At 57.9% G+C, this 57013-nt stretch carries 52 protein-coding genes (2 of these 52 only partly in view); 24 read left to right on the top strand and 28 right to left on the bottom strand.

Translation table 11 applies throughout. The features are described 5' to 3' along the window. The 4 genes from BM395_RS13010 to BM395_RS12995 all read left to right on the top strand — a co-directional run. Positions 1-294 carry the 3' portion of a TRAP transporter permease gene (locus tag BM395_RS13010; protein WP_069900008.1) on the top strand. Its footprint begins 1734 nt before the window's first position, so the window shows 294 of its 2028 coding nt (coding positions 1735-2028); its start codon lies off the left edge, out of view; it ends in the stop codon at positions 292-294. Further along, the gene (locus BM395_RS13005) at positions 291-707 is read left to right on the top strand and encodes a DUF1850 domain-containing protein (RefSeq protein ID WP_069900007.1); all 417 of its coding nucleotides are present in this window, start codon (positions 291-293) and stop codon (positions 705-707) included. Before BM395_RS13010 ends, BM395_RS13005 begins: the two co-directional genes overlap by 4 nt. A gap of 180 nt (positions 708-887) precedes the next feature. Next, positions 888-1364: a GNAT family N-acetyltransferase gene (locus BM395_RS13000; protein ID WP_090512713.1), complete on the top strand. Its 477-nt coding sequence runs from the start codon at positions 888-890 to the stop codon at positions 1362-1364. A 65-nt stretch (positions 1365-1429) separates the two neighbouring features. Next, a complete protein-coding gene (locus tag BM395_RS12995) occupies positions 1430-1960 on the top strand; it encodes a DUF3617 domain-containing protein (RefSeq protein ID WP_090512466.1) in 531 nt (176 codons plus the stop codon). 7 nt (positions 1961-1967) lie between these two features. Here the strand turns inward: BM395_RS12995 and BM395_RS12990 are convergent, their stop codons facing one another. The 4 genes from BM395_RS12990 to BM395_RS12975 form a co-directional block, all read right to left on the bottom strand. Next, complete coding sequence (locus BM395_RS12990; protein ID WP_090512464.1) at positions 1968-3524, bottom strand: sulfite reductase subunit alpha; 1557 nt, start codon at positions 3522-3524, stop codon at positions 1968-1970. A gap of 72 nt (positions 3525-3596) precedes the next feature. Further along, complete coding sequence (locus BM395_RS12985; RefSeq protein ID WP_090512461.1) at positions 3597-4472, bottom strand: DUF4198 domain-containing protein; 876 nt, start codon at positions 4470-4472, stop codon at positions 3597-3599. Positions 4473-4513: 41 nt separating this feature from the next. Then, the gene (locus BM395_RS12980; protein ID WP_090512459.1) at positions 4514-5026 is read right to left on the bottom strand and encodes a DUF2271 domain-containing protein; all 513 of its coding nucleotides are present in this window, start codon (positions 5024-5026) and stop codon (positions 4514-4516) included. 13 nt (positions 5027-5039) lie between these two features. After that, positions 5040-5639 carry a PepSY-associated TM helix domain-containing protein gene (locus BM395_RS12975; RefSeq protein WP_090512457.1) on the bottom strand — a complete coding sequence of 200 codons (600 nt, stop codon included), beginning with the start codon at positions 5637-5639 and terminating at the stop codon, positions 5040-5042. A gap of 339 nt (positions 5640-5978) precedes the next feature. On the opposite strand from BM395_RS12975, the gene BM395_RS12970 reads away from it, so the two are divergent. Both BM395_RS12970 and BM395_RS12965 read left to right on the top strand, forming a co-directional pair. After that, positions 5979-8066 carry a TonB-dependent siderophore receptor gene (locus BM395_RS12970; protein WP_090512455.1) on the top strand — a complete coding sequence of 696 codons (2088 nt, stop codon included), beginning with the start codon at positions 5979-5981 and terminating at the stop codon, positions 8064-8066. A 51-nt stretch (positions 8067-8117) separates the two neighbouring features. Continuing rightward, a complete protein-coding gene (locus BM395_RS12965; RefSeq protein ID WP_090512452.1) occupies positions 8118-9329 on the top strand; it encodes a PepSY-associated TM helix domain-containing protein in 1212 nt (403 codons plus the stop codon). Positions 9330-9360: 31 nt separating this feature from the next. Here the strand turns inward: BM395_RS12965 and cls are convergent, their stop codons facing one another. Next, positions 9361-10806: a cardiolipin synthase gene (gene cls, locus BM395_RS12960; RefSeq protein ID WP_090512449.1), complete on the bottom strand. Its 1446-nt coding sequence runs from the start codon at positions 10804-10806 to the stop codon at positions 9361-9363. A gap of 224 nt (positions 10807-11030) precedes the next feature. Here cls and BM395_RS12955 point away from each other — a divergent pair, with 224 nt between their 5' ends. Then, positions 11031-12698 (top strand): BCCT family transporter, encoded by a 1668-nt coding sequence (locus BM395_RS12955; RefSeq protein WP_069899999.1) that lies wholly within the window; start codon positions 11031-11033, stop codon positions 12696-12698. 83 nt (positions 12699-12781) lie between these two features. On the opposite strand, the gene BM395_RS12950 is transcribed toward BM395_RS12955, so the two are convergent. From BM395_RS12950 to BM395_RS12940, 3 genes are all read right to left on the bottom strand, one after another. Beyond that, a complete protein-coding gene (locus tag BM395_RS12950; protein WP_090512446.1) occupies positions 12782-13519 on the bottom strand; it encodes a 3'-5' exonuclease in 738 nt (245 codons plus the stop codon). Next, complete coding sequence (locus tag BM395_RS12945; protein ID WP_069899998.1) at positions 13516-15432, bottom strand: putative nucleotidyltransferase substrate binding domain-containing protein; 1917 nt, start codon at positions 15430-15432, stop codon at positions 13516-13518. Before BM395_RS12945 ends, BM395_RS12950 begins: the two co-directional genes overlap by 4 nt. A gap of 414 nt (positions 15433-15846) precedes the next feature. Continuing rightward, the gene (locus tag BM395_RS12940; RefSeq protein WP_069899997.1) at positions 15847-16200 is read right to left on the bottom strand and encodes an NADH:ubiquinone oxidoreductase; all 354 of its coding nucleotides are present in this window, start codon (positions 16198-16200) and stop codon (positions 15847-15849) included. Between the two features lie 118 nt (positions 16201-16318). On the opposite strand from BM395_RS12940, the gene BM395_RS12935 reads away from it, so the two are divergent. Together BM395_RS12935 and BM395_RS12930 are read left to right on the top strand one after the other, a co-directional pair. Further along, entirely contained in the window at positions 16319-17296 is a 978-nt protein-coding gene (locus BM395_RS12935; RefSeq protein WP_090512710.1) for a CobW family GTP-binding protein, read from the top strand. 64 nt (positions 17297-17360) lie between these two features. Continuing rightward, positions 17361-18239, top strand: coding sequence for an alpha/beta fold hydrolase (locus tag BM395_RS12930; RefSeq protein ID WP_090512444.1), 879 nt, complete (start codon positions 17361-17363; stop codon positions 18237-18239). A 15-nt stretch (positions 18240-18254) separates the two neighbouring features. Here the strand turns inward: BM395_RS12930 and BM395_RS12925 are convergent, their stop codons facing one another. The 5 genes from BM395_RS12925 to BM395_RS12905 form a co-directional block, all read right to left on the bottom strand. Next, the gene (locus BM395_RS12925; protein ID WP_090512441.1) at positions 18255-18719 is read right to left on the bottom strand and encodes a DUF3301 domain-containing protein; all 465 of its coding nucleotides are present in this window, start codon (positions 18717-18719) and stop codon (positions 18255-18257) included. A 95-nt stretch (positions 18720-18814) separates the two neighbouring features. Beyond that, positions 18815-19297 carry an acyl-CoA thioesterase gene (locus BM395_RS12920; protein ID WP_090512439.1) on the bottom strand — a complete coding sequence of 161 codons (483 nt, stop codon included), beginning with the start codon at positions 19295-19297 and terminating at the stop codon, positions 18815-18817. Positions 19298-19482: 185 nt separating this feature from the next. Beyond that, complete coding sequence (locus BM395_RS12915; RefSeq protein ID WP_069899993.1) at positions 19483-20241, bottom strand: SDR family NAD(P)-dependent oxidoreductase; 759 nt, start codon at positions 20239-20241, stop codon at positions 19483-19485. Positions 20242-20565: 324 nt separating this feature from the next. After that, on the bottom strand, positions 20566-21933 hold the full coding sequence (locus BM395_RS12910) for a glutamine synthetase family protein (RefSeq protein ID WP_090512436.1): 1368 nt from the start codon (positions 21931-21933) through the stop codon (positions 20566-20568). Between the two features lie 65 nt (positions 21934-21998). Continuing rightward, the gene (locus BM395_RS12905; protein WP_090512434.1) at positions 21999-23390 is read right to left on the bottom strand and encodes an aspartate aminotransferase family protein; all 1392 of its coding nucleotides are present in this window, start codon (positions 23388-23390) and stop codon (positions 21999-22001) included. Between the two features lie 134 nt (positions 23391-23524). Between BM395_RS12905 and BM395_RS12900 the strand changes: the two genes are divergently transcribed. Both BM395_RS12900 and BM395_RS12895 read left to right on the top strand, forming a co-directional pair. Next, positions 23525-24304 (top strand): SDR family NAD(P)-dependent oxidoreductase, encoded by a 780-nt coding sequence (locus BM395_RS12900; protein WP_090512431.1) that lies wholly within the window; start codon positions 23525-23527, stop codon positions 24302-24304. 63 nt (positions 24305-24367) lie between these two features. Further along, on the top strand, positions 24368-25015 hold the full coding sequence (locus tag BM395_RS12895; protein WP_090512428.1) for a GntR family transcriptional regulator: 648 nt from the start codon (positions 24368-24370) through the stop codon (positions 25013-25015). A gap of 82 nt (positions 25016-25097) precedes the next feature. Here the strand turns inward: BM395_RS12895 and BM395_RS12890 are convergent, their stop codons facing one another. The 5 genes from BM395_RS12890 to uvrD all read right to left on the bottom strand — a co-directional run bounded on the left by BM395_RS12890 (position 25098) and on the right by uvrD (position 30475). Then, positions 25098-25505, bottom strand: a complete 408-nt coding sequence (locus tag BM395_RS12890; RefSeq protein ID WP_069899988.1) for an SMI1/KNR4 family protein — start codon at positions 25503-25505, stop codon at positions 25098-25100. Between the two features lie 125 nt (positions 25506-25630). Continuing rightward, entirely contained in the window at positions 25631-25999 is a 369-nt protein-coding gene (locus BM395_RS12885) for a VOC family protein (RefSeq protein WP_090512425.1), read from the bottom strand. 133 nt (positions 26000-26132) lie between these two features. Then, the gene (locus BM395_RS12880; protein ID WP_090512422.1) at positions 26133-26972 is read right to left on the bottom strand and encodes a Tim44 domain-containing protein; all 840 of its coding nucleotides are present in this window, start codon (positions 26970-26972) and stop codon (positions 26133-26135) included. Positions 26973-27133: 161 nt separating this feature from the next. Further along, a complete protein-coding gene (locus tag BM395_RS12875) occupies positions 27134-28246 on the bottom strand; it encodes a TRAP transporter substrate-binding protein (RefSeq protein ID WP_090512419.1) in 1113 nt (370 codons plus the stop codon). A 33-nt stretch (positions 28247-28279) separates the two neighbouring features. Next, positions 28280-30475, bottom strand: a complete 2196-nt coding sequence (uvrD, locus tag BM395_RS12870; protein WP_090512415.1) for a DNA helicase II — start codon at positions 30473-30475, stop codon at positions 28280-28282. A 299-nt stretch (positions 30476-30774) separates the two neighbouring features. Here uvrD and BM395_RS12865 point away from each other — a divergent pair, with 299 nt between their 5' ends. Next, entirely contained in the window at positions 30775-31440 is a 666-nt protein-coding gene (locus BM395_RS12865; RefSeq protein ID WP_069899983.1) for a hypothetical protein, read from the top strand. Between the two features lie 18 nt (positions 31441-31458). Here BM395_RS12865 and zwf read toward each other — a convergent pair whose 3' ends face one another. After that, a complete protein-coding gene (zwf, locus tag BM395_RS12860) occupies positions 31459-32946 on the bottom strand; it encodes a glucose-6-phosphate dehydrogenase (protein ID WP_170827745.1) in 1488 nt (495 codons plus the stop codon). Positions 32947-33056: 110 nt separating this feature from the next. On the opposite strand from zwf, the gene hexR reads away from it, so the two are divergent. Beyond that, the gene (gene hexR / locus BM395_RS12855) at positions 33057-33923 is read left to right on the top strand and encodes a transcriptional regulator HexR (RefSeq protein ID WP_069900112.1); all 867 of its coding nucleotides are present in this window, start codon (positions 33057-33059) and stop codon (positions 33921-33923) included. Between the two features lie 532 nt (positions 33924-34455). Beyond that, positions 34456-34680: a PA3496 family putative envelope integrity protein gene (locus BM395_RS12850; RefSeq protein WP_090512412.1), complete on the top strand. Its 225-nt coding sequence runs from the start codon at positions 34456-34458 to the stop codon at positions 34678-34680. On the opposite strand, the gene BM395_RS12845 is transcribed toward BM395_RS12850, so the two are convergent. Beyond that, positions 34622-35584, bottom strand: coding sequence for a LysR family transcriptional regulator (locus BM395_RS12845; protein WP_090512410.1), 963 nt, complete (start codon positions 35582-35584; stop codon positions 34622-34624). The genes BM395_RS12850 and BM395_RS12845 overlap by 59 nt on opposite strands. 225 nt (positions 35585-35809) lie before the next feature. Here BM395_RS12845 and BM395_RS12840 point away from each other — a divergent pair, with 225 nt between their 5' ends. The 8 genes from BM395_RS12840 to BM395_RS12805 all read left to right on the top strand — a co-directional run bounded on the left by BM395_RS12840 (position 35810) and on the right by BM395_RS12805 (position 44117). Beyond that, positions 35810-37225: an acetyl-CoA carboxylase biotin carboxylase subunit gene (locus BM395_RS12840; protein WP_090512707.1), complete on the top strand. Its 1416-nt coding sequence runs from the start codon at positions 35810-35812 to the stop codon at positions 37223-37225. An 11-nt stretch (positions 37226-37236) separates the two neighbouring features. Then, positions 37237-39057 (top strand): sodium-extruding oxaloacetate decarboxylase subunit alpha, encoded by a 1821-nt coding sequence (oadA, locus tag BM395_RS12835; protein ID WP_069899980.1) that lies wholly within the window; start codon positions 37237-37239, stop codon positions 39055-39057. Positions 39058-39395: 338 nt separating this feature from the next. Beyond that, the gene (gene glsB, locus BM395_RS12830; protein WP_069899979.1) at positions 39396-40304 is read left to right on the top strand and encodes a glutaminase B; all 909 of its coding nucleotides are present in this window, start codon (positions 39396-39398) and stop codon (positions 40302-40304) included. 526 nt (positions 40305-40830) lie between these two features. After that, a complete protein-coding gene (locus BM395_RS12820) occupies positions 40831-41097 on the top strand; it encodes a YrhK family protein (RefSeq protein WP_090512404.1) in 267 nt (88 codons plus the stop codon). 249 nt (positions 41098-41346) lie between these two features. After that, entirely contained in the window at positions 41347-41745 is a 399-nt protein-coding gene (locus BM395_RS12815) for a hypothetical protein (protein WP_170860593.1), read from the top strand. 20 nt (positions 41746-41765) lie between these two features. Beyond that, positions 41766-41942: a hypothetical protein gene (locus BM395_RS23355; RefSeq protein WP_170827744.1), complete on the top strand. Its 177-nt coding sequence runs from the start codon at positions 41766-41768 to the stop codon at positions 41940-41942. Positions 41943-42214: 272 nt separating this feature from the next. Further along, positions 42215-43486 carry a serine hydrolase domain-containing protein gene (locus BM395_RS12810; protein WP_090512705.1) on the top strand — a complete coding sequence of 424 codons (1272 nt, stop codon included), beginning with the start codon at positions 42215-42217 and terminating at the stop codon, positions 43484-43486. A gap of 220 nt (positions 43487-43706) precedes the next feature. Continuing rightward, the gene (locus tag BM395_RS12805; RefSeq protein ID WP_090512402.1) at positions 43707-44117 is read left to right on the top strand and encodes a GFA family protein; all 411 of its coding nucleotides are present in this window, start codon (positions 43707-43709) and stop codon (positions 44115-44117) included. A gap of 34 nt (positions 44118-44151) precedes the next feature. Here BM395_RS12805 and BM395_RS12800 read toward each other — a convergent pair whose 3' ends face one another. From BM395_RS12800 to BM395_RS12790, 3 genes are all read right to left on the bottom strand, one after another. Beyond that, a complete protein-coding gene (locus tag BM395_RS12800) occupies positions 44152-44610 on the bottom strand; it encodes a GNAT family N-acetyltransferase (protein WP_090512399.1) in 459 nt (152 codons plus the stop codon). 132 nt (positions 44611-44742) lie between these two features. Continuing rightward, the gene (locus BM395_RS12795) at positions 44743-45735 is read right to left on the bottom strand and encodes an asparaginase (protein ID WP_090512396.1); all 993 of its coding nucleotides are present in this window, start codon (positions 45733-45735) and stop codon (positions 44743-44745) included. Positions 45736-45801: 66 nt separating this feature from the next. Then, positions 45802-47250, bottom strand: coding sequence for an alanine/glycine:cation symporter family protein (locus BM395_RS12790; protein WP_090512394.1), 1449 nt, complete (start codon positions 47248-47250; stop codon positions 45802-45804). Positions 47251-47407: 157 nt separating this feature from the next. On the opposite strand from BM395_RS12790, the gene BM395_RS12785 reads away from it, so the two are divergent. Further along, positions 47408-48220, top strand: coding sequence for a helix-turn-helix domain-containing protein (locus BM395_RS12785; protein ID WP_090512391.1), 813 nt, complete (start codon positions 47408-47410; stop codon positions 48218-48220). An 11-nt stretch (positions 48221-48231) separates the two neighbouring features. Here the strand turns inward: BM395_RS12785 and BM395_RS12780 are convergent, their stop codons facing one another. Together BM395_RS12780 and BM395_RS12775 are read right to left on the bottom strand one after the other, a co-directional pair. Beyond that, positions 48232-49500 carry a dicarboxylate/amino acid:cation symporter gene (locus BM395_RS12780; protein ID WP_090512389.1) on the bottom strand — a complete coding sequence of 423 codons (1269 nt, stop codon included), beginning with the start codon at positions 49498-49500 and terminating at the stop codon, positions 48232-48234. Between the two features lie 340 nt (positions 49501-49840). Further along, positions 49841-51265, bottom strand: a complete 1425-nt coding sequence (locus BM395_RS12775; protein WP_090512386.1) for an aspartate ammonia-lyase — start codon at positions 51263-51265, stop codon at positions 49841-49843. A gap of 217 nt (positions 51266-51482) precedes the next feature. Between BM395_RS12775 and BM395_RS12770 the strand changes: the two genes are divergently transcribed. After that, positions 51483-52388, top strand: a complete 906-nt coding sequence (locus BM395_RS12770; protein ID WP_069899969.1) for a LysR substrate-binding domain-containing protein — start codon at positions 51483-51485, stop codon at positions 52386-52388. A 1331-nt stretch (positions 52389-53719) separates the two neighbouring features. Here the strand turns inward: BM395_RS12770 and BM395_RS12755 are convergent. From BM395_RS12755 to BM395_RS12745, 3 genes are all read right to left on the bottom strand, one after another. Next, a complete protein-coding gene (locus tag BM395_RS12755; protein ID WP_090512376.1) occupies positions 53720-54820 on the bottom strand; it encodes a polyamine ABC transporter substrate-binding protein in 1101 nt (366 codons plus the stop codon). 61 nt (positions 54821-54881) lie between these two features. Then, positions 54882-55919, bottom strand: a complete 1038-nt coding sequence (locus BM395_RS12750) for a histone deacetylase family protein (RefSeq protein ID WP_069899967.1) — start codon at positions 55917-55919, stop codon at positions 54882-54884. Between the two features lie 143 nt (positions 55920-56062). Then, positions 56063-57013, bottom strand: partial view of an AraC family transcriptional regulator gene (locus tag BM395_RS12745; RefSeq protein ID WP_090512374.1) — the 3' portion only. Its footprint extends 39 nt past the window's final position; the window shows 951 of its 990 coding nt (coding positions 40-990); its start codon lies beyond the right edge, outside the window — the gene reads right to left on this strand; the stop codon is at positions 56063-56065.

Raw genomic sequence — 57013 nt, 5'->3', positions numbered from 1 at the left:
ATCGTGCCGTTCATGGCGGTTTACGACCCGGCGCTGATGATGCAGAGCGATAGCTGGCTGGCGATTATTTATGCGCTGTTCAAGGCCGGCGTGGCGATTGGTTTGTGGGGCGTGGTGTTTACCGGCTACCTGCAATCCAAGCTGCCGTGGTGGGAGCGCGTGCTGGGCTTCGCTGCAGGGGCCAGCCTGATTCTGGCAACCCCGGCGAGTGACGAGATCGGCTTTGTGCTGGCGGCATTGTTCTTCTTTGCGCACTTCTGGCGTTCGCGCCGCAGTCAGGCGGCTACTGCATGATTGGTTTGTGCATGGGGCTTGCGGGCGCGGTCTGGGCGCAGTTGCCAGTCAGCGAATTTACCCTGGCCTGGAAGCACACAATTGAGCATATCCGCTGGGAAGAGGATTACCGCGTGACCGCCGAGGGTTTGCAACTCGGCGAGGCGCGGGTACGAGGTTCTGGTGCTGGCATGGAAATCCCTGCCGATGCCGAACTGCGTGAGGGCAGCTGGCATTACCATCGCCAGCTTCCACCCTTGCAACCCTTGCGCTTGGGACGAACTCCCGAGGCCGGGGATTACCAACTGTGTTTTAACCAACGTTGCCAGGCGGCAAGTAAATGGCTTGGCCCGCCAAAAGCGAGCCAGCCGGCGTTGGAACTCTGGAGTTGTGAGTTCGACTCCCCTGCAGCGAAAGGTGCAGGCAAGGGCTGACATGTCGGCCTGCTCCCGGCGCCACAAGCACCGGTATACTGTTGAATCGAACCCCCATTCGGCTGCCGCCTATGGGGGTTTTGTTCGTCTGCGACGGGACGTTTTCAGGGCGCTGAACAGGCCCGCTCATTAAGGGATTTGATCGTGAGTGATTTGAGTTACACCACTTATTACCTGCAAATGCTCAGCCCGCAGCAACTGCGCAGCAAACCGCTGCCGACAGCACTGAGCATCGTCGAGTGTGAGTTCAAGCAGTATCAACTCAACCGGTTTCTTTATCAGCTGGTGGGTGAGCCGTGGCAGTGGACCGACAAGCTGGTGTGGACGCCCGAGCAGTGGCAGGCGTTGGTCAATGCCGATAATCACCGCACTTGGGTGGCGTATTACCGGGGCGCGATTGCCGGTTATTACGAGCTGCAAATGACCGGGGACGGCGACGTTGAGATTCTCTACTTTGGTTTGGCCGAGGCGTTTTTCGGTCAGGGCTTCGGCGGCCCAATGCTCAGCCATGCCTTGCAGTCCGCGTGGAACTGGCCCGGCGTGAAACGCGTCTGGGTGCATACCTGCACGCTCGATCATCCCAGTGCGCTGAGCAACTATCAGGCGCGCGGGCTTGAGATCTATAAACAAGAGCTGACGACCGAAGCGGCGCAGTGATGTGCTCTGGCTGAAGGCGCGATAGACTGGCTGGGTTATTAACCAATGATCCACCGGAGCATGTTATGTCTACACGGAGTCGCAAAACACTGATTCTCGGGCTGGTCTGTCTACTTCCTACACTGGCGAGCGCTGCGCCTATCCTGCCTGGTCTGTGGGAAGTCAGCACAGACAAGATGGAGGTAGATGGTAAAGCGATGCCGGGCATGGAAGAGATGTTCAAGAAGGTTAAGCAAATGCCGGATGAGCAGCGCAAGGTGATGGAAGACATGATGAAGCGCCAGGGCGTCCGACTTGGCGAGAAGGGCATTCAGGTGTGCATGAGCGAGGAGCAGGTGAACGCCAATCATCTGCCGCTGCTGGACACCAATTCGGGCTGCTCGCAAAACATCACCGAGCGCACCGACAAAGTCTGGAAGTTCGAATACCTGTGCCCGAATACCCGCGGTGAAGGCGAAACCCACTTTGCCAGCAAGAAGGCCTTCACCACCAAAGTGAAGACCCACTTCCAAACCGAGAACGGCGAGAAAGACGGCTCCATCGAATCGAGCGCCCGTTGGGTCGGTGCCGATTGCGACACCCTGGCGCCTCGATAAAACCCGGTCAGTAAAGGTCGCGTCGATAGCGCCCGCTCAGGCTCAGCTGGCTCAGCCGTTCAGGCCCCAGCAACTCGCGCAGGCAGCTGTCGACGCCGCGACCAAGCTTTTCCAGGCTGCCGCAGACATAGATTGCCGCGCCCTGATTTAGCCAGTATTCCAGCGTCTCTGCGTTCTCGCGCAGGGCGTCCTGCACATAACGCAGCCGCTCACCGTCGCGTGAAAATACCCGGTCCAGCCGCTCAAGGTGGCCGCTGCGCTGCCAGCCCGTAAGTGTCTCATCGAACAACGCGTCATGCGCGCGCTCGCGCTCACCCATGATCAGCCAGTTGCGTGACCGCGCACCTGCAGCGCGTTCGTGCAGGTGCGCGAGCAACCCTGCCAAGCCACTGCCGCTGCCGAGCAGAATCATCGGTACTTCCGGCGCCGGGCCGTGAAATCCGGGATTGCGGCGGATGCGCAGATCAATCCATTCACCCAGGTTAGCGTGACGACACAGCCAGCCGGAGCCGAGCCCGAGGCGCCCGTCGGCCTGATGTTGTTCGCGCACCAGCAAATCGATGCGACCCTGCGCATGGCTGGAGGCGATTGAGTATTCACGGTGAGCCAGCGGTTTCAGGTTGTCGATCAACTGTTCGACGCTGCCTTCGGGCAGATGCTGCCCGGGCGCTGGCAAGTGATGGCGACTGAGCACCTCAGCCAGGCTCTGACCGTCACCCAAGGGCGTGTCTGCGGCCATGCCCAAGCCTTGCAGGTATTCAGCCACATGCTCGGCTGAATGCCGTGGGCCAATCTCGACAATATCTCCGGCCTGCCACTCGGCGGAGTCGGCACCTTGCAGGCTCAGATGATGAATCGGCGCGGCGCTGCTTCCGGGATTCAGGCACGTGCGCCGGACCAATTGCCAAGGCCGATAATGCGCCGGCTGCCAGTCGACAAAATCACTGTTGGCGCTCAGGTGCGCCAGTTGCTGCTGCCAGTGGCGCAAAGTGCCGGGGTCGAGATTATCCACTCTGAGCAGGTCGAATAACGGTTCGGCGCCGCGTGCTTGTAAGCGCTGCTGCAAACGTTCACCCAGCGCACAGAACTGTGCGTACTGGCTATCACCCAACGCCAGAATCGCGAACTGCAGGTTGGCCAGTGACGAGGTTTTTGCAAACAGCTCGTGCTCGAAACGCACGGCGTTATCCGGCGCTTCGCCCTCACCGTAGGTACTCACGACCAGCAACAGGCGCTGCGCAGCAGACAATTGCTCAAGGTTGATCTGGTTAAGGGGCAGGCACTGCGCCGCCACCTTGCTTTCAATCAACTGCGCACAACTGCGCTCGGCAATCTGTTGCGCCTGACCGCTCTGGCTCGCATAGGCAACCAACAGCGTGTCGGCATTGCTTGCTTCGGGGCGAGCGCGGCGGTGCTGCCATGCGCATTGCGCACATAGCGCCAGATACACCAGACAAATGAGCAGCGCAGATATTTCGCGCGCCGGCTGCAGCCACAGTAAAGCTGCCGCGAGCAGCAGGCTGACAGGTACAGGCCAGCGACGAAGGATGGAATGAGCGATCAAGGCGGGCCGCTTAAACTGGAGGATGAAAAAGAAGGCGCCGCTGTCGTCTTGGCCGACAGCGGCGAGGCAGACTTAAGGCGCCAGCACTTCCAGCGTGGCGCTGTAGGACGCGCGGCGCTCGGTGGCGGGTGCTTTAACCCCGTCTTTGCTGCTCAGCTCAGCTTCGAGCCAGTACATGCCCGCTTCGGGCCAGGTGATGCTGATTTTGCCGTCGGCATCGCTGGTGGTTTTGATTTCACCCAGATGATCACGGTAGCGGTTGCCGCCGGGAATCACACTCACCGCAACGTCTTTGGCCGGCTTGCCATCGAGCAGCAAAGTGAACTCGGCCGCTTCACCAGCGAACAGATCGTTGGGGTGAGTGATCGGCGCCAGTTCCAAGCCGACACCGGTGGTTTTCAGCACGGTTTCAGTTGGGTTGCCCGAGGTCACGAACACTTCCATGCGGTTGCTGTTCTGCGCCACTTTGAGGTCTTTGGCGTCGCTCGGAACCTGCTTGGCGAAGTCTGCTTCCTTACCCATCCAGCGGCGCTTTTCACCGTTCTCGGTGTAGCTGGCAAACAGGCCACTGTTGGCGATGGCCAGCTTGTAAGTCCCTTTCTGGGTGAGGTGAACATCGAAGGTGCTGCGGTAGCGGCCGATGTTGCCGTTTTCAGCTTTGATGCTGCTGCCGTCCGGCGCCAGCAGTTGCAGTTCAGCAGCCGGGCGTGGGCGCATGCCTGGTGGGCCACCGGCTTTACCGGTGTCGAGTTTGCCGATACCGGCAATGCGCAGCGGGAAGTGCTCGAAGTAGAACAGGTCGTTGGAAACAGCGGCATCAACGGTGACCCACGGATCTTCGCCGGATAAAACCGTCGCTGAAGGCAGCATCCAGGCGCGGTGGGCTTGTGCGCTGAGTGGCAGGCAAACAGCAAGGGTCAGGGCAGTCCATTTGACGATGGGGTGCATGGCAAGCTTCCTTAGAATGGCGTATTTCAGGGATCGGCGGGTTAAGGGGTCAGGGTCAGGTTGATCTGGCCCAACTCGGTTTTGCCTTTGCTGTTGCTCTCGGCGCGTTCCTGCGGCGGCCAGGTAAATGGCAGGCGCAGCAATTCGCGGCCACCCACCTCGCGGGCAGCCTCCACAACAACGCGATACTCGCCCGCAGGCAAGTTATTGAAAGGCGCATCGGCGCTGTTGAAGGTCAGTGATTGCTTGCCGACAGCGCGGGTTGCCCCGCTTACACCATCAATCGGCATCTCCAGGCTGCGACCGCTACGGCGCCACCATTGGCGCAGGTCTTTGAGCCATTTTTCGCCTTCTTTGTCCTTGAGTTTCTCGTCGTACCAGACTGCCAGATTAGCGACGTGCTTCTGGTTCGGCTGCTCCAGCCAAATGGCGACATAGGGGCGATGGTATTCGGCGACCTGCAAGCGCGGGATTTCTACATCCAGTTTTACTTCGGCGGCCATTACCGGGGCGCTGAGTAGCGCGCAGAAAGGCAGGAGCAAGCGTTTCGACATAGCAATGTCCTTATTAGTGGATAAACAGCAGCGCCAGTAACACGGGGATTACCAAGCCCAGACCCAGCATCGGCCAGGTTGTGGGTCGGTTACTGGCATAGCGCTTGAGTAACAGCAGGCCGCTGAGGCTGAACACCACGCACAGCCCAGCGAAAATATCGATAAACCAAGACCAGACAGCACCGGTATTGCGGCCTTTGTGCAGGTCGTTGAGGTAGGCAATCCAGCCGCGATCAGTGCGCTCGTACTCCAGCTCGCCGGTCTGGATATCCAGGCTCAGCCAGGCGTCACCACCGGGGCGGGGCAGGCCGATATACAGCTCGCTGTCCGACCATTCTGCCGTGCGGCCATCCAACTGCACCGGCAACTCGGCCTGCAGCCACTGCCTGAGCGCCAGCGGTATTCCTGTGCTGGGCATATCAGCCAGTAATGTGGCTTGCAGCTCGGCTGGGAGCTCGGCGTGGTGGCTGGTGATTGTCGGTTTGGCTTCTATCTGCGCGGCGTGATTGAGGGTGATGCCGGTGATGGCAAACAGCAGCATGCCGGCCAGGCACAGGGCAGAACTCAGCCAGTGCCATTGGCGCAGCGTACCGAGCCAGGGAAGAGCGCTCATAAAGTTCACATTACGAAGAGAATGAGAACGATTCTATAAAGTTTTTAATGCAAATGGGAAACCTTTACAAAATCTATACGTTGCCGGCCCTGCACTCATGCGTATCTGAAGCCTGCGGTTTTAAAGGGTGAAAGGCACGAATCTGTGATGGGACAGGGCGAAACTTTCGGAGCGTATTTAAATGATAATACTTCGCAATTGTATTGACGAAGAACAGCTGGGCTGTAAACATATAATGATAACCATTATCAATAGTGCTGGGTGGTCCAGGCTGTCTTGGGTGCCCTGAGGTGCTGCGGACGGCTGTAGAACATCCAGATTTCCTGGAAGGGGAGTTCTGTGTTGTCGTACAAGACCCGTTTGGCGCTGGCCATCGCTGCAACAATCAGCTGCACTCATGCATGGGCCGAAGATCAGGCAAGCGTCACGCTCGAAGCGCAGACCGTTGTGGGCAGCACCGCCGCCGAAGATCCTGATAGCTACAAACCAGTCAGCAGCAGCGCGGCGACCAAGCTCGATCTGACGCCACGGCAAACGCCGCAGTCGATGTCGACCATCCCCGGTGCGCAGCTACAGGACTTCCAGTTAGACAGTGTTAACGATGCCCTCAAATACACCACCGGGATTCAGGTGGAAGAAGTTGAAACCGACCGCACCTATTACACCGCGCGCGGTTTTGATATCACCAACTTTCAATACGACGGTATTGGTATTCCGTTTGTTTACGGCAACGTCGAAGGTGATCTCGACACCGCCATGTTCGAGCGGATTGAAGTGGTGCGCGGCGCCAACGGTTTGATGTCCGGCACCGGCAACCCGTCGGCCACCATCAACTTCATCCGCAAGCGCCCGACCTTTACCCCGCAAGCATCGATCGATCTCACCGCCGGTTCCTGGGACAAGCGGCGCATCGATGTCGACGCCTCGGGTGCGCTGACTGATTCGGGCAATATTCGTGGGCGAGTGGTCTACGCCAACGAAAACAAGAACTCCTATCTCGACCGCTATTCGCGTGAGAAGAACGTTTTTTACGGAATCATCGAGGCAGATGTTGATGAGCGCACGATGTTCAGCATCGGCCACACCCTGCAAAAGAGCGACGCCAACAGCCCGATGTGGGGCGCTTTGCCACTCAATTTCAGTGATGGCTCGCCGACCAATTACGACGTATCGACCAGCACCGCAACCGACTGGGCTTACTGGGACAATCAGGAAAACCGCAGCTTCGCCGAGTTGGTTCACCGTTTCGACAACGGCTGGCAAGCCAAAGGCGTGCTCACCTATGTCGAGAAGACCAGCGATGGCTCGATGTTTTATGTCTACGGCGAACCTGATCGCGATACCGGGCTGGGTTTGTTCAGCTATCCGTCCGAGTACAACGAGAAGAACAAGCAGCTGATCGCAGACGTGTACGCCAACGGCCCGTTCATGCTTGGCGGTCGACAGCACGAGCTGGTGGTCGGCGCCAGTTGGTCGAAATCCGAGCTTGAGGATCTGTCGTGGTACGACTCCACTACCGGCACCGCATTGCCGCCACTGGAAAGCTGGAATGGCGACTATGCCAAGCCACTGAATGACGCCGGAAGTGCCGGCAGTGACTTCACCGACAAGATGAAGAGCGCCTATTCAGCGGCGCGTTTCAGCCTGGCAGACAGCTTGAGTCTGATTGTCGGCGCGCGTGCGATTGATCTCGATAGCGAAGGCGAGAACTACGGTGACAGCAAGGCCACCAGTGAGAACAAAATCGTCCCGTATACCGGCGTGGTGTACGACCTTAACGATGAGTATTCGGTGTACGCCAGTTACACCGAGATATTCACTCCGCAAACCAAAGAAACCTTTGCCGGTGACCGACTCGACCCAATCGAAGGGGTTAACTACGAAGCCGGTATCAAGGGTGAGTTGTTCGACGATACGGTGAATGTTTCGTTCGCCGTATTCCGCACCGAGCAGGACAATATTGCCGAAGTGGCCGGAATGAGCGGCGCGACCACCTATTACTCAGCCGCCGAAGGGATTACCAGCGAAGGATATGAGCTGGAGGTTTCTGGCGAACTGCTACCTGGTTTACAGACCACCGCCGGCTACACCTTTGTTGATATCACCGACGCCGATGACCGCCATGCGGTGACCTACGCGCCCAAGCATATGGTGCGTGCATCGACGACGTATCGGGTGCCCGGCATCGACAAACTCAAGGTCGGTGGCAGCCTCAGCTGGCAGGACGAAATTTACAACGGCATTGCCGAGCAGGACAGCTACGCACTGGTCAATCTGATGGCCAGTTACGAGATCGACGAGCACTGGAACGTCTCGGCCAATCTCAACAACCTCACCGATGAAAAGTACCTGACCAGCCTGTACTGGACGCAGGCCTATTACGGTGCCCCACGTAACGCCAGCATGACGGTCAGCTGGAAATACTGAATACCGGCGCCCCGCAAGCGGCATTGCGGGGCGCGGCTTATGGGATAGTTTATGCGCGCAGCACTGGTTCGTTTACACCGCTGGTTTGGCTTATTCATCGCGGTGTTCCTGATTGTCTCCGGCCTGACCGGCGCGATCATTTCCTGGGATCACGAGATCGACGAGTGGCTTAACCCCACGTTGTTCAAGTCCACCACGGTGGGCACCCCACAATCGCCGCTGGAGTTGGCCGATCAACTGGAGGCGCGCGACCCGCGTTTGCAGGTCGGCTTCATGCCGCTGTACACCGAGCCCGGCCATGCCTTTGGCATGAGCGTTAACCCGCGCGTCGACCCGGCCACCAACAAAGCCTATGAGCTGGGCTTCAACCAGCTCGCGCTCGATCCGGTTACAGCGCAAGAGCAGGGCAAGCGCATGTGGGGTGCGGTGTCGTTGACCCGCGAAAACCTCATGCCGTTTCTCTACAAACTGCATTACAGCATGCATATTCCCGATGGCTTTGGCATTGAACTGGGCGTGCTGCTGTTCGGGATCGTGGCGATAGTCTGGACGCTGGATGCCTTTGTTGCGCTGTGGTTGTCGTTCCCCAGTTGGCGCGCGTGGCGCAAGTCGTTGGCGTTTCGTGTGCGTCAGGGCGGCTACAAGCTCAACTTCGATCTGCACCGCTCGGGCGGTGTGTGGATCTGGCTGCTGTTGCTGGTGCTGGCAGTTACGTCGGTGTCGATGAACCTCAATGTACAGGTAACCCGGCCGCTGGTTGAGCTGTTCTCGCCGCTTACACCGAGCCCGTTTGCCAGTCGCACACCGGTGAGTCTCGATCAGCAGGTATCGCCTGCGATCAATCGGGCGCAGGTGGTTGCGCGGGCCAGCAGCGATGCCCCTGAGTTGGGGATCACCAACCCGGCGGGCGGGGTGTTCTATTCGCCGGAGTTTGATGTGTATGGCGTCGGCTTCTACACCGCCGAGAATGATCATGGCGATGGCGGGCTGGGCAATCCGTGGCTGTATTACGATGGCCAGACTGGCGAGCCGGTGGGTCACTCGATTCCGGGCACCGGCAGTGCCGGGGATATTTTCATGCAGGCACAGTTCCCGCTGCATTCAGGGCGGATTCTCGGCATGCCGGGGCGTATTCTGGTGTCGGTGATGGGCTTGGCGGTTGCCGGCCTATCCATCACCGGGCTGGTGATCTGGGCCAGAAAGCGCCGTTCGCGGGTGTTCGGTCGCGAACGCCGCAGTGTGCTGAAGCAGGCCATCAGCTAGCGCGTTGGCCAGCTGACTAACGCCTCAGACGTTAGAGGATCGGCGAAACCAGACGCGCGACGCGCATGCCGAATTGCTGCAAGACGTTGACGCTTTTACGGTCAGCGGTTTGCAGCTCACGGGCCAGTTTGAAGTCATCGTTGAGCATCTGCTCAACCTCCAGGGCGAAGGTGTTATCCACCGTCAGCAGGTTGATTTCGAAATTCAGCCGGAACGAGCGGTTATCGAAGTTGGCGCTGCCGATGATGGCGGCGCCGGAGTCGATCAGCATGGCCTTCTGGTGAATAAAACCGGGCTGGTAGCAGAACACGCGAATGCCACCTTTCATGGCCTGAAAGGCGTACAGGCGAGTCGCGGCCGATACCACTTTGCTGTCGCCATGCGCGGGGATCATCACGCGCACATCGACACCGCGCAGCACCGCCAGGCGCAAGGCCGCGTCCAGCGCCTCATCCGGAATGAAGTAGGGCGTGGAGATCCAGATGCGCTCATTGGCGGCATGGATCGCTTCGACGAACAACAGCGAACCGGTTTCCTGCGGGTCTGCCGGCCCGCTGGGGATGACCTGACACAGCACTCCGCCCGCGTCGAAATGTTCAGGCAGTACCAGCTTGGGCAGTTCATGGGTGGCCCAGAACCAATCCTGTGCGAACGACACCTGCAAGCTCGCCACCACCGGCCCGTGAATCTGCACATGCGTATCGCGCCACGGCGAGAGCTTGGGGTCTTTGCCCATGTACTCGTCGCCCACGTTGTGGCCGCCAACGAAACCGGTGATGCCATCGACCACGACGATTTTGCGGTGATTGCGGAAGTTCAGCTGGAAGCGATCAAGGATGCCGCCGCCCGTTGGGAACTCACTGACGTTTACGCCGCCAGCGCGCAGGCTGTCGACATAGGCTGCGGGGAGGGCATGGCTGCCGATACCGTCGTACAGGAAGTAAACCTGCACGCCTGCTGCTGCGCGCTCAAGCATGGCTTGATGCATGCGTTTGCCGAGTTCGTCATCGTGAACGATATAAAACTGAATCAGCGCCACCTTCTGCGCCTTGCTCAGGGCGGTGAAGATGGCGGCAAAGGTATCTTGTCCGTTAACTAGCAACTTGACCTGATTATTCGCCAGGCACGGCAGACGGCTTAGCTTGGGCAGTGCGCGCAGACGACGGTACAGCGGCGACTCACGAGCGGCTTCTGCCTCAGCCAGCCACGGCTTGGAGTCCAGCGAGGTCATGGCCTGACGCATCTCTTCGTCACACTTGCGACGCGCTTTCACGTAAGCGTCGAAACGGCTGCGGCCAAATACGATGTAGGGCAACAGGGTCAGGTAGGGCATGAAGAATAATGACAAACCCCAGGCCAGCGCGCCTTGCGCGGTACGCACGGTGAGCACGGCATGAACGGCGGCAATCAGCCCGCACAGGTGAATGGAGATAAGCAGGTAGCTGAGAAAATGGGGCATGCCGAAATCCGCGAGCATTACTTAGTCCTTTATTGAGTCTTCAGAGCAGAGATAGTGCAGTGATTGGCTGGCGTTAGTCTAAAGTTTAATTGGCTGGACTTGTGCAGAGTAGTAGTCCCCCAGACTGCACGATTGGCGCATGACTGTTAGTATGGTTGGTTGAGTCGATTGCGAGTCGGCTGAAAGTTGTGCGGATTTAAGCTGCACATGATTGTCAGCAAGACCAAGAAAAGGAGCTATTCATGGGCCAAGACCCTTCGCAAGACCCTGCTGCAAAGCCAGTTGATGACCGGCCAGACAGTATTCCCGCGCCTAGCGGCGAGTCCAATCTGATCGACACGGATTATGTTATCGGGCAGGACAACTACACCGGTAAGTTCCTGTTTTCCATGGACATCCACAGTAAGGTTTTCAGCATTTCGGCGTTGGTCGTGGTGTTGTTTGTCGTACTGACGATGGCCTTGCAAACAGAAGTAGAGCCGCTGTTTACATCCCTGCGGGACTGGCTGACCCACCACATGGCGTGGTTCTTCCTCAGCGCCGGTAATATCTTCGTGCTGTTGTGTATCGCTCTGGTCGTCTCGCCGCTGGGCCGGGTGCGGTTGGGCGGTAAAGAGGCCGTGCCGGACTACACCTATATCGGCTGGTTCTCCATGCTGTTCGCCGCCGGTATGGGTATCGGCCTGATGTTCTACGGCGTTGCCGAGCCGATGGGGCATTTCTCATCTGCAATGGGCGGCATTACCGTGGGCGCAGATGGCGTGCGTACCGACTGGGCGCCATTGGGCGGTGCCGAGGGTGATCCCAAAGCCGCTGCCAGCCTGGCAATGGCTGCAACCATTTTTCACTGGGGCCTGCACCCGTGGGCGATCTACGCGGTTGTTGGTCTGGCGCTTGCGCTGTTTTCCTTCAACAAAGGCTTACCCCTGAGCATCCGCTCGATTTTCTACCCGCTGCTGGGTGAGCGTGTATGGGGCTGGCCGGGCCACATCGTCGATATCCTGGCGGTATTTGCCACTCTGTTTGGTCTGGCGACTTCTCTGGGTGTGGGTGCCGAGCAGGCGCTGGGCGGGTTGCATCACCTGTTTGGCTTCTCGGTGTCGAATGCCAACAAGGTATTTTTGATTGTCGGCATCACCGGCATCGCCTTGCTGTCAGTGCTTGCGGGTCTCGACAAGGGTGTGAAAATCCTTTCCGAGATCAACATGGGCCTGGCCTTCCTGCTGCTGGCGTTCATCATTGTCGTCGGGCCTACTCTGGCGATCTTCACCGGCTTCTTCAGCAACCTGGCGGCTTATGCCACCTACCTGCCCGAGTTGTCTAACCCGTTCAACCGTGCAGATGCCAACTTCACGCAAGGCTGGACTGCCTTCTACTGGGCCTGGTGGATTAGCTGGTCGCCATTTGTCGGCATGTTTATCGCGCGCGTAAGCCGTGGCCGTACCGTTCGCGAATTCCTCGTCTCGGTATTGCTGGTGCCTTCAATCGTGTCGGTATTGTGGATGACTGCTTTCGGTGGCACCGCCATCGGCCAGCTGGTCACTGACGGCTTTACTGGTGTGCAGGATGCTGCGCTGGAACTGAAACTCTTCGCCATGCTGGCTGAGTTGCCTCTGGCGCAGATTACCTCGTTCATCGGTATCGTGCTGGTGGTGGTGTTCTTTGTCACCTCGTCCGACTCCGGCTCTCTGGTAATCGATACCATCACCGCAGGCGGCAAGGTCAATGCGCCGGTGCCACAGCGGGTGTTCTGGGTATTGATCGAGGGTATCGTGGCCATCGCCCTGCTGTTGGGTGGCGGGCTCGGCGCCTTGCAGGCAATGTCTGTTTCGACCGGCTTGCCGTTTACCGTGGTGCTGTTGGTGGGTTGTATTGCCATCGTCAAAGGCTTGATGTCCGAGCCGCGGTAAATCGCTCGCTGCTACAACTAAAGGCGCGTCCGGTTTCGGACGCGCCTTTTTTATTGGGCGCTGTTCAAGTCTTTCGGCCTGTACTACAGCCAGAGATCGCCGAGTGGCGTGTCAGGCGAGAAATGCGTGGCGATCTGCGCTTGCAGCAGCTCGGCTGTTGCCATTGCATCGGTCAGCGCGTGATGCGCCTGATAATGCGGCAGGTTGTAACGCAGGCGGCTGTCGGCCAGGCGAATCGACAAAGGTTGGCGGCGCAGCAATTTGCTCCACAAGCTCTGCTTCAACTGGCTGCCATGTAGATGAGCCTCCAGTTGCATGGTGTCGATTACCGGAAAACTAAGGCCTTCATTGAGGTGTACATGCACCGCATGATTAAGAAACTCACGCTCGATGTTGCGGTAATGCACCACCACAATTTTGCCGGCCATAGCGTCGAGTAACTCCTCGAAGATATGGGTGAGGCGGGGGGCATTGTCGATGTCGGAGTGGGTAATGTGATGGAACGCCACCGACTCGCTGCTGAGTTCAGACATCGGCTTTACTACCCAGTATTTGCTCTGGCCGCAATGAATCCGATTCAGGTCGAAAGGCATCAGGCCCAAGCTGACAATCGAATGTGTGCCGACTTGCAAACCGGTGGTTTCGACATCCAGCGCAATCATCGGCACGTCGCGTATCGGCGTGTCTGCTGCGGGTACACCGGCGGCATAAAACCCGCGCAAATGTGAGTCCTTGGCCGTTTCCGCCAGCGCTGCAAGATGCGCCTGCCAGTTTGGCGCAACTGTTTGCGGCTCGCGCTCACGCGGCATGAACAGGCTCATCTCGACTTACCTGCCGGATGCGCCGGGTAGCGGAAACGCAGAAATTTTTGCGCGTTGCTCAGTACCTGAAAGGCCTCTTTGAGATTGTGCCGGTCGGTGGCTGAGATTTTCTCGGGCTCGATGTAGTTGTTCGGCACACGGCCTTCTTCCAACTCCAGCGCCTGATGGCGGATGCGCACAATCGACAGGAACTCGAATGCATAGCGCAGGTGATTGATCGCCTCTTGCGGCATCAGTTTAGTGGCGGCGATGGCATCAAGGCGTTCCAGCGAGTTTTGCGCGGTGGCGCCACAAGCCAGTGCGTGTACGCGGATCAAGTCAGTCAGCGGCGCCGTACCGCGGCCCTTGAGATTGATGATGTGTTTTTGCTGGCCGTCGGTTTCCATCACAAAGGTGCGGAAGAAGCCCAACGGCGGGGTACGGTTGAGTGCGTTACGCGCCAGCGCCGCGAGAAACAGTGGGCTGTTGCTGGCCTTGTCGGCGAGCAGTTCCTTGAGTGTTTCAACCAGATCGGCATTGCCGTAGACGCTGTCGAGGTCGAAGAAAATGCAGGCATTGAGCAAGGTCTGAGCGCTGGGCTTGTCGATCCAGTCATTGAAGTAGCGCTTCCACACCCGTAGCGGCTGGCGCCATTTGGTATTGGTCGCCATGATCCCGCCCTTGCAGTAGCTATACCCGCAGGCGGCGAGGCCATCACTGACAAAGGTAGCCAACTTGAGAAAATACTCGTCATGCAGCTTCGCGTCGAAGCTGTCGTCGAGCACCATCGCGTTGTCCTGATCGGTGACAATCAACTGTTCGTCGCGCGCCATCGAGCCCAATGCCATGAAGCTGTAAGGCACGGGCGGCGGCCCGAATTGTTCCTCGCCCAACTCCAGCAAGCGCTGGGTAAAGCCCCGGCCGATGCCAGCCATCGCGCTGCCGATCATGTGCGCGCTGGCTTCCTCGTTAGCCATGCGCAGAAACGTGGAGCGCAGATCCGGCACCAGTGCCTGCAACTCGGCGACCGACTTGCGGTTGTAGATGCTGTTAGCCAGATACAGGCTGCTCTGCGACTCGTAGCGGATGATATCCGCCAGATTGATCATGCCAATCGGCCGCCGCCGGCTGAGCACCGGAAGGTGGTGAATATTGTTGCGCAGCATCTGCAGCATGGCCTCAAACACCGTGTCATCCGATTGCACAGTGATCGGGTGAGCGGTCATGACATCACATACGGACGTCTCTGGCGGCAGGCCTTCGGCGATTACGCGAGTGCGGAAATCGCGGTCGGTAACAATGCCGATCATGCTCGCAACAGGCTTGTCCAAAGGCTCGACTCGCGCGGGATTGGGCCAGCTTGAGTCGGGATCAACAATCAGCACTGACGAGACGCCTTCTTGCGTCATCGCCTGCGCCGCTTCCTGCACCGTTGCACGCGGGCCGACGGTTACCGGCATACGACTAACCAACTTGCGCACCTTGATCTTCATCAGGTCGCTGGCCTTGCCATGTGAGTCGACAGCGGACTTCAGGCGCGACTGGCCTTCGGCTTCGACGAAGTCGGCAAAGCTGTCATGGTTATCACACAGTTGATGGAACAGCGCCGCGGGCAAAAAATAGATCAGGCTGTCTTCAATTGCCCGCGCCGGCAGGCGGACTTTGTTGTTACGCAGCAGGCCGAACTGACCAAAAATATCGCCCTCGGTCAGGCGGTTGTAGAGGTCGCCGTCGCGCCGATAAATCTCGACTGCGCCCGAGCGCACATAGTGCAGATCATGAATCGGGGCACCATAGCTGAGGATGTCAGTGCCAGCCTTGAAGTACTTGATCTCGACCTGAGGCGCTATCTCGTCCAGCGTATCTTCCGGCAGGCCATCAAACGGCGGAAAGCGACTTAGGTGGTCCCTGATTTCGATCAACTCGATTTGCATGCGATCCTCGCGTGTTGCAACTTTCGACAATTAGGGTCAACGATACAGGTTATAGCCTGTTCAGAGGGCCACTGTTTGTTTGTCGGGCCTCCTGCCGGGTTGTTCTATCAAAAGTTGCTGTTATTTCAATAGGTTCCACGTGGAACGCTCTCGAGAGTTCAGTTGCTGAGAAGCCGGGGCTCAGGCGCTGCGCAGATGACAGATCTGCCCGGTTGTCAGTGCAATGGAGTAGGCCAAGGCAAATCGCAGACAAAAAAAGACCGCGAAGATCGCGGTCCTAAGCACCATTAATGTTCTGCCAACACATGATCAGCAGGGGCGTGAGTCTCCCGCAGTTATTAAGCACTTTGCAGATGACACTAATGTGTACTTTTTGTGGCATTGGTGAAAACGTTGAGCTTTTTGAACGTGACCCTAGCGGCTCATCCACACCCCTTTGCTCTGTTGCTCGCAAAAGGGTTTGAGGAAGTTACTGTCGCTGGCGACGCCGTAATAGTGGATGTCTTGCTGGTACGGCGTACCGTTGATTTTGGCATTGCGGCAGACGCCGAAAGCGCCTGTCGGGCATTGCTCGACAAAGGCGACATCAACCTTTTGCCCTTTGAGTTCGGGCTTGCAGAAGCCGCTGCGGAACAGGTTGGGTGGGATGCTGCGGTTCTGCTGGCAAACTTTTACGTCCAGGCGTTGCGCCTGAGTGTGCACAACACAGGCCTCGCCCCAAGCCAGGCTCGACATTACACTCAACGCCAGTACTGCAAAGCAACGCATGCGGCCACCTCCGGATCAATTCCGGCGACTCTAGCACGACGCCATTTCTGCGTCAGCGCCGCCCTGCGATGCTGTGACCGCGCTGCTTATTTTTGCCTCACACGACCAGGTTCAGGCCATGCTCAAAAACATTCCGACTCACTTGATAGCAGGGCCTCTTGGCGCCGGTAAAACCAGCCTGATCGATCATCTGTTGGCGCAGCGTCCCGCGCACGAACGCTGGGCGATATTGATCAATGAGTTTGGCATGATCGGCCTGGACGCCGCGTTGTTGAGTCGCGATGAAGACGGTCTGGCGATTGCCGAAGTGGCGGGAGGTTGCCTGTGTTGCGTCAACGGTGTGCCGTTTCAGGTGGGGCTGAGCCGACTGCTGCGCAAGGTCAAACCGCATCGGCTGTTTATCGAGCCATCCGGGCTTGGGCATCCGAATAGTCTGCTCCAGCAACTGCAAGCGCCGCCTTGGCAGGACGTGCTGGCAGTGCAGCCGTTGGTCATGGTTTTGGATGCGGCTGCGTTGGCGCAGGGAGTTGCATTGCCCGAGAGCCAGCAGCAGGCTGTGGATAAAGCCGGATTGCTGGTGCTGAACAAGGCAGAGAATTTGACTTCACGCGATAAGCTCAGTGTGGCCGCGCAGTTTGTGGATAACTTGATTGTGTGGACCACGCAGGGCCAGTTAGCGCTGGCTAAACTGCCGGGCATTGAGTTCTCGGCAGTCTCTGGCGAACAGTCGATCGCCTTGCCAGCGACTGGCCCTGCCATGGGCCAGGTTTGGCAAAATCCGCAGCAACCCATCACCCAGGTGCAGCAGCAAGCCGAGGGTTGGAGTATCGGTTGGCGCTGGCATCCCAGCCAACATTTTGAACTGTCTCGCATCGAGGCGTTTTTGCTCGGGTTGCCGTGGCGCCGAGCTAAGCTGTTGCTGCAAACGGCGCAAGGCTGTTACTCGGCCAATGCGCTGGCGCAACAAGCGCTGCACTTTAAACCCAGCGAGTGGCGCAAGGACTCACGCCTTGAACTGATTTTCAGCAGCGCACAAGACGCGCAGGCATTAACGGCTCGTGTGAGCAGCTGCGTGTTGGATACCTCTGGCGCTTGAGTTGCGCTTTCGCCAGCAGCTAGGCGCTGGTTAAACTGCGCGCTGATTTTTACAGGCGCAGGCTATGCAACTCATTCAGTGGTCACACGAAAGCTCAGCAGGTTTCACGTTGCGCGGCTGGCATACGCCGCCCAGCGGCAAACCCGTGCTGCATTTCATTCATGGCAACGGCTACTGCGGACGTGTTTATGAGCCGATGCTGGAGTTGCTGGCAGCGGACTTTGATCTGTGGCTGTGTGATGTTCAGGGCCACGGCGACAGTGATCACGGTGGGCGCTTTCATGGCTGGAATCGCAGCGCCGAGCTGGCCCTTGAAGCCTTCGCCGTTGGCTGCACGATGTTTGCCAATGTGGAGCGCTATGCCGTCGGCCACAGCTTTGGCGGCGTGCTCACCAGCCTGATGCTGGCCCAGCAGCCGCAGTTGTTCAAACGCGCGGTGTTGCTCGATCCGGTGCTGTTTACCAAGGCCATGATCGGGGTCATGGCGCTGTCTGATGTTACTGGTTTGAGCAAGCGTCACGGCCAGGCCACCCGCGCACTGAAACGGCGCAGTACATGGCCGGATCGGGACGCGGCGTATGCCAGCCTGCATAATCGTGGGATGTTCCGGGGTTGGACTGAACCGGCATTTCTGGCTTATATCAACCATGCGCTGAAAGACACCGACAACGCAGTCGAGCTCAAGTGTCGACCCAGTCGCGAGGCCGATATTTTTGGCTCCTATCCCAAGCGCCTCTGGCCGTCGTTGGCCCGCGTGACTACGCCGACGCAGGTGATAGTCGGGCAGAACACGTATCCGTTTGTGGCCAAGTCAGTTGCTCGTTGGTGCGCGAGTAATGCGCATGTCAGTGCGCATACTGTGCCGGGCGGGCATTGCTTTATGCAGGAACAACCCGAGGACACAGCCGCCCGGGTTACAGCGGCCCTGCTCGGGAATAGCTGAGAAACTTTGCCTCGGTTAGTCGCGGGGCGGGCGATGCTCGCGGCGCCACTGATCGAGTTCGATCACCTGCGAAGTCCGCGGACGGGGCGTATTCGGTTGCTCCGCACTTGTATCCGGTGCAGTCGGTCGCGCATTGATCACTTGCGGGCCATCACCCATGGGTTGGCGAAATGGATGCGGCTCAAGTTCGATGCGGCCCATCTGCTGGCCAAACATGACCACACGTCCGACATGGCGCTGCTCACCGGTGACGGTGAATTCGAAACTGTAGATGCGTGCCAGCCGCTTGCGCCCACGGGCGTCGGCCAGCAGGGTGATTTTGCGCAGCGCGACGTTTTCATCCAGCAGGTCGATATCGGCTTTGGCGCAATGCGCCTTGACCAGCGCCAGGGTTCTTTCGCGTAAACCGTGGGCGTGCCAAAGCCAGGCGCCGGCTGTTGCCAGCAGCATCAGTACAAAAATGTTGCCGAGGGTCAGCATTACTTGGCTCCGGGTGCGCGCTGGCAGCTTCGCGCAATAGCGTTGCGGGTTAACTCATTCTGCCAGCCATGCACAGGGCTGTCTTGTGCCGGTGATTAGCCGAGGTCTTTCAGCTGGTTGTAGCGGCGTTCCAATTCCTGGCGGATCTCCCGGCGCCGTTGGCCTTTGTGGAAGCGCTGGTGCTCTTCGGGCGTTTGCGGTTGGCGCGGCGGTACCTTGATTGATTTGCCGTTGTCATCCACCGCGACCATGGTGAAGAAGCAGCTGTTGGTGTGGCGTACCGAGCGTTCGCGAATGTTTTCGGTGATGACCTTGATGCCGACTTCCATCGAGGTGTTGCCGGTGTAGTTGACCGAAGCCAGAAATGTCACCAGCTCGCCCACCTGAATCGGCTCGCGAAAGGTTACCTGATCAACCGACAAGGTCACCACGTAGCAGCCGGCATAGCGGCTGGCGCAGGCATAAGCGACTTCATCGAGGTATTTGAGCAGGGTGCCGCCGTGTACCTTGCCTGAGAAGTTGGCCATGTCCGGAGTCATCAGGACGGTCATCGAGAGTTGCGCGTTTCCGGCTTCCATTGGCAAAGGCTCTTTATGCGGGGTTGAGAACTCGGGGATGTTACTGATCAGAGTATCGCTGGCGTTTGAGGGTCACTAATCAGGGCATATTTAATCGCTATGGGGCAAAGCAGTGCAAATTAGCCCGCGCCACAAAGACGCAGGCCCTACTTAAGCAGGGCCTGTAAGGGATGCAAAAATCAAGCTTATTTGCCAGCAGAAAGGCCAAAGTCGATGGCCATGTCGGCGCCAGTAATTGCCTCTGCCTGTGGCTGGCAGAGGTACCAGACCAGCTCGGCGATTTCTTCGGGCCGCAGGAAGCGCGCTTCACGCCCTTGCGGATACTGGCTGAGCAGCTCGCGTTTGTAGGCTTTGGGGTTGCCATTGCCGTAGCGCTCGGCTTGATAGTCGAGCATTGGCGTGGCGATATCGCCTGGCGAGACAGTGTTGACCCGCACGCCGAACTCGGCCAGTTCGAGTGCCATGGTTTTGCTCAGCATCACCAGTGCTGCCTTGCTCGCACAATATGCCGCTGAGCCACGATAGGCCTGACGTCCGGCATCGCTGGAGATATTGATGATGCCGCCACGGCTTTCCTTGAGGAATGGAATCGCCGCCTGGCTCAGGTAGAAGGCTGCCTTGAGGTTGACGCCCATTACCTGATCAAAGTCGTCCTCCTGAAAATTCTCGACCGGCCCTTCGCGCCACACGCCGGCGGCGTTGATCACAGCGTCGATACGGCCAGCACTGGCCATTACCGCCGAAATCAACTCGTGGCAGTTCTTGGCGCTGCGCAGATCGGCCGTGGCGCTGTAATCCAGCGGCACCAGGGTGTTGAGTGAGTGCAGCCCACTTTTGTCGACGTCTGTCGCTGTCACGCGCCAATGGCTCGTTGAGAAGCGCTTGGCAATGGCCCGACCAAGTCCACCAGCAGCGCCAGTGATCAAGACAACAGGGGTGCTCATAGTGACATTCCTCCGGGTTGGGATGGTTCCGTGCTGTTGCTGTGCCGCAACATGATGCTTGCCGTAGGCCTGCGTGAGCAACCTTTGTGCACTCGGCTGGCCGGGTTGTCCTGAGCATATACGCTGCGGCCAACTCTGCTGGGAGATTTGATTGGCCTGAGTGATTTAAATTCCAGCAGAGCGATCTCGTTCTGGTGCCGGGAATCTATTGGTGATGGCAGATGCGCCCAGCTGTATCGAAGACGTATCCGTTCGTCCTGCCTGAATATCCGCCGATGCTTGCTTGCAAACGCAGCACCGGCGGGCATTTCGCCACGAGGAAACTCAGGCGTGAGTCAGGTACCAGCGCCAGTCCTGCTCGCTGACTTCGCCCATGAACTGGCCGAACTCTTCCCACTTGATGGCCAGATAGACCTTGAGGAAATCCTCGCCGAACGCCGACTTGGCCCAGCTCGAAGCCTCCAGCGAGCGCAGTGCGGTAAGCCAGTCTGTCGGCAGGGTTTCGTGGCTTTGCTGGTAACCGTTGCCGGTCACAGGCATTCCCGGATCAATTTGCTCGCGGATGCCTTTGTGGATACCGCTCAAGATCGCTGCGGCGGCGAGATACGGGTTGGCGTCAGCACCGCAGATCCGGTGTTCGATATGGCGACTGTTGGCCGGCCCACTCGGCACGCGGAACGATACGGTGCGGTTGTTGACGCCCCAGCTCTTCGCCAGTGGCGCGTAGCTGTTGGCCTGAAAGCGGCGGTACGAGTTGGCGTTCGGGCAGAACACCGCGAGCATGTCGTTGAGCGTTGCCATCATGCCGCCTACCGAATATTTGAGCAGGCCGGTGCCGTGCGGGTCTTCGCTGGCGTAGAGATTGTTGCCCTGCTCGTCGGCGAGGCTGACATGCATGTGCAGGCCGCTGCCGGACAAATCGCCAAATGGCTTGGCCATAAAGCACGCCTGCAATCCATGACGACTGGCCACGCCCTTGACCAGTCGCTTGTAGCGCATGCCTTCATCAATAGCCTGCAGCGCATCGAAGCGGTGCTCCAGGGTCAGTTCGAGCTGGCCCGGCGCGTATTCCGAAATGGCCGTGCGTACCGGCAAGCCTTGCGCCTCGCAGGCGGCGTAGAGGTCATCCAGGAACGGTTGCAACTGCTCCAGCTCATACACACCGTACACCTGCGGCGCTTGCGGACGTACGCCATTGCTCTGCAGGGCGGCTTGCGGGCGACCGTTAGCGTCGCGCTGCTTATCCAGCAGGTAGAACTCCAACTCAACCGCCATGACCGGGTGATAACCCTCGGCTTTGAGTCGGTCTATCGCGCGAATCAGTACGTGGCGCGGGTCCGCTGGCGCGGCGGGTAAGCCGCGCTCGGGGTGCATGCTCACTTGCAGCTGCGCAGTCGGTACGTTGCGCCATGGTTGCAGGCACAGGCTGCCCGGCAGTGGATAAGCCCAGCAGTCTGCATCGGCGACTTCCCAGACCAGCCCGCTGGATTCGACGTCTTCGCCGTTAATGGTCAGCGCCAGAATCGAGCTGGGCAGGGCGCGGCCGTTTTGATAAATCGCCAGCAGTTCATCGCGGTGCAACAACTTGCCGCGCGGAATGCCGTTGGCGTCGAACAGCATCAATTCGATGCTGCGAACCTGTGGATTGTTTTCGAGGAAGTCGCGGGCTTCATCAATCTGAGCGAATTGCATGGGTTTTCTCACCAAAGGCGCCGGGCTGGGCCGCGTTGCGCCTTATAAATTTGTTGGGGTTGGGCTTATTCGCGCGCACCGGGGATGGCCAGCAACTCGCTCAGCGCCTGATCCAGCGTGCTGATGAGGCGGTCAACGTCTTCCGCGCTGGTGTCCGGGCAGCACAGCGTCATGTTGTGGAACGGGGTGATCAGAATGCCCCGGTTGATCAAGTACAGGTGCAAGGCCATTTGCAGTTCATCGTGAAATGCCGCTTCGGCTTCGGCGCCGGTTTTCGGTGAGACCGCGCAGAACTGGAACTCGCTGCGTGCACCCAGCTCGGTCACCGACCATTGCAGTTGGTGCTTGTTGATCAACCCGCGAAAGCCATCGGCGAGGCGCTTGGCCAGTGGCAACATGTGCGAGTAGGCGGCTGGCGTCATCACCTGTTCGAGATTGGCGCGCATGCAATGCATTGCCAAAGCGTTGGCTGAAAGGGTGGTGCCCATGCCGCTGTGGCCATGGCCGTGACTGTTTTCGCTCCCGTCTTTCTGCACCTCTTGCATGGCTTCTGCCATTGCCGCGCTGCAGCCGAAAATTCCGCAGGGCATGCCGCCGGCAATCGGTTTGCCGACCACGAAGAAGTCCGGATCAAGTTGCCACAACTGGGTGCAGCCGCCGATGTCGGTGGAGATGGTGTGCGTCTCGTCGATGATCAGCAGGCTGTTGTATTTGCGTGTCAGCTCGCGGCATTTCTGCATGAAGCCGGGCTCGGGTAAAACCATGCCGATATTGGTCATGGCCGGTTCGCACAGCAGTGCGCAGACATCTCCCTGAGCCAAGGCGGCTTCCAATGCGTCGACATCGTTGAACGGGATCGAACGGCTGTACTGCGTGAGGTCATACGCCTGGCCGACCAGCCCCGAGCGGTGCACGGTGGCGCCGTTCTGGTTGCGCACCATGACGTCGTCGACGGTGCCGTGATAACAGCCATCAAACACCAGCAACACGTTGCGTTTGGTAACGGCCCGCGCCCAGCGCAGCACATAGCGGTTGGAGTCGGTGGCGGTCGCGGTGACTTGCCAGTACGGCAGGCCGAAACGCTCGGCAAGCAACTCGCCACACACCACCGCATCTTCGCCGGGCAGCATGGTGGTCAGGCCGCGCTCGGCTTGCTCGGCCATGGCGCGGGCGACCGGCGTTGGTGAGTGGCCGAACATGCTGCCAGTGTCGCCCAGGCAGAAGTCGGTGTACTCGTGGCCATCAACATCATAGAAGCGAGCCCCTTTGGCGCGCTCGACAAACAACGGAACTGGCGTCGACCAGTCGGCCATCCAGTGCATCGGCACACCACCGTACAGCGAGTGGCGGGCGCGCTCTGCCAATGCCGCAGATTTCGGGTTACGGGCCAGAAACCGCTCGCGCTCGCGCTGGCTGAAAGTTTCTACGGCGGATGGGCTGATGCCGCTGGCTGTCATGGTTGAACACCTCGTTCGAATTTTTGCACATCTTGTATTTGTGATCACATTTGTGTCAATAGCAGGTTTATTTGCTGCGACAAGCTGTTTGATTTGTTAGTGTCTGTTTTACTATGTGATCACAAAGGTGTGAGATGACTGATTCCGCATGGCAAGGGCAAGTTGCGCTTATCAGCGGTGCAGGCAGCCCGGACGGTATTGGAATCGCCATCGCCCGGCGCTTGGGCCGTGCAGGGGTCAAGCTGATCATCACCGCCAGCAGCGCCCGAATTGCCGAGCGCGTGGCTGAGTTGCGCCGTGAAGGATTCTGCGTAGAAGGCCGGCCCGCCGATCTCACGGATGAGGTTCAAGTCGAGCAACTGGTGACGTGGGCTGAGCGCGTTTGGGGGCGCATCGACATTCTGGTGAACAATGCCGGGATGGCCATGTTGGGCAGCCCCGAACCGTTCTCGGAGCTGGCAAGCACCGATCTGGTCAGCTGGAACTTATCGCTGGCGCGCAATCTGACGACCGCCTTCCTGCTGACTCGTGGCGTATTGCCCGGCATGCAGGCGCGCGGTTTCGGGCGCATCGTTAATGTCAGCTCAACCACCGGCACCCGCGGCAGTAATCCGGGCGAAGCGGCCTACAGCGCTGCCAAAGCCGGGATGCTCGGCATGAACATGGGATTGGCGCTGGAGGTGGCCAAGCAGGGCATCACCGTCAACAGTGTCGCTCCAGGTTGGATTGCTACCGGTTCCAGTACCGCAGAAGAGGCCGAGGCAGCCAAATACACGCCAATTGGCCGCGCCGGTAAACCTCAAGAGGTGGCCAGCGCCGTGGCATTTTTAGCCTCCCCGGAAGCCAGTTACATCACCGGCGAAGTGCTGGTGGTCGATGGCGGAAATTGCATTATCGAGAATAAGGCCCCGTAACCATGAATAACTGTTTACTCACGTTCAGTCAGTTGCCCGCACCGCCCGCTACGGAGGTGATTGATGAGTGACAACTTGCAAGAGACGCTATACCAGAACATTCGACAGGCGTTGTTGAGCGGCCAATATATGCCCGGCGAGCGCCTGAAGATTCGTGACCTGGCCGCGCAGTGGGGTTCCAGCCCGATGCCCGTGCGCACCGCGTTGCAACGTCTGGTTTCCGAAGGCGCACTGGAAGGCGAGCAGCAGCGCTCGGTGCGCGTACCGTTGATGACCGACGAACGCTTCAAGCATATTTTGCAGGTTCGGCTTAATCTCGAAGGCCAGGCCGCCGAGTTGGCTGCCGAGCGCTTAAGTGCTGAGCAAATCGCTCAATTGCGCCGCTGTGTCGAGCAAATGGAGGTGGCGCTGGAAGGCCGTGACCTCAGCAAGTACTTGCACGAGAACAGCCAGTTTCACCTGATTCTCTACCACGCATGTGGCAATCCGATTCTGCTGCGGATGATCGAGTCGCTGTGGCTGCAAGTCGGGCCGTTCTTCAATCGGCTGTTCACCGAGGCCGACCTGTCGCCGCGTTTGAATGACTTTCACTTGCAGGCGCTGCAAGCGCTTGAGGCGGGCGATAGCCGAGGCGTGCGCCACGCAGTTGAGCAGGATTTAACTTACTTTGGGCGTTTTTTGCTCAATCTGCTGGCGTTGGAACCCGTCTGATAAATGACCGGCGCTTAAAGCAAAAAGGCCCTTGAAGCAGATCGCTCAAGGGCCTTTGTGGCTTGCATGACCAAGTTTCTGATCAGCTTTCCAGCCAGACGTCACGCGCCCAGTGCCAGACCGATTCCCAGCTCTCTTCGTTGAGCTCTTCGGTGTCGGCTTCCCAGAGTACGACGGTGCCGTCTTCTTCTACGCAGTAGTAGTTGCCGCGGTCTTCGCAGAGCGGCACCAACTCACGCGGTACGCCCAACGACCAGGCAACTGATGCGACTTCCGGTAAGTAGGTGTGTGATTGCGGGTCGCAAGCCGTGACCGGCTCCAGACGACCGTAAACCACGTCGCTGACCTTGAGCAGAAATTCATGCAGGCCAAACGGCAGATGGATGAGGATTTGTTCCTGAATTTCGACCAGCGTTTCTTCTTCCGGCAATTCCAGCGGCACTGGCACGGGTTCGTTCAATTCGCGCAGTTGATCGATTATTTCTTCCACGGGCAGGCTCCTGAGAGGCGGATGGCTGGCAGTATGAATGCGCGCTGAATAAGCCGCGCATTAGCGTCTGATGGGCGCTTTATACAGCAGCCAAGCGCAGGCAAACAGCCCAGTGGCGAGGAAATTTAGCCAATGTGCACGAATGCCAGCTTGTTGCCTTCGAGGTCGCGCACGTAGCCGCCGTAGAAACCGGGCATACGCTCGCCAGGTTCGCCTTCCGAAGCGGCGCCCAGGCTCATGGCTTTGGCATAGAGGCTGTCGACGGCTGCGCGCGAGCCGGGCGCCAATGCCACCATGTTGCCGTTGCCGACAGTTGCCGGCTGGCCGTCGAACGGGGTGCAAACGGCAAACATCGGCTGGCCTTGTGCTTTGCCAAACAGAACGATGCGGCCCAGATCCATCAGTGCGCTGCAGCCCATTTCGCCGAGCAGTTCTGAATAGAAGGCTTTGGCCTTTGGCAGATCATTGGAACCTACGGTGGTGTATCCGATCATGCGAGTGCTCTCTTTGTGTTGGATTGATCAAGCCACTCTAGCCGAAAAGAAAAACCCCGGTGCTACAACCGGTTGCAGATCACTACCTTGAATAGGCAGCCCTGCAATCGGCGGTAACGACCGGGGTTTGGCTTTAGGCGTTCTGGCGAATGCCGGCAACAATCCAAGGCTGGTTGTCGCCAGTTTCACGCTCAAGGCGCCAGCTTTCGCTGAAGGCTTCGCCCTGATCAAAGCGCGAAGTTTTCGACAGGCCGCTGAAGGTCAGCGTTGCGATAGTCTTGTCGCTCTGGTCATCAACACCATCCAGTTGCACGTTGAGGTCGTCGATGTAAGTCGACTGGAAGGCATCACCCAGCTCTGCACGCTCGCGCTTGAGGAACTCAAGCAGTTGCGGCGTTACGAACTCGCTGATCTGGTCCATTTCGTTGGCGTCCCAGTGCTGCTGCAAGCTCAGGAAGTGCTCACGGCCAGCGGCAATGAAGTTCTGCTCGTTGAACCAGGCAGGCGCGTTGATTACCGGCTTGGCGGCAGCGGCGTTGTTACCGAAAATCGAAGCGGCTGGCGCTGCTTGCGGCATTTCACGCGACATCGGGGCGCCATTGGCAGTTTGTGGCTGAGCAGCCTGACGGCGCGCCGCGATAAAGCGGAAAGCCAGGAAAGCGATAAGGCCGATGATCAGGAAGTCGAAAATCTGCATGCCCTGAAAACCGTCACCCATGAACATCGACGCCAGCAAGCCGCCCGCCGCGAGGCCAGCCAATGGGCCCAACCAGCGAGAAGCACCGCTAGCGGCGGCCGCACCGCCAGCCTTTGCTGCACCGGCGGTTGGCTGCGATGCAGGGGCTGCCTGACGCGTTTGGTGGCTCGGCGCGGAGCCGAAAGATTTTCCGCCGCCAAAACGTTTGGCTTCGGCGTGAAGACTAAAAGTCATCGCCAGGCACAAGGCCATGGCAAGGCTGAGAAAACGCTGCATTAGGAAATTTCTCTTGGTTATGAGTGGTTAGCTGACAATGGAGCTTTGCGCGGGATACTGCGCCAGGCAGGGAAGGAAGACCAGACAGAGAATGTTTCGGCTTTTTACCGAACAGGCCAAGCCCCCGCAGTTTCTGGCTGCGAGGGTTTGGATGAGGAGGGTTACCGCCAGTCGTACAGCTCTTTTTCAGCCACTTCGTGCATCGGCGTCACTTGCTCTTGGAAGTTCTTCATCGAAGTCCAGATACGCCCGTTCAACTCGTTCTGGCTGGCCAGCTCATCGAGTACTTCGCCGGACTTGGCTTTCATGGCAGCCAGTACTTCATCCGGGAAACGTTTGAGTACCACGTTCTGCTTCTTCAGTTCAGCCAGGGCAACGGCGTTGTGATAAACGTAGTCATCCATCATGTCCTGATTGGCCGCCAGTGTGGCTTCTTCAAGAATCGCCTTGAGGTCGGCTGGCAGGCTGTCGAGCGCCTTCTGGTTGACCAGCAGTTCAAGCACCGCTTGCGGCTCCTGCCAGCCCGGGAAGTAGTAATACTTGGCAGACTTGTTCAGGCCAAATGCCAGGTCGTTGTAAGGGCTTACCCAGTCGGTGGCATCAATTGCACCGGTTTCAAGCGCGGTAAATACTTCGCCGCCCGGCAGGTTGACGGTGGTTGCGCCCAAACGGCTGAGCACTTCGCCACCCAAACCCGGCATGCGGATTTTCAGACCCTTGAGGTCGTCCAGCGAGTTGATTTCCTTGTTGTACCAGCCGCCCATCTGCATGCCGGTGTTGCCCACTACCAGCGGCTTTACGCCATACGGGGCATAGGCTTCGTCCCAGAGTTTCTGGCCTTCGCCCTTGCTCAGCCAGGCATTCATTTCGCTGGCTGACAAACCGAATGGCACCGCAGTGAAGAACTGCGCCGCCGGCACTTTGCCTTTCCAGTAGTACGCCGCGCCATGGCCGATTTCAGCGGTGCCGCGAGACACAGCATCAAACACTTCCAGGGCCGGAACCAGCTCGCCAGCGGCGTATACCTTGATGGTCAGACGGCCGTTACTCATGGTCGCAATGCGCTCAGCCAGTCGCTCCGCCGCAGTGCCCAGGCCCGGGTAGTTCTTTGGCCAGGCGGTAACCATCTTCCAGTGGAATGTGGTTGCGGGTGCTGCAGCGGCTTCGGTCGCGGCGGGTGCCTGCTTTGCAGGGCTGGTTTCTTCCTTGCAGCCAGTCATGCCGAAGGCGGCGAGTAGCGCGGCAGCGGCGCCGAGCAGAGTGCGGCGGTTCATCAATGTGTCTCCCCAGAGTGACAGTTGTAGTGCTTATAAGGCTTCTAGCTTGGCGTAGCTGAGCATCAGCCACTTGCTTCCTTCGCTTTCAAAATTAACCTGTACCCGCGCCTGCGCCCCGGCACCCTCAAAATTGAGAATGGTGCCTTCGCCGAACAATGAGTGTTGTACCCGCTGGCCCAGACTGAATGGGGTTTGCGGAACCTCGGAGCCAGCGAACATGCTGGTGCCGCCCATGTTGCGGTTGTTGCTGGTGAAAGGCCGGGAAACGCTGTTGGAAAGGCGTACTTCCTGAACCAGTGCCGGCGGTATTTCACGAATAAAGCGCGAGACTTTGTTATAGGTTTCACTGCCGTACAGACGACGGGTTTCGGCATAGCTGACAATCAGCTTCTGCATCGCCCGGGTGATGCCCACGTAGGCCAGACGGCGTTCTTCCTCAAGGCGACCCGGCTCATCGAGGCTCATCTTGTGCGGGAACAGGCCTTCTTCGACGCCCACCAGAAATACCAGCGGGAATTCGAGGCCTTTGGCGCTGTGCAGGGTCATCAGTTGCACGCTGTCTTCGTTTTCGGCTGCTTGTGTATCACCTGCTTCAAGCGAGGCGTGGCCGAGGAATGCTTGCAACGGCGTCAGGTCTTCTTCGGGTTCTTCGTGGTTCTCGAAAGCGCGCGCTGCGCTCACCAGTTCCTCAAGGTTTTCCACCCGTGCCTGAGCTTTTTCGCCTTTTTCAGCCTTGTGATAGGTGATCAGGCCGCTTTGCTCGATAACGGTCTGGGTCATCAGGTGCAACGGCATTTCAGCGACTTTGGCGGCCAGGTTTTCAATCAGCTCGATAAAGCCGGCGAGCGCCCCCGAGGCACGGCCCGGCAGAGCTTTGTGCTCAAGCATCAGGGTGATCGCGTGCCACATCGAGACGTCGTGGGTGCGCGCATATTCGCGGATCTGCTCGACAGTTTTCTCGCCAATCCCGCGGGCTGGAACGTTGATTACCCGCTCCAGTGCGGCGTCGTTGCCGCGGCCATCGAGCATGCGCATGTAGGCCATCGCATTCTTGATTTCGGCGCGCTCGAAGAAGCGCTGGCCGCCATAAATGCGATAGGGGATTTTCTCGCGCAGCAGGGCTTCTTCAAGCACCCGCGACTGGGCGTTGGAACGATACAGAATGGCGATTTCGCTGCGCTTGAGACCGTCCTTGTGCAACGCATCTTCGATCGACTCAACCACATAACGGGCTTCGTCGTGCTCGTTGAAGGCGGCGTACAGGCTAATCGGTTCGCCGTCGCCATCTTCGGTCCACAACTCTTTGCCGAGGCGTCCCTGATTATTGGCGATCAGGGCGTTGGCGGCCTTGAGAATGCCAGCTGTGGAGCGATAGTTTTGCTCCAGACGGATCATCTCGGCGTCGGCGAAGTCGCTGGAGAACTGCTGAATATTTTCGATCTTGGCGCCGCGCCAGCCGTAGATGGACTGATCGTCATCGCCGACCACCATCAAGCTGTCGCCGCCTTTGGCGAGAATCCGCAGCCAGGCGTATTGCACGGCGTTGGTGTCCTGGAATTCGTCGACCAGTACGTGCCTGAAACGGCGCTGGTAATGCTCAAGCAAACCGGGCTTGTTGCGCCACAGATCCAGCGCGCGTAACAGCAGTTCGGAGAAATCGATGACTCCGGCCCGCGCGCAGGTTTCTTCGTAGGTCTTGTAGATATTGAGCATGGTGGCGAGGTAGTGATCACCCGCCGGCTGAATATTGTCCGGGCGCAGGCCTTCGTCTTTCTGGGCGTTGATGAACCACTGCGCCTGACGTGCGGGCCAGCGTTGCTCATCAAGGCCAAGGTCGCGGATAACCCGTTTGACCATGCGCTGCTGGTCGTCGGAGTCGAGGATCTGGAAGTTTTCCGCCAGTCCTGCTTCCTGCCAGTGCGCGCGCAACAAGCGATGCGCCAAACCGTGGAACGTACCCACCCACATGCCGGCTGGGCTGTGACCGAGCATCTGTTCGATACGCGCGCGCATTTCCGCAGCCGCTTTGTTGGTAAATGTTACCGACAAAATGCTGTGCGGCGAGGCATGCTCGACCTGAATAAGCCAGGCGATACGGTGCACCAGCACGCGAGTTTTGCCGGAACCTGCGCCGGCCAGAACCAACTGACGGCCAAGGCTGGCCGCTACGGCCTGACGCTGGGCATCGTTGAGAGAGTTGAGGAGAAACGAGATGTCATCATGCATCGCGGCATTCTAGGGGGCTGCGCCATATTGGGCAAACCGCCGTGAGCTTTAATACGTGCCGCGAATAACCGGCCAGCGGACAAGCGGTACATAAAGGTGATGTGAGTAGCAGATAAGTTTCAAGAAGTGAGCAAGGTGGCATCAAGGGGCCACTATTGCGGCATACTCCGTCTCAGATTGGGATTTTCATCTGGCTAGTGCGCCGGTCAATCTTGATCCAATCCAGCCAGCACAAGGCGTGCTGCACCCGTAATAAGGATATTACGTGTTTGTTCTACTGGCTTAAAAGGATGTTAGCCATGTCTCATGTTCCGAGTCTTGCGGTGCGCCTGTTAACGGCGAAACAGGGTAAAACCCCATTAATGTTCAAGCGTGTTCTGCTGCGAAGCATGAGCACCAGGCAGGCGGCAAGCGCTGTAGCCCAGCTATCGGTTGATGCGTTTCGTGAAATAGCCTTGTATGAGTCAGTTGAGCGGGTTGCCAGACTAGCGGCGCATCTCGACCCTGAAACCGTGCGTAATGCCTACCTGAATATGCCCGATAGCTTTCATCTCAAGCTCACGCGTGAGTTGTGCAGCAAGCAAGAATTCTCAGCTGCGGCGGGTTTTGCTGATTTGCTTACGGGCATGCAGTTGAAAGTGCTGTTCTTCGCCATCAACAGCGTCAGCCACGTGGTGCAAGTCATCAAGTACATGAAAAATGAGCTTCTGGTGGTGGAAAGTATCCGCAACTGCTCGACCAGCTACTTGCGCCAGCTCACCGAGGAAGCGGTTAAGCTGGGCGATGTCGATGCATCGGCGAACTTGCTCGGCATGTTGCCCATGCAACGTCAGGTTGACGTGTGCGCCAAACTGTCACCCGCGATACTGATACCGCTAATGCCGCAGTTACTGCCGATTAATGACCATGAGTTGAGCCGGCATTTGCCGCCCAAACTCATGGATGCATTGTTTGGTGCTATCTAGCCAAGGCTCAGCCAGACGCTATTCCATCCACTCGCGACCGTGGCGTTCGAGCAAATGTTGCAACTGCTCAGGGCCATTGCTGCCAGCAGGATAGGGGCGGGGGCGTTGATAATGTTGCTGCCAGCCTTTGATGATCGGGTCGATCCACTGCCATGCAGCCTCGACCTCATCGCGGCGCATGAACAGAGTCGAGTCGCCCTCGATCACATCGAGCAGCAAGCGCTCATAAGCGTCCCAACGGCGCTGCTTGCTGAATGCGGCTGCAAGGTTTAGGTCCAGCTCAACAGGTTCCAGACGCATGCCTTTGCCCGGATTTTTCGCCATCAACCGTAAACTGATGCGCTCTTCGGGCTGCAGACGTATTAACAGGCTGTTGGCGTCGCCTTCGCCAAACAATTGATGCGGCACTGATTTGAACTGAATGAGAATTTCTGAGGTTTTCTTCGCCAACCGCTTGCCGGTGCGCAAGTAAAACGGCACGCCGGCCCAGCGCCAGTTACCTATCTCGGCTTGTACGGCGACGAACGTCTCGGTATCGCTGTCGTTATCGACGTTTTTCTCGAAGTAATACGCCGGCACGTCTTGCCCGCCGATCTTGCCGGCGCTGTACTGCCCGCGCACGGTCTTGTCGCGTACGTCTTGGCCGCTGATCGGGATCAGCGCTTCCAGCACTTTAACCTTCTCGTTACGCACCGACTCGGCATCGAAGCGTACCGGCGCTTCCATTGCGACCAGGCAGAGCAGTTGCAGCAGGTGATTCTGGATCATGTCGCGCATTGCGCCGGAGTGATCGTAATAACCGCCCCGATTCTCGACCCCGAGAGTTTCACACACGCTGATTTGCACGTGATCAATATGCGCAGCGCGCCAGACCGGCTCGAACAGGACGTTGGCAAAGCGCAGCGCCATCAGGTTCTGCACGGTTTCCTTGCCCAGATAGTGATCGATGCGGAACACCCGATGCTCATCAAATACCGCACCAATCGCTGCGTTGATCGCTTGCGCCGACTCAAGTGAGTGACCAATCGGCTTTTCCAGCACGATCCGCGTTTTCGGGCCCGCGAGGCCGGCGATATTGAGATGCGAGGCGATGTCTTCAAACAGGTTGGGCGCCGTCGCCAGGTAGTAAACCCGCACGCGTTCCTCATTCTTGCCGAGCAGCTTGGCAAGACGGCCAAAGTCGCCGCTCTGCGAGGCGTCAATGCTCAGGTATTCCAAGCGCTGGGCAAATTCGGCCCACGCCTCTTCAGTGAAGTCGGCTTTGGCAACCTGGGCGCGGCAGTGGCGCTCGGCCAGTGCTTGATAGGCTTTGCGCTCATGCGGGCTGCGCGCCAGGGCAATTATGCGTACGTCTGAATGCAGGCGGCGTTCGCGATGCAGGTGATAGAGCGCCGGAAGCAGCTTATGTAACGCCAGATCGCCGGTTCCGCCAAACACCAGAATGTCGCAGGGAATACTCAAAGCGTGATCTCCAACTCGGTTAAATCGTGCGAGTGAGGCACTCATGTAGTATAACTACAAAGTCACTACAATCCGGCAAGCCCCTGATCATACCCGAGCATGTGCTCGTATGCGGCTAGCCGATGGATAAGCCCATTGAATCCGAGTCCAATCTTGTGAATTTGTTGCAGCACATAGCCCAGTCTCGTCACCTGTTGCGTAAGTCCGAGCTCAAGGTGGCCGATCATGTACTCCTCGATCCTGCGGTGGTGATGCACAGCTCCATGGCTGAACTGGCGCACAGCGTCGGCATCAGCGAGCCAACCATCGTGCGCTTTTGCCGGGCGATTGGATGCAGCGGTTTTCAGGATCTCAAACTCAAGTTGGCGCAAAGCCTGGCCGCGGGTGCCAGCTTTGGTCAGTTTGCGATCCATGAAGATGACTCAGTGTCTGATTTCAGCCTGAAAATCTTCGATACCACGCTGCACACGCTGATGGAGGTGCGCGAAAAGCTCGACCCGCAAGCGTTGCAGCAGGCGATAGCCGCGTGCGCCCACGCTCAGCGCGTTGAGTTCTACGGTTTTGGTGCCTCCGGCGCTGTAGCGGCAGATGCCCAGCACAAATTCTTCCGTTTGCTACTGACCGCCGCTGCGTATTCCGATCCGCACATGCAGGCGATGTCGGCAGTGACCTTGAAGGCCGGTGATGTTGCGATCTGCATTTCGCAGTCAGGGCGCTCAAAAGACCTGCTGATCACCGCCAATCTGGTGCGTGAGTCCGGCGCGACGCTGATTACTCTGTGCCCAAGCCAAACCCCGCTGGCGGATCTGGCCACCGTGAATTTGGCGATTGATGTGCAGGAAGACACCGAAATCTACACGCCGCTGACCTCGCGTATCGCGCATCTGGTGGTGATCGACGTATTGGCAATGGGCGTCGCAATGGCTCGTGGCCCAACGCTGGTTAATCACTTGAAGAGCGTTAAGCGCAGCCTGCGCAGCTTGCGCCTGTCACCGAAAACAGTGAAAACCCCAGAAGATTGATCCTCTGCGCCGGAGGATGGAATCCGCACCGCGGCTTCCGTCATGACGGTCTTCCGACAGGCGCGGCTTTTGCGTTGAATGTTCAATCGCCATGACGGTTTACCCTGCGGGTTAACCATCCTCCGTGCGTGACCGGGCGTTGACGGAGGATGGAATCCGCATCGCGGCTTCCGTCATAACGGTCTTCCGACTGGCGCGGCTTTGCGGTGAATGTTTGATCGCTACGACGGTTTACCCTGCGGGTTAACCATCCTCCTTGCGTGATCGGGCGTTGTTGGAGGATGGAATCCGCATCGCGGCTTCCGTCATGACGGTCTTTCGACAGTCGCGGCTTTTGCGTTGAATGTTCTATCGTCATGACGGTTTACCCTGCGGGTTAACCATCCTCCGTGTGTGATCCGGTAGTTAGGTGTGTTTCGCTGGCGTGATCAACCCCTGATCACTGTTCATCGTTGTTTAATGGCTTTGCAGTCAAACTGTCATCCGCAGCTAGGAATCTATGGCTCCCGATATTCAGCCTGGGAGTCATGCTATGCCTCGTCATCTGGAAGAATCGTCAAGCGTACACAACACCGATGCTAAAGCTCGCCGCAAGGTGATTGATCAGCGTCGTATGGAATATCGCCGTGCGATTGAGAGTTATGCCGAGCAGCGCCTGCTGCAACATGAGCTGGCGGACTTCCCCGAGATAATCGCAGCTAACTATCTGGCTGGTGCCCGCGAGTTTGGTCGGCAAACTGCTCGGCCAGCTGGCTGATCTGGCTGCGCTGCCCGCGTACGAAATCGAAGAAGGCCTGCGCGACCGGTGACAAATACTTGCCGCGCGGGTGGACCACGCACCAGCTGCGCACGAGTGGCAGCTCGGCTACCGGCAGCTCTTTGAGTGCGCCGCAAGCCAGTTCGCGCAGTACCGCGTGGCGTGGCAATAGAGCAATTCCCAAGCCTGCCAGTACGCATTCGCGCTGGCCCTCCATCGAACCCACTTCCAGAGTATTCGCAAAGTGTGCGCGCTTCTGATTGCAGTAGTCTTCACAGGCTTTGCGTGTGCCGGAGCCTTGCTCGCGAATCAGCAACGGCCACTTTGTCAGGTCTTCCAGGCTTAATTTTTTAGCTTTGCTCAGCGCGTGATCGGGCGGCGCCACCGCAATAATCGGGTTGTTGAGAAATGGCAGAAACTCCAATGCCATGTCGGTTGGCACTTGCGACATGATCAGCAAATCGTCGCGATTGGTGCTCAGGCGCTTGATCGCCTGTTGATGATTGACCACTACCAATTGCAGGCTAACTTCGGGGAATTCACGACGAAATGCGGCGAAAAGATGAGGTATGAAATACTTGGCGCTGGACTCGACGGCGAGACTCAATTGCCCTTGAAGCGAGCCTTTCAGGTTGGTCAATTGCATGTCGAGGCTTTCGAGTCGGCCGAAAATATCGTCGCTGGCTTTGCGCAGGGCTTCTGCCGCATCGGTCAGGTAGAGCTTTTTGCCGACATAGTCGAACAGGGGTTGGCCGATCAATTCTTCCAGCTGTCGAATTTGCAGGCTGACCGCCGGTTGAGTCAGTGACATCTCCTCAGCTGCCCGGCTGTAAGAGTGCTGTTGGCACACTGAGCGGAATACCTGAATTTGGCGCAACGTCATACGCATCAGTGACTTACGCATTGGCTGGGGTCTCCTTCAGGGATTATTCAGCGCGCGAAAGCGGGCCTGTTCAGCGCAGTTTATCTCCATGCATAAGTAATTACTTATATTGAATCTAATAATTATTGATTTTGGGTTATCCGCTACACGGCGTAGGGTGAATAGGCGGCCACTACAAACTTGATAGTGGTCACGTGCTGACTGGTTTTGGCTGGTTTGCTTGCCCATTGGTCGAGGATGATGCTCGTGATCAAGAAAATTCTGATTGCTAACCGTGGCGAGATTGCCGTCCGTATCGTGCGTGCTTGCGCCGAGATGGGTATTCGCTCGGTGGCTGTCTACTCAGACGCCGACCGCATGGCGCTGCACGTTAAGCGTGCGGACGAGGCGCATAGTCTCGGTGATGACCCGCTGGCGGGTTATTTGAACCCCCGCAAACTGGTCAATCTGGCCGTCGAAACCGGTTGTGATGCCTTGCATCCCGGTTATGGCTTTCTCTCGGAGAACGCCGAGCTGGCAGAGATTTGTGCCGAGCGCGGGATCAAGTTCATTGGCCCCAGCGCAGAAGTCATTCGCCGAATGGGCGACAAGACAGAAGCCCGTCGCAGCATGATTAAAGCAGGCGTGCCTGTCACTCCGGGCACGGAAGGCAACGTTGCGGATATTAACGAAGCGCTCAGCGAAGCTGACCGGATCGGTTATCCGGTCATGCTCAAGGCCACTTCTGGCGGTGGCGGTCGTGGTATTCGCCGCTGCAACAGCAAAGCCGAGCTAGAGCAGGCGTATCCGCGAGTAATCTCCGAGGCTACCAAGGCCTTTGGCAGCGCTGAGGTATTCCTCGAAAAATGCATCGTTAATCCCAAGCACATCGAAGCGCAGGTTCTGGCTGACAGCCACGGCAATGCCGTGCACCTGTTTGAGCGCGACTGCTCGATTCAGCGCCGCAACCAGAAACTCATCGAAATCGCGCCAAGCCCGCAGCTAACGCCTGAACAACGCGCCTATATTGGTGATCTTTCGGTACGTGCGGCCAAGGCTGTGGGTTACGAGAACGCCGGTACTGTGGAGTTTTTGCTCGCCGATGGCGAGGTCTACTTCATGGAGATGAACACCCGCGTTCAGGTTGAGCACACGATTACCGAAGAAATCACCGGTATCGATATCGTCCGCGAGCAAATTCGCATTGCCTCGGGTTTGCCGCTTTCGGTCAAGCAGGAAGACATTATTCACCGTGGTTTCGCGATCCAGTTCCGGATCAACGCGGAAGACCCGAAGAACAACTTCTTACCGTCATTCGGCAAGATCACCCGTTACTACGCACCTGGCGGCCCGGGCGTGCGCACCGACACGGCGATTTATACCGGCTACACGATTCCGCCGTATTACGACTCGATGTGCCTCAAGCTGATCGTTTGGGCACTGACCTGGGAAGAGGCCATGGACCGTGGCTTGCGCGCCCTAGATGACATGCGCGTGCAGGGGGTTAAAACCACTGCCGCCTACTATCAGGAAATTTTGCGTAACCCGGAATTCCGCAGCGGCCAGTTCAATACCAGCTTTGTTGAGAGCCACCCGGAACTGACCGCATACTCGATCAAACGTAACCCGTCGCACCTGGCCATCGCCATCGCCACTGCAATTGCTGCCCACGCTGGCCTGTGAGGAATTGAGAAATGGTTAATAAGTCTTCGCCTAAAAAGATCACCGTTACTGATACCGTCCTGCGTGATGGGCACCAGTCTCTGCTGGCCACGCGCATGCGCCTCGACGACATGCTGCCCATTTGCGGCAAGCTTGATCAGGTGGGTTACTGGTCGCTGGAAGTCTGGGGCGGCGCTACTTTCGACGCCTGCGTGCGCTTCCTTAAGGAAGACCCGTGGGAGCGTCTGCGTAAGCTGAAAGCGGCACTGCCGAACACCCGTCTGCAAATGCTTCTGCGCGGTCAGAACCTGCTTGGCTACCGTCATTACAGCGATGACGTGGTTAAAGCCTTTGTCGCCAAAGCAGCGGTGAACGGCATCGACGTGTTCCGTATTTTTGATGCGATGAACGATGTGCGTAACCTGCGCGTATCCATCGAGGCTGTAAAAGCGGCGGGTAAGCATGCTCAAGGCACGCTCAGCTACACCGTGAGCCCGGTGCACACCACGCAGGCTTACGTCGATCAGGCCAAAGCCATGCAGGCAATGGGCATCGACTCGATCGCCATCAAAGACATGGCCGGTTTGCTGACGCCTTACTCGACTGCCGAGTTGGTTAAAGCGCTGAAAGATGAAGTGGATCTACCGGTATTTATCCACAGCCACGACACGGCGGGCATGGGTTCGATGTGCCAGCTCAAGGCGATCGAAGCCGGTGCTGACCATATCGACACCACCATCTCCAGCTTCGCCTGGGGCACCAGCCATCCGGGTACCGAGTCGATGGTCGCCGCGCTGCGCGGCAGCCCTTACGACACCGGCCTCGACTTGGCGCTGCTGCAGGAAATCGGTTTGTACTTCCATGCCGTGCGCAAGAAGTACCACCAGTTCGAAAGCGAATTCACCGCTGTCGACACTCGCGTTCAGGTGAATCAGGTGCCGGGCGGGATGATGTCCAACCTGGCCAACCAGCTCAAAGAGCAGGGCGCGCTGAACCGTATCAACGAAGTATTCGCTGAGATTCCACGCGTTCGTGAAGACCTGGGCTTCCCGCCACTGGTGACCCCGACCTCGCAAATTGTCGGCACTCAGGCGGTGTTCAACGTGCTCGCCGGTGAGCGTTACAAAACCATCACCAACGAGGTCAAACTTTACCTGCAAGGCCGTTACGGCAAGGCGCCGGGCAAGGTCAACGAGAAGCTGCGCAAGCAGGCGATCGGCAGCGAAGAAGTGATCGACGTGCGTCCGGCTGATCTGCTCAAGCCGGAGCTGGCGAAACTGCGCGAAGAGATTGGCACAGTCGCCAAGTCTGAAGAAGACGTGCTGACCTACGCCATGTTCCCGGATATCGGGCGCAAGTTCCTCGAGGAACGTGAAGCCGGCACGCTGGTGCCCGAAGTGTTGCTGCCAATTCCGGACGGTAGCGGCGTTGCAGCGGCGGGTGGGGAAGGCGTACCGACCGAGTTCGTGGTCGATGTTCACGGCGAAAGCTATCGCGTAGACATCACCGGTGTCGGCGTGAAAGGTGATGGCAAGCGTCACTTCTACCTGTCGATCGACGGCATGCCGGAAGAAGTGGTGTTCGAGCCTTTGAACGACTTCGTCGCCGGTGCCGGTGGCAAGCGCAAACAAGCCAGCGAGCCGGGCGATGTCAGCACCAGCATGCCGGGCAACATCGTCGACGTTTTGGTCAAAGAGGGCGACACGGTCAAGGCCGGTCAGTCACTGCTGATCACCGAAGCGATGAAGATGGAAACCGAAGTGCAGGCGCCAATCGACGGTACGGTCAAAGCCGTTCACGTGGCCAAAGGCGATCGGGTTAACCCGGGTGAAGTTCTGGTCGAGATTGCCTAGTTTAGGCAGCGCTGAAAGCGAATGCAGCCAGGCATTGCGGGGTTGAAACAGGCGAAAGAATGCTCATTAAAATGAGTCAAGTTGAGCGTGACCTCGCTCGTTCTTAGCCTGTTTTTAACCTGTGCATGTGCCGCTTGCTGAGCTTCTCGAAGCGCAATCGGGGATTGTGTCATTCGGCGCTTAAGCGCTGGCCCCGAACAATTTACAAGTTTCTCAGTGGGAGCCAAATGGCTCCCTTTTTTTGTTTGGGTCGGGTCGGTTTGTGTGATTGCGCCTAGCCGGGGCGCGTCTAGCAACGGTAGTCTGGACGCTGTTCAGAGCCATCACGAGTCGATCAGATGCAAGCGTTGCTAGATGAAATTATCGAGAAGACCCGCCCGCTGATTGGTCTGGGCAAGGTTGCCAATTACATTCCGGCGTTGGGCTGCGTTGAGCCGAATCAACTCGGCATCGCGGTGTACAGCAATGAAGGCGAGCTGTTCTGTGCCGGCGATGCGCACACGCCGTTTTCGATTCAGAGTATCTCCAAGGTTTTTAGCCTGGTGCAGGCGGTGAGCCACTCAGGCGAAGCGATCTGGCAGCGCCTCGGTTATGAGCCGTCGGGTCAGCCCTTCAACTCGCTGGTGCAGCTTGAGTTGGAGCGCGGTATTCCGCGCAATCCGTTTATCAACACGGGCGCGTTGGTCATCTGCGATATTAACGAGTCGTGCTTCGCCGCACCGTCACTGTCGATGCGTGACATGGCGCGGCGCCTTTCGGGAAACTGCGAAATCGTCATCGACAGCAAGGTTGCCGAGTCCGAATACCAGCATCGAGCGCGCAACGCGGCGGCTGCTTATTTGATGAAGTCGTTCGGCAATTTCCATAACGATGTCGATTCCGTTCTGCGCAGTTACTTCAATCACTGTGCGCTGCGCATGAACTGCGCAGACCTGGCGCGGGCATTCTGCTTTCTGGCCAATGCTGGCGTGTGCAAACACAACGGCGAAACCATCATGAGCCCACGCCAAGCCAAACAGATCAACGCCATAATGGCCACCAGCGGGCTGTACGATGAGGCAGGAAACTTCGCCTACCGCGTCGGCTTGCCCGGCAAGAGCGGCGTCGGCGGCGGCATCGTTGCAGTCGTTCCGGGGCGCTATTCGATCTGCGTCTGGTCGCCAGAATTGAATCCGTCAGGTAACTCACTGGCAGGGCTTGCAGCTCTGGAAATGCTCAGTGATCGGATTGGCTGGTCGGTGTTCTAACTGGCTCAGCCTTATGGGCTTAAATTCCTCCGCGCATTATCAAGGTTCATTGACCTGCCGCCCCATGCCGAACTTGTTACCGGCGTATAACATCCCCCTGCGTGTTCATGAATTTCTTGATGAATGCTCTATATCAACACTTTCAGTCGGTTTAGATACGCGTGGTTTAGCGTTTTCTTGCTGTATTCAGGGATGACGTACAAAGCGAGTCAGGGATGTTCAACCCCAGCAACGAAACCCATTTCAGCGTGCAGATTCAAGGTTTGCAACACGACTTTCAGGTGCTGGGATTTACTGGCACCGAAGCGATCAGTTCGCCGTATCAGTTGGTCAGTGAAACTATGAGTAGGCAAGGCTTGCCGCTCCCGTCTCGGCCAAGCCCTACATCCCATAGCGCGTATTGTGTGCAACACGAAGAAGCTTGAACTTCATCCAGAGCCTGCTGTTCGAAGCCGTTTCAGCCCATTCAAAAACGTGCCTTGCCTGATCGAAGCCAAGCATCCGACTTACCCAGCAGAGAGGATTAATGAACTCAAACAACCCCAAAATACCCATTCCGAATTTTATTCAGCGCCATGTTGTTATTCAGCGGCGCTACGAGGCTGTAGGCGCGTTCAATGATTTGCTGATCGCGATCTGGTTTCTTGTTGGTAGCTTTTTCTTTTTAAGCGATTCGCTGATGCAAACCGGCACCTGGCTGTTTATTGCGGGCAGTGCGCAGATGCTTATCAAGCCGATGATCAAGCTTGCGAGTCTGATCCACGTGGGTCGCCATTTGGCCAATCAGACCTAGCAAACAACGCGTGCAGCCCTGTGCTGTCGCTGGATTCGGCTTGCCGCCGGCCATACCAAAAGCTTGTATACGCTCAATTTTTACTCGCAATCGATATAAGCATTCATGGGCTTAGGGATACTTGAGTGGCTGCCTGCTGCTTAACTTCTTTTGTGCATGCAGCTGCCAGCTTGATGTCTTGGGTTAGGGCGCACACGGTTCCGTTGCCCTTGATTTTGCTGCGTAGCCTACCGAGGTCGGGGCGTTGAAATGCTTCTGCGCTCCTGTCTTTCATCACTGGAGATCGACATGAAATGGAGTAAGTACACTTTGGCGCTTTGCCTGGTTTTGGCATCTGCAGGCGCGCTGGGCGAGCAAAAGGCATCCCCCGTAGTTGTTGATGGTAATAACTGGATGAGTTCTTCCTCCGGTGAGCGCCGAGCGTTTTTGATTGGCGTCACCAATATGCTGATCGCCGAAGCGGCCTACGCCAAGCGTCACGGTCTGGATGCTCCACCGATGGGGGCTGCGATCACCAAGGGCGTTTCCAGCATGAAGCTGCCTGAAATTGAGGCGCGCATAACGTCTTGGTACGAAGCCAACCCAGACGGGCGCGACAAGCTGGTGATGGGTGTGCTCTGGAGAAATGTGGTTAAAGGTAATCAGTGACCGGCTCAGGAGACTCAGCAATGAACCGTATTTATTCGGCTGTGGCTGCGCTGCTTTGCGCGGCTTTTATCTTGTCTGCTTGCGCGACTGTCGCGGGCGGTATGGTCGGGGGTGGTGTTGGCCGTATGGCCGGTGATGAGCAGGCCGGACGCATGATTGGTGCAGGCATCGGCATGATGATTGATATCTCGGACTGAACGCGCTCGGCCACCTGACACGTTTTTGCACTAAGCCCTAGCGGCGGATTTATCAACGCGGAATCAGCGCGGATAAATCCGCCGTTTTGCGTTTGTGGCCACACACTTTATGTGCGTCGTCCATTTTTCCAATGATGTCTTGAGTACACGACTTTTAGCCGCTTAGTTTCTGGGCGGCCATGGGTTGGCTGCTTCGGGACATCTGAAAATTTTTTAGTTAAGGTACGACGACAATCCATCTCCAAGTCAAAAAATAAGGACGCGTAATGTCGATGACACTTCGAGCCACTGGCAGCTTACTCACGTTGAGTATCAGCCTTCTGGTGAATGGTTATGCACAGGCAGCCACGGACTCAACACCCGCACCCAAAGATGCGGGTCTGGCGATCAATCACGAATATATTGGCCGTGGCCAAGACTTGTACGACCTGCCGCCGCTTTACCAACCAGGCACGTATCGCAACATGGACAAGGTCTACTTCACCCGTTCTGTTGCGCGTGGCGAAAAGGTCTATGAGTTGCCGCAAGAGGGCAATCTCGACGTTACCTACGAGGCCGATGGCGCGAAGCAAACCGTTGATGACTTCATGCGTCGTAACCGCGTTGGCGGCGTACTGATCATTAAAGACGGCAAAGTACGGTTGGAAAAATACGGTCTTGGCAACGATGCTGATACCCGCTGGACCTCTTTCAGTGTGGTCAAGTCGATCTCTTCGACCTTGGTCGGCGCGGCCGTGGAGCAAGGGCTGATCGATGTTAAGAAGCCGATCACTCAGTACCTGCCAGCGCTCAAAGGCGGTGCTTATGACGACGTCACGGTTGAGAATGTGTTGCGCATGAGTTCTGGCGCCGACTGGAACGAGACGTACCGCGATATCACCTCTGACCGCCGCAAAATGTTCGAGCTGCAGCTGTCGAACACACCTGGCGCTTTGGTTAAGCAGATGAGCCAGCTCAAGCGCAAATCCAAGCCGGGCACCGTCTTCAAATACAGCACGGGCGAATCGCACCTGCAGAGCGAATTGATTCACGCAGCGACGGGCATGACCACCAGTGACTATCTGTCTGATCGCATCTGGGCGCGTATGGGTATGGAGAAGCCGGCGTTCTGGCAGCTCGATGCACAAGCGGGTCAAGAGATTGGTAGCAGTGGTTTCTCGGCAACCTTGAAGGATTACGGCCGCTTCGGTCAGTTCATCCTCAATGACGGGGTTATCGACGGCGAACGCATTCTGCCAAAAGGCTGGCTGGATAAAGCCACTGAAGTGGACCCGGCTTCTTACCTGGCACCGGGCAAGCTGTATGGCGGCGATTACATCCTTGGCTACGGCTACCAGTGGTGGCTATTCCCCGCGGGCGAGGCGGCGTTACCTCAACATGACGGAGCCTTTGAGGCGCAGGGCATCTTTGGTCAGTTTGTCTATGTTAACCGCAAGGAAAACGTAGTCGCTGTCGTGTGGAGTGCATGGCCAGAGCCGGAAATGGACAAGCAAGAGATGGAGACTTACGACTTCATTGCAGCGGCTATCAAAGCGCTGAAATAAGCGGCTCGAAGGTTTACTTCTATCCGTGAAGAAAGGGGGCTGCTCGGCCGAGCATCCCCCTTTTTGTTTTATCGCAAATGCGTCACAACCCTTGCTGCGGGCATCGCCGCGGCCCTTCAAACCAGCCTAATTATCCAGCTAAGTCTTCGCCGCGCTTTTACTGCGTAACGCGGTGCCGTGGTCTAGGATTTTCTGACACACAACTGACTGGAGATGGATGATGCAGACTGCAAGGTTAGAGGGCGGTTGCTTGTGCGGGAGCCTGCGTTACAGCGTCGAGGGCGAGCCGCTGATGGCGGCGATCTGTCATTGCACAATGTGCCGCCGTGCCCATGCTGCGCCCGCTGTTGCCTGGGCGTTATATCGACAGGAGCAGGTTACTTTTACTCAGGGAGAGACCACGCTTTATGCATCCTCAGAAGATGCTCAGCGCGGCTTTTGTGCAACTTGCGGCACGCAAATTACCTTCACAGCGACGTTTCTGCCGGGCCTGATTGATATCAGTGTTGGCAGTCTCGACACGCCGCAACTTATAGAGCCGACTTTGCATTATTGGCATGCGGAGCATCTGGCCTGGGCTGAGTTTGCCGACGCCTTGCCGCGTTATCCCGAGTTTCCACCGCTGGAGTGACTCAACCCAGCGCAGCCACGCTGGGTTGATCAATTTATTTGAAGACTTTGCGGTACTGCAAAAAGCCGGAGCGCTCGGCCACACGCTCATAAAGCAGCATGGCGCGGCTATTGCTCTCGTGGGTGAGCCAGTAAGTTCGTGCGCAGCTGGCTTGCTTGGCCTGCTCATAAACAAACTCAATGAGCTTGCGTCCGGCGCCGTTGCTGCGCACGGCTTTATTGATGAACAAGTCCTGCAGGTAGCAGTAATCTTCAACCGTCCAGGTTGAGCGGTGGTAAACCCAGTGCACCAAGCCAATGGCCTCACCTTCATGCCAGGCCAGTGCTGCGTGCATCGGTTCGGCAGGATCAAGAAAGCGCTGCCAGTTGATGTCGCTGGTCTCGCTTGGAATTTCGGTCATGTAGAAGCGCTGATAACCCTGCCACAGTGGCAGCCACGCGGCGTGATCGTCAGCAGTGACGGGGCGAACTTCTATCTCGATACGAGCGGGCATGTTGCGTCCTCCTGTAATTATTGTTCGAGGAACTTTTGATTCAGCTGGCAGTGATGTTCACGGCCTTGGCGGAACAAAATCATGCGTTGAAAATGCCCCGGCAACCATGCTGCCAGGGGCTTCAGCGATGTCTTATTCGGCGCGTTCGCCGCAGAGGTCCAGAGCAAACCAGTGCTCGACTTCTGCAGGTGGCAGGCCCGCGCCCAACAAACAGAATAACTTGCCCAAGGCGGCTTCGCGAGTCATGCCACCCGCGGATATTAGCCCGGCGTTGCGCAGTTGGCTGCCAGCCGCATACACGCCAAATTCGACATGCCCTTGCGGACACTGACTGATAGCGGCAAGCACCACGCCGCGCTCGTGAGCCGCTTTGAGCGTGGCCAGTAGTTCAGTGTTATCCGATGGGCCGGTGCCGCTGCCGTAGCATTCAAGCAGCAGTGCCTGAACTCCGCTGTTGAGCAATGCGCTGACATGGCTGGCCTGAATGCCTGGATAGAACGGCAGCACGGCAATATTCACCGGCTGGCGTTGTACGCGATAGTTGATCGCGTCGGGCAGTTGGGTCGCGCGCTCGGCCATGCGCTGGCGCGGCAATATGGTAAAGGCGTCGAAGGCATCGCTTTGCAGTTTGCTGACGCGGGCGCCGTGCATCAGCGCGCCATTGAAGTACACCTGAACGCCTTGCGCGGTCCCTTGATGCAATGCCTGCATGGCGCCAAACAGGTTAGCCCAGGCGTCGCTGCCTTCAGCGCCGGCCGGTAACATGGCGCCAGTAAGCACGACCGGCACCGGCAGGCCCAACAGCAAAAAGCTCAATGCGGCGGCGCTGTAGGCGAGGGTGTCGGTGCCTTGCAGAACCAGCACGCCATCGCAGCCGTCTTGTTCAATGCCGGCGCGGATAGCGTCGACCATTGCCAGCCAGTTGCTCTGGCTCATGTTGGCGCTGTCGATGGGCGGCAGCAGTTCGCGGAAGCACCAGTCAGGCAGATGCAGATCGCCAGCCTGTGCTTGTTGGGCTCGTACGCGCGCCTCAAACCCCGAGGCCGGCGCCAGTCCGTCGGCGCTTTGCTGCATACCGATGGTGCCGCCGGTATAGAGCAGCAGGAGTTTTTCACACGCAGACATGTTGGCTCCTAAATGAAGGCTAAAAAAAGGGGGCCGAAGCCCCCTTTTTGCGAGTTGGCGACTCACTCAGCGCTGATGCAGAGGCTCGCTGGCAACTACAGAATCAGTACGAGCTGGCTCGGCTGCGACTGGCGCGCTCCAAACAGTTGGGTCGAGGTCCAGATCAGCAAAGCCTTTGGGGTCGAATACCGGAGACTTTACACCAGCTTTGATTTGCTTGTCGTAGTCACGCATCAAGCGCAGGCCGACCTTGAACAGCAATGCCAGGGCAATCAGGTTGCAGATGGCGAGCAGGCCCATGGTCACGTCTGCAAAGGCAAATACGGTGCCCAGGTCTTGTACCGAACCCCAGAACACCAGCCCGATAACCAGTACGCGGTAAACCACAACCGGTGAGCGCTTCTGGGTGAAGAAGCCCAGTGCGTTTTCGCCCAGGTAGTAGTTGTAGATCAAGGTGGTGAACACGAACAGCAGCAATGCAATGCTGATGAACACGCGGCCCCACTCGCCGACCACGCTGGCAACGGCGGTTTGGGTAAGCAATACACCGGCCATTTCGCTGCCTGGCTGATAAACGCCGGAGAGCAGAATGATCAGCGCGGTGCAGCTGCACAGAATGATGGTGTCGATGAATACGCTGAGCGACTGTACGATGCCTTGCGCAACCGGGTGCTTGACCTCGGCAACAGCGGCAACGTTGGGCGCACTGCCCAGACCGGCTTCGTTGGAGAACAAACCGCGCTTGACGCCCATGATGATGGCTGCGCCGATACCGCCGGCGAATGCGGGCTCAAGGCCAAATGCGCTGCGCAAAATCAGTGTCAGAGTTTCCGGTACGCGATCAATGTTGCTGCCGATCACGAACAGCGCCATGGCGATGTAGGAGAACGCCATGACCGGCACCAGAATGTCTGCAAACTTGGCGATACGCTTGATGCCGCCGAAGATAATCAGGCCGATAACGGCCATCAGCACCACGCCGCTGATCTGGGTCGGTACGCCGAAGGTGTCATGCAGCGAGCTGGCGACGGTGTACGACTGCACGGCGTTGAAGCCGAAGCCGAAGGTCATCAGCAGCAGAATCGAAACCACGATGCCCAACCAGCGCTGCTTGAGGCCGTGCTGAATGTAAAAGGCCGGGCCGCCACGGTAGCTGCCGTCTGCGTCACGGCGCTTGTACAGCTGAGCCAGTGAGCATTCGAAATAGCTGGTGGCCATGCCGACCAGCGCCACAACCCACATCCAGAAAATAGCGCCCGGGCCGCCAAGAATAATGGCCACCGAAACACCGGCAATGTTGCCTGCGCCGACGCGCCCTGCAACCGACAGCATCAGTGCCTGGAACGAGCTGAGTTGGCCAGGTTGGCGTTGGAAGGCTTCAGCGAAGATGCTGAACATGTTGCCGAAATAGCGAAATTGAACAAAGCGTGAGGCGATGGTGAAGAACAGGCCGAGGCCGATCAGCATCACAATCAGCAGCTTGCTCCAGATGAGGTCGTTGAGTAAGTCGAGCATGGGCGTGGTCACTCTTGTTGTTCTGGTTAGGAGATGGCCTCTGCGGGCGCTGCTAAATGGTTGACGATGCGATAGCAGCAAACAATTTCGCGGGTTGCAGTGAAGTGATGCTATTTGATGCTAATATCGCGTCACTCGCATCAGTCTGGCGGCCCGCATGTCCGAAACCTTTGGTAACAACCTCAAGCTGCTGTGCAGTCATTACCGATCGATTGCCGAGGTGTGCCGCAAGCTGGCGATCAACCGGGCACAGTTCAACCGCTATCTGGCGGGGCAGAGCCGTCCGACCGCGCATAACCGCAAACGCATTTGCGACTTCTTTGGGGTTGAGGATTACGAGCTGGCGCTGCCTGAGGATCAATTCGCCCGACTGGTGGGCGCGCGTGGCAACAGCCAGACGTCTGCATCTTCGGGGGCGCCGCTGCTGGAGTTGTTCGAGTCGATCAATCAACACGCCAGCGATCTTTCGCGCTACTGCGGCTACTACTTCGAATATTCAAATTGCATGTCGGTGCCGGGGCAGATTCTGCTCTCGCTGGTGCATTTGCGTGAGGAGCGTGGCAGCTTTGTATTCGAGCGTCAGGAACGTCAGGAGCGAGCGCGGGGCGGTAGCGCCGAAGACTGGGTGCGGTGTCGGTATCTGGGCGCAGCGTTCTATTTGCAGGATCGGGTGTTTCTGATCGACTACGAAAGCCTGACCGGCAACGAGATGAGCCAGACCATTCTGATTCCCAGTTTCAAGAGTCGCATCACTCGCCTTAACGGCATGAAGACCGGGGTTTCCAGTGGCGATCGGCGTACGCCAGCTTGTACGCGGGTGGTGTGGGAATTTCTGGGGAGTGACATCAATCGCGTCAATGCCTACCGGCAGGTGATGCTTTATGCGGCGGATGATCCGCGTATCGATGAAGACGTGCGCCAACGCTTGGCTGGCGCTCGTATTCGGCATGGCCTATTCGAGATCGAATAGGCGCGAGGTGATCAGTCGTTGCCGTCGTGGTTGGGGCTGTCGAAGATCGCGTCATCCAGTTCTTTCTCGCTGCGGGCCACCAGCGTTGTGGTCATCAGGTCGCCTGCAACGTTAACCGCGGTGCGCATCATGTCGAGAATCCGGTCGATACCGGCAATCAGGGCCACACCTTCCAGCGGCAAGCCTGCGGCAGTGAGCACCAGGCCGAGCATGATCAAGCCTGCGCCGGGTACACCCGCCGTGCCAATCGAGGCCAGCGTCGCGGTGAGGATGATCATCATGTACTGGCCCGCGCCCAGATCAACACCGAACGCCTGCGCGATAAAGAGCGCAAGTACGCCTTGGTAAATCGCCGTGCCGTCCATGTTGATGGTCGCGCCAACCGGCAGAACGAAGCCTGCAACGCCTTCGGAAACGCCGAGATTTTTGCGCGCACATTCAATCGATACCGGCAGGGTGCCGGAGCTGCTGGAAGTACTGAACGCCACTGCCAGAGCCGGGGCAATGCCACGGAAAAAACGCGCAGGATTGAGGCGCGCGAGCAGGCCAATGAGGCCGCCGTACACCAGAATTACGTGGGCAATACTGGCGAGGTAAATCACCCCGATTACTTGCGCCAGCGGCAGCAACACTTCGGCGCCGTGGCTGCCGACTACACCTGCGATCAGGGCGAACACACCATAAGGCGCCAGGCTCATGACCAGATCAGTGAGTTTGTAGAAGGTTTCGGCAAGGCCATCGAACAGCTTTACAACCGGCGCCGCTTTTTCCCCGACCAGGTTCATGCTCACGCCAATCGCGATGGCGAACACGATGATTTGCAGCACGTTGCCTTCAGCAAACGCGGTTACCGGATTACTCGGCACCAGGCCGACCAGAATGCTCACCAGTGACGGCGCTTCTTTCGCCGTTTCGGTACCGCTGGCTACCATATTAAGGCCTTCGCCCGGGGTAAACACCGCGCCGAATAACAAGCCGATACTCACCGCGAATGCGGTGGTCACCATGTAAATGCTGATGGTTTTAATGCTAATCCGCCCAAGTTTGGCGGTGTCTTGCATGGAGGTGATGCCCGAGACCAGTGAGACGAAAACCAGCGGTACGATGAGCATCTTGATGGCATTGAGAAACAGCGTGCCGATCGGTGCGATTATCAGTGCATCCTGCTTGAAGACCGCGCCGGTGATCACCCCGAGCACCAGCCCGATCATGATTTTCTGCCACAGGGGCATACGTTTCCAGCGGCCTAGCAGCGTCGTCTTCGAAGAACTCTGAGTCATGCGGTTTACCCTTTTGGTAACTGTTGCTGAGCAGGCCATCTAGGTGGCCTTAATGCGTGCTTTTATCGTGCAATGCAAAGGCGCTTGGTTAATTTAGGCCGGCACCGTTCAGCCCCATCAAGCCGCTTGTGAGAGACCAGGCCTGCACTAACACCATAGCGCAGCAGGCGATAAACCTACTGTGCAGGAAAAGAGAGGATGCTTCACATCGTGTAGCAGCAATCAGGGATGCAGTGAAAGGCGCGCAGTTTACAGAGCGTTCGCTGCGTTTTCTCCCCCACAAATCCCCTGATTGAGCACTTTAGAGCGTGTTTCGTCGGAAATGATTAATGGCCAATTGCTAGGCTTTAAGCGGAACCAGGCGCGGTGCAATCATGTTTTCCGGGCGTAGGATGTCGCTGAGCGTGTCGTCATCCAACAGCTTTTCTTCGCGTACCAACTCGAGTACGCCACGGCCACTTTCCAGTGCCAGCTTGGCGATACGGGTGGCGTTCTCGTAACCGATGTACGGGTTGAGTGCGGTGATCAGGCCGATGGAGTTCTCCATCAACTGGCGGCAATGCGCTTCGTTGGCGGTGATGCCGACGATGCAATGTTCGCGCAGCATGTCCATGGCGCGTTGCAGCAGACGGATCGAGTCGAAAATCTTGTAAGCGATCAGCGGCTCCATCACGTTCAGCTGCAGTTGGCCGCCTTCCGCTGCCAGAGTCAGCGCCAGGTCGTTGCCGATAACCTCGAAAGCCACCTGATTCACGGCTTCCGGAATAACCGGGTTGACCTTGCCGGGCATGATCGAGCTGCCGGGCTGACGCGGAGGCAGGTTGATTTCGTTAATGCCGGTACGCGGGCCGCTCGACAGCAGGCGCAGGTCGTTACAGATCTTCGACAGTTTTACCGCGGTGCGCTTGAGCATGCCGGAGAACAGCACGAACGCGCCCATGTCGGAAGTGGCCTCGATCAAGTCGGCAGCGGGCACCAATGGCTGGCCGCTGATGGCAGCCAGACGCTGTACAGCAAGCAACTGATAGCCAGGGTCGGCGTTGATGCCGGTGCCGATGGCGGTGCCGCCGAGGTTGATCTCGGTGAGCAGTTCAGGGGCCAGGCTGCGCAGACGGGCGAGGTCTTCGCTGAGGGTGTTGGCGAACGCGCGGAACTCCTGACCGAGGGTCATCGGCACGGCGTCCTGCAATTGGGTGCGGCCCATTTTCAGTACGTGAGAGAACTCTTCACCTTTAGTCGCGAATGCTTGAATCAGGCTGTCGAGGCTGGCCAGCAAGGTGTCGTGGCCCAGCAGCAGACCCAGACGGATTGCGGTCGGGTAGGCGTCGTTGGTCGACTGCGCCATGTTCACGTCGTTGTTGGGGTGCAGGAATTGGTATTCACCTTTCTGCTTGCCCATCGCCTCGAGTGCGATGTTGGCGATCACCTCGTTGGCGTTCATGTTGGTCGAGGTGCCCGCGCCGCCCTGAATCATGTCGACGACGAATTCTTCGTGGAAATCGCCACGAATAATCCGCGCACAGGCTTCGCTGATCGCGTCGTGCTTGGCGGGTGTCAAGTGGCCCAGTTCGCGGTTGGCGTCGGCTGCTGCTTGCTTGACCATGGCCAGCGCCACTACCAGTTTCGGGTAATGGGACAGCGGCACGCCAGACAGGCGGAAGTTATGCACAGCACGCAGGGTCTGGATACCAAAGTAAGCATCGGAAGGTACTTCAAGGGTACCAAGCAGGTCTTTCTCTACGCGGAATGATGCAGCAGCGGACATGATCGTCTAGGTCTCTGATGGAAGCGGCAGGCGCCGCGATGCCTATAGATTAGGGGTTTCGACGGTTTGGCGGCCAATGCTGTTAAACGCTATGCTATGCACAATCGGCATAATGCGGGTGTGACTACTTGCGTTAAGCGAACGTGAGGCGAGCGCCCGAAGTGCAATATCGAGGCGCGCGGATTGATGGCCAGCAGGGCGTATTGGTGGAGTTGAGATGAACCTTGAGAGCAAGTGGCTGGAAGACTTTGTGGTGCTTGCCGCCACGCGCAGCTTTTCGCGGGCCGCTGAAAAACGCTTCGTCACCCAGCCGGCTTTCAGTCGGCGCATTCGCAGCCTGGAGACGGTACTCGGGCTGACGCTGATCAATCGTTCATGTACGCCGATCGAACTAACTGAAGCCGGGCAGCTGTTTCTGGTGACGGCGCGGAGCATGGTCGAGCAACTCAGCGAAGTCGTCCGGCATCTGCATAATCTTGAGGGTAAGCAAGGCGAGGTCTTGCAGATATCCGCCGCGCACTCGCTCACGCTGGGCTTCTTTCCGGAATGGATTGCACGCTTGCGCCGCGAAGGGTTGCCGCTAAATACCCGATTGGTCGCAACCAACGTCGGCGAGGCGGTGCACTCGTTGCGTGAAGGCAGCTGCGATTTGATCCTCGCCTATTACGACCCCGATGCAGCGCTGCAAATGGACCCTGAAATATTCCCGTCGCTGCACATGGGCCGCACCGAGATGCTGCCGGTGTGCGCCGTGGATGAGCAGGGGCAAGCACTGTTCGATCTCGATTCAGGCCAGACCGTGCCGTTGCTGGCCTACACCGCAGGTGCATTTTTGGGTCGCTCGGTAAACCTGCTGTTGCGCCAACGTGCGCTGCGTTCGGTCACCGTTTACGAAACCGCGATGGCCGACAGCCTGAAAAGTATGGCGCTACAAGGCATGGGCGTGGCATGGGTGCCGCGCCTCAGCGTCACCGCCGAACTGGCGCGTGGGGAGTTGGTGGTGTGTGGCGGCGAGAGCTGGCAAGCACCGCTGGAAATCCGCCTGTATCGCTGCGCGTTAGTCCGCAAAGCAGCCGTACGATTGCTCTGGCGCAAGCTCGAAACAGGCGAAGTCGGCCGTTAACGCAGAGCAATATTGGGAGTGCATATGCGGCGCCGAAGCACAATCGCCGCGCGCCGTAACCGCACCGCGACCACAAGCAAACCGCACCCACCAGAAAGTCCGCCATGACGGAAGCCGCGACGCGGATTCCATCCTCCACAGGCCACGCCTAGATAATCACAAACCCCCGGAGGATGGATAGCGGCGCGAAGCAACGCAATCCGTCGGACGATTTGCGCCACGCCACCAATCCCGGGCCAATTCGTTAAAAGCCATGAAGCCGCCCGGCCACGCCCCCCGATAATCACAAACCCCGGAGGATGGATAGCGGCGCAAAGCAACGCAATCCGTCGAGCAATTTGCGCAACACCACCATTCCCGAGTCGATCCGTAAGAACGCCATGACGCCGCCCGGCCGCGCCCCCGATAATCGAAAATACCCGGAGGATGGATAGCGGCGCGCAGCAACGCAATCCGTCAGACGATTTGCGCCACGCCACCAATCCCGAGTCGATCCCTAAGAACACCAAGACGCCGTCCGGCCACGCCCCCGATAATCACAACCCCCCGGAGGATGGATAGCGGCGCGAAGCAACGCAATCCGTCAGACAATTTGCGCAACACCACCAATCCCGAGTCGATACCCAAATCCGCCATAAAGCAGCGAAACCAAACATCCCCAAGCCAATCAGCAAAAGCCCAAACACCGCAAAGTGCCCCATTCCAGCCGGCCAAATGCAATCGTTGCGTAGTGGGTTGAGCCGCATGGATGCGGCGAGAGTTGCGTTGGGCCAAGGACGGCCCATCGCGACGTGCCCACGGAGCAACGATGGAATGCGGGAAGCCGAGCAAGGCGAGGCCCAATGGAGGGGCAAGTCTTTTTGGTTAGCTTGGGGGACGCGCGTAGCAGACGTATGCCAAAAGTAACTCGCCGTAAGGGCGAAAAGGTGACGCAAGAACAATACAAATTAAGGCTTAGCGCCAGCGTTCAAAACCCAAAAACCAATCAAGAGCAGACCGAGAACCTCAGGCCATCCTCCGCAGGTCACGCCCCCGATAATCACAAATACCCGGAAGATGGATAGCGGCGCAAAGCAACGCAATCCGTCAGGCCATTTGCGCAACACCACCAATCCCGAGTCGATCCGTGAAAAGCCATAACGCCGTCCGGCCGCGCCCCCGATAATCACCAACACCCGGAGGATGGATAGCGGCGCGCAGCAACGCAATCCGTCGGACGATTTGCGCAACACCACCAATTCCCAAATCGACCCGCGAAAACGCCAAGACGGAAGCCGCTATGCGGATTCCATCCTCCGGCAGATCATTGCGCAGCGCTGAGCCGTATCTACTCAGGTCCCCGATTTAATCTTGGTCCAGGCGCGGGTTCTGGCGCGTTCAGCTTTCTGCGGCAGAGGCTGCAACACATACAGGGTTTTCTGCGCTTCGGCGGTCGGCGTCAGGCCCGGATTGTCGCGGATTTCAGCCTTGATCAACGGCATCGATGCCTTGTTCGGGTTCGGGTAACCGAGGAAGTTACTGGTTGGACCAATCACTTCCGGGTCGAGCAGGTTGTTGAGGAACTCATGCGCTTCGGCAACGTTCTGGGCGCTTTTCGGAATGGCGAACGAGTCGAACCACAGCGGCGCGCCTTCTTTCGGCAAACGCCAGTCCACCACTACGCCATTACCGGCTTCCTTGGCGCGGTTGGCGAATTGATAGAAGCTCCCCGAGTAGCCGACTGCAACGCAGATATTGCCGTTGGCGATGTCGGTCATGTATTTGGCCGAGTGGAAGTAGGCGATGTTCGGACGGATCTTCAGCATCAGATCGGTGGCCTTTTTATAGTCGGCCGTTTTGGTGCTGTTTGGGTCCAGACCAAGGTAATGCAGGGCAATCGGCATGATATCGCCGGGCGAATCGAGCATCGCTACGCCGCACTGCTTGAGCTTGCTGATGTTCTCCTCTTTGAACACCATATCCCAGCTGTCCACCGGCGCATCGTCACCCAGTACCGCTTTGACCTTTTCCGGGTTGAAACCGATGATCACGGTGCCGTACATGTAAGGCACGGCGTGTTCGTTGCCCGGGTCGTTGGCCGACATCAGTTTGAGCAGCTGTGGGTCGAGGTTTTTCCAGTTAGGCAGCTTGCTCTTGTCGAGCTTCTGGAACACGTCTGCCTTGATCTGGGTGTCGAGGAAGGTGTTGCTCGGCACGACCAAGTCGTAGCCCGAGTTACCGGCGAGCAATTTTGCTTCCAGCGATTCGTTGGTATCGAATACGTCCCAAGTCAGCTTGATGCCGGACTTCTTGGCGAAGTCTTTGGGCACTGAAGGCAGAATGTAGTCGGCCCAGTTATAAACCCGTAACTCGCGCTCCGCAGCATTGACTGCGCTGGCCAGCATGGCGGTGCCGCAAATTGCGGCGCCAATCAAAGTGCAAAGCTTCTTCATAGTGATGCGTCCTTGTTAGTTTTATTAGAACCGCGAATCCCTGAGCGGGACTCGTGGTCTTTTAGGGGCGGCAGACTGTTTCAAAACCTTTGAGTACGTTGACGGCATTGATGCCGATTTCTTCGACGGCGTAACCACCTTCCATTACAAACAGAGTCGGTTTGCCGAGCGCCGCAATTCGTTCGCCCATTTTTAAGTAGTCCGGGCTGTCGAGCTTGAACTGCGAAATTGGGTCTTCTTTGAATGTATCGACGCCCAGCGAGACGATGATCACGTCGGCGTCGTAGCGGCTGATCTCTGCGCAGGCTTGTTCCAGCGCGGCGCTCCACTCGCTCCAGCCGCTGCCGGCAGGGAGTGGGTAATTGAAGTTGTAGCCTTCACCTTCGCCTTCACCCGGCTCATCGGCATAGCCCAGAAAGAATGGAAACTCTGCAGCCGGATCGCCGTGGATCGAGGTGAACAGCACGTCTTTGCGGTTGTAGAAAATCGACTGGGTGCCGTTACCGTGGTGGTAATCGACATCGAGAATGGCCACGCGCTTGCTGCCCTGATCGAGGAACGCCTGCGCAGCGATGGCGGCGTTGTTGAGGTAGCAATAGCCGCCCATTACATCGCCTGCCGCGTGGTGGCCAGGTGGACGACACAGGGCAAATGCTGTGTGCGCGCCGTTGCTGATTTCACGTTGTGCGGTCAGCGCGACCTGTGCGGCGCTGTACGCGGCTTGCCAAGTGCCCGCGGTGATTGGAGCACCGCCATCGAAGCTGTAATAGCCCAGCTCACCATGCAAATGGTTGGGCAGCTTCTGGCGCAGATTGCGCGCGGCGAAGGTGTACGGCATCAGATCGCTGGTGCCGCCCTGGGCCGCCCAACGTGACCAGGCACCTTCGAAGAAGTCCAGATATTCGCGGGTGTGAATCCGCAGCAATGGTTCGCGACCGAAGTCTTCCGGGCCGCGTACCTCACCCAGGTTCTGATTTTGCACACGCTGCAAGATATGGTCGGCGCGCTGCGGTTTCTCAAAACAGGGCATCAATTGCCCGTCTATCAACTCGCATTTGCCGTGATGCAAGTGGTGGTCGTCACTGTAGATGGTCAGCATGGCTGGGCTCTCGGTGTGTACTTGTTATGCCCCATTGTTTGCCTAAGTTGCGTTTGCGAAAACGTCGATAGTGGCCAAAAGGGGATAAATCTGGCCAAATTTTGCGGCCATGCTTGTCCATCAGTTGTTTTTGAGTGAATGAATCAAGGGCGAAAATGGCTCGGTGCGATGCCACTCCAGCGCTGAAAGGCATGCCGGAAACTGGCGCTTTCGCTGAAGCCCAGTTCCTCAGCAATTCGACCCACCGGCCAGCCTTCCTGGCAGAGCAAGTCTTTGGCTCGCTCGAATCGCAGGTCATCCAGCAGCTCTTGATAATGCGTGCCGAGCGCCTGCAAGTGGCGGCGCAGGGTGCGTGGTGAGCAGTGCATCTGCTGCGCCAGTTGTTCCAGGCCTGGCGAGTCGGCCAGTTGTCCGGCGAGCAGTTCGCGAATGCGTGCCAGCCATATCTGCCGGGCCGACAGTTCGCTGTTGAGCTTGCGACAGCACATGAGCATGTCTTGATGAGTAATTGCGTCCGCCAGCGGCAGGCGTTTTGTCAGCCAGCTGGCAGGGAAGGCGAACGCATTGCTGGGCGCATCAAACCTGACAGGGCAATCAAAACTGTTGGCATAGCGGTTTGAGTACGTCGGCTCACTGTACATAAATTGCACGGCGCTCAAGGGCAGGGCTTGGCCGAGCAAGTCGGCGCACACCGTTCGCAGTGAGGCGAGGCACATCTCGACATTGAAAACCTCAAGCTCAGGGCGCTGCTGGTAGTTGCTGGCGCTGACCCAGGCCAGCTCACCCTCAACGTTCAAGTCCAGTTTGAAGTAGGTGCCGAGCAGCGCCGGATACTCGAGCATCAGCCGCCAGGCGTCACCAAAAGTGGCACTTGATAGCGCGGCGTAACCGAGAATGCCGTAAGCGGAGATGTGCATGCGCTGGCCCAGTTCGAGCCCGAGATCTTCTCGCAAGGTCAGGCCGTTGGCGCACACCTGAAGTTCCTGATGGGGCGTGATGCGGCTGTTGTTGCCACTCAGGTCGGCAGGCTGGATGCCGCTCGCCTCGAGCAGGCGTGAGACTGGCACAGCCGTGTCGGCAAAATATTCGAGGGT

The sequence above is a fragment of the Pseudomonas marincola genome (genome assembly GCF_900116605.1).
GTDB classification, from domain to species: domain Bacteria; phylum Pseudomonadota; class Gammaproteobacteria; order Pseudomonadales; family Pseudomonadaceae; genus Aquipseudomonas; species Aquipseudomonas marincola.
Note: the sequence above shows the minus strand (reverse complement) of the source record. Positions and strands in the feature narration are given on the sequence as shown.

Bases quoted from the DNA above. Each gene is read 5' to 3' on its own strand.
- BM395_RS12750 (WP_069899967.1), bottom strand. From the start codon at position 55,919: ATGCTGACCATCTACAGTGACGACCACCACTTGCATCACGGCAAATGC.
- BM395_RS12975 (WP_090512457.1), bottom strand. From the start codon at position 5,639: ATGAGCGCTCTTCCCTGGCTCGGTACGCTGCGCCAATGGCACTGGCTG.
- BM395_RS12755 (WP_090512376.1), bottom strand. From the start codon at position 54,820: ATGAAGAAGCTTTGCACTTTGATTGGCGCCGCAATTTGCGGCACCGCC.
- BM395_RS13005 (WP_069900007.1), top strand. From the start codon at position 291: ATGATTGGTTTGTGCATGGGGCTTGCGGGCGCGGTCTGGGCGCAGTTG.
- BM395_RS12935 (WP_090512710.1), top strand. From the start codon at position 16,319: ATGCTCAAAAACATTCCGACTCACTTGATAGCAGGGCCTCTTGGCGCC.
- BM395_RS12900 (WP_090512431.1), top strand. From the start codon at position 23,525: ATGACTGATTCCGCATGGCAAGGGCAAGTTGCGCTTATCAGCGGTGCA.
- BM395_RS12785 (WP_090512391.1), top strand. From the start codon at position 47,408: ATGTCCGAAACCTTTGGTAACAACCTCAAGCTGCTGTGCAGTCATTAC.
- BM395_RS12940 (WP_069899997.1), bottom strand. From the start codon at position 16,200: ATGCGTTGCTTTGCAGTACTGGCGTTGAGTGTAATGTCGAGCCTGGCT.
- BM395_RS12775 (WP_090512386.1), bottom strand. From the start codon at position 51,265: ATGTCCGCTGCTGCATCATTCCGCGTAGAGAAAGACCTGCTTGGTACC.
- BM395_RS12865 (WP_069899983.1), top strand. From the start codon at position 30,775: ATGTCTCATGTTCCGAGTCTTGCGGTGCGCCTGTTAACGGCGAAACAG.
- BM395_RS12895 (WP_090512428.1), top strand. From the start codon at position 24,368: ATGAGTGACAACTTGCAAGAGACGCTATACCAGAACATTCGACAGGCG.
- BM395_RS12820 (WP_090512404.1), top strand. From the start codon at position 40,831: ATGAACTCAAACAACCCCAAAATACCCATTCCGAATTTTATTCAGCGC.
- BM395_RS12985 (WP_090512461.1), bottom strand. From the start codon at position 4,472: ATGCACCCCATCGTCAAATGGACTGCCCTGACCCTTGCTGTTTGCCTG.
- zwf (WP_170827745.1), bottom strand. From the start codon at position 32,946: ATGAGTGCCTCACTCGCACGATTTAACCGAGTTGGAGATCACGCTTTG.
- BM395_RS12965 (WP_090512452.1), top strand. From the start codon at position 8,118: ATGCGCGCAGCACTGGTTCGTTTACACCGCTGGTTTGGCTTATTCATC.
- BM395_RS12910 (WP_090512436.1), bottom strand. From the start codon at position 21,933: ATGCAATTCGCTCAGATTGATGAAGCCCGCGACTTCCTCGAAAACAAT.
- BM395_RS12885 (WP_090512425.1), bottom strand. From the start codon at position 25,999: ATGATCGGATACACCACCGTAGGTTCCAATGATCTGCCAAAGGCCAAA.
- BM395_RS12955 (WP_069899999.1), top strand. From the start codon at position 11,031: ATGGGCCAAGACCCTTCGCAAGACCCTGCTGCAAAGCCAGTTGATGAC.
- BM395_RS12850 (WP_090512412.1), top strand. From the start codon at position 34,456: ATGCCTCGTCATCTGGAAGAATCGTCAAGCGTACACAACACCGATGCT.
- BM395_RS12905 (WP_090512434.1), bottom strand. From the start codon at position 23,390: ATGACAGCCAGCGGCATCAGCCCATCCGCCGTAGAAACTTTCAGCCAG.
- BM395_RS12995 (WP_090512466.1), top strand. From the start codon at position 1,430: ATGTCTACACGGAGTCGCAAAACACTGATTCTCGGGCTGGTCTGTCTA.
- BM395_RS12950 (WP_090512446.1), bottom strand. From the start codon at position 13,519: ATGAGCCTGTTCATGCCGCGTGAGCGCGAGCCGCAAACAGTTGCGCCA.
- BM395_RS12920 (WP_090512439.1), bottom strand. From the start codon at position 19,297: ATGGAAGCCGGAAACGCGCAACTCTCGATGACCGTCCTGATGACTCCG.
- BM395_RS23355 (WP_170827744.1), top strand. From the start codon at position 41,766: ATGAACCGTATTTATTCGGCTGTGGCTGCGCTGCTTTGCGCGGCTTTT.
- BM395_RS12915 (WP_069899993.1), bottom strand. From the start codon at position 20,241: ATGAGCACCCCTGTTGTCTTGATCACTGGCGCTGCTGGTGGACTTGGT.
- uvrD (WP_090512415.1), bottom strand. From the start codon at position 30,475: ATGCATGATGACATCTCGTTTCTCCTCAACTCTCTCAACGATGCCCAG.
- BM395_RS12770 (WP_069899969.1), top strand. From the start codon at position 51,483: ATGAACCTTGAGAGCAAGTGGCTGGAAGACTTTGTGGTGCTTGCCGCC.
- glsB (WP_069899979.1), top strand. From the start codon at position 39,396: ATGCAAGCGTTGCTAGATGAAATTATCGAGAAGACCCGCCCGCTGATT.
- BM395_RS12845 (WP_090512410.1), bottom strand. From the start codon at position 35,584: ATGCGTAAGTCACTGATGCGTATGACGTTGCGCCAAATTCAGGTATTC.
- BM395_RS12925 (WP_090512441.1), bottom strand. From the start codon at position 18,719: ATGCTGACCCTCGGCAACATTTTTGTACTGATGCTGCTGGCAACAGCC.
- BM395_RS12805 (WP_090512402.1), top strand. From the start codon at position 43,707: ATGCAGACTGCAAGGTTAGAGGGCGGTTGCTTGTGCGGGAGCCTGCGT.
- cls (WP_090512449.1), bottom strand. From the start codon at position 10,806: ATGCTCGCGGATTTCGGCATGCCCCATTTTCTCAGCTACCTGCTTATC.
- BM395_RS12875 (WP_090512419.1), bottom strand. From the start codon at position 28,246: ATGAACCGCCGCACTCTGCTCGGCGCCGCTGCCGCGCTACTCGCCGCC.
- BM395_RS13000 (WP_090512713.1), top strand. From the start codon at position 888: ATGCTCAGCCCGCAGCAACTGCGCAGCAAACCGCTGCCGACAGCACTG.
- oadA (WP_069899980.1), top strand. From the start codon at position 37,237: ATGGTTAATAAGTCTTCGCCTAAAAAGATCACCGTTACTGATACCGTC.
- BM395_RS12795 (WP_090512396.1), bottom strand. From the start codon at position 45,735: ATGTCTGCGTGTGAAAAACTCCTGCTGCTCTATACCGGCGGCACCATC.
- BM395_RS12980 (WP_090512459.1), bottom strand. From the start codon at position 5,026: ATGTCGAAACGCTTGCTCCTGCCTTTCTGCGCGCTACTCAGCGCCCCG.
- BM395_RS12780 (WP_090512389.1), bottom strand. From the start codon at position 49,500: ATGACTCAGAGTTCTTCGAAGACGACGCTGCTAGGCCGCTGGAAACGT.
- BM395_RS12930 (WP_090512444.1), top strand. From the start codon at position 17,361: ATGCAACTCATTCAGTGGTCACACGAAAGCTCAGCAGGTTTCACGTTG.
- BM395_RS12790 (WP_090512394.1), bottom strand. From the start codon at position 47,250: ATGCTCGACTTACTCAACGACCTCATCTGGAGCAAGCTGCTGATTGTG.
- BM395_RS12800 (WP_090512399.1), bottom strand. From the start codon at position 44,610: ATGCCCGCTCGTATCGAGATAGAAGTTCGCCCCGTCACTGCTGACGAT.
- BM395_RS12945 (WP_069899998.1), bottom strand. From the start codon at position 15,432: ATGCAAATCGAGTTGATCGAAATCAGGGACCACCTAAGTCGCTTTCCG.
- BM395_RS12815 (WP_170860593.1), top strand. From the start codon at position 41,347: ATGCTTCTGCGCTCCTGTCTTTCATCACTGGAGATCGACATGAAATGG.
- BM395_RS12880 (WP_090512422.1), bottom strand. From the start codon at position 26,972: ATGCAGCGTTTTCTCAGCCTTGCCATGGCCTTGTGCCTGGCGATGACT.
- BM395_RS12810 (WP_090512705.1), top strand. From the start codon at position 42,215: ATGACACTTCGAGCCACTGGCAGCTTACTCACGTTGAGTATCAGCCTT.